Origin of the sequence: Mesorhizobium sp. M0340 (assembly GCF_040321535.1) — a bacterium.
Classification (GTDB): Bacteria; Pseudomonadota; Alphaproteobacteria; order Rhizobiales; family Rhizobiaceae; genus Mesorhizobium.
The window spans coordinates 1-54,165 of the sequence record NZ_JAMYRR010000018.1 but is presented as its reverse complement, the minus strand read 5'-3'; the positions used below and the strand labels follow the sequence as shown (position 1 = coordinate 54,165).

61 protein-coding genes, 1 tRNA gene and 2 pseudogenes (1 of these 64 only partly in view) are annotated in these 54,165 nt (G+C 62.5%); 25 read left to right on the top strand and 39 right to left on the bottom strand.

Going from position 1 to position 54,165, the window contains the following annotated elements; genetic code table 11:
• Positions 1–885, bottom strand: the 5' portion of a protein-coding gene (locus NKI79_RS23510; RefSeq protein WP_352506428.1) for an aminotransferase-like domain-containing protein. 528 nt of this gene lie to the left of the window's left edge; 885 of the gene's 1,413 nt are visible here — the first part of the coding sequence; its start codon is at positions 883–885; its stop codon lies beyond the left edge, outside the window.
• A gap of 92 nt (positions 886–977) precedes the next feature.
• On the opposite strand from NKI79_RS23510, the gene NKI79_RS23505 reads away from it, so the two are divergent.
• Positions 978–1,223, top strand: a complete 246-nt coding sequence (locus NKI79_RS23505) for a DUF1127 domain-containing protein (protein ID WP_352738039.1) — start codon at positions 978–980, stop codon at positions 1,221–1,223.
• A gap of 14 nt (positions 1,224–1,237) precedes the next feature.
• On the opposite strand, the gene NKI79_RS23500 is transcribed toward NKI79_RS23505, so the two are convergent.
• The 6 genes from NKI79_RS23500 to purC are packed head-to-tail and all read right to left on the bottom strand — an operon-like array spanning position 1,238 to position 4,741.
• Positions 1,238–1,879 (bottom strand): Pr6Pr family membrane protein, encoded by a 642-nt coding sequence (locus NKI79_RS23500; protein WP_352804900.1) that lies wholly within the window; start codon positions 1,877–1,879, stop codon positions 1,238–1,240.
• Positions 1,880–1,883: 4 nt separating this feature from the next.
• Entirely contained in the window at positions 1,884–2,294 is a 411-nt protein-coding gene (locus NKI79_RS23495; protein WP_352477366.1) for a hypothetical protein, read from the bottom strand.
• Between the two features lie 2 nt (positions 2,295–2,296).
• Positions 2,297–2,962, bottom strand: a complete 666-nt coding sequence (locus NKI79_RS23490) for a glutathione S-transferase family protein (protein WP_352477367.1) — start codon at positions 2,960–2,962, stop codon at positions 2,297–2,299.
• A 31-nt stretch (positions 2,963–2,993) separates the two neighbouring features.
• Positions 2,994–3,662, bottom strand: a complete 669-nt coding sequence (purQ, locus tag NKI79_RS23485; RefSeq protein ID WP_352477368.1) for a phosphoribosylformylglycinamidine synthase subunit PurQ — start codon at positions 3,660–3,662, stop codon at positions 2,994–2,996.
• A 1-nt stretch (position 3,663) separates the two neighbouring features.
• Positions 3,664–3,906, bottom strand: coding sequence for a phosphoribosylformylglycinamidine synthase subunit PurS (purS, locus tag NKI79_RS23480; protein WP_352477508.1), 243 nt, complete (start codon positions 3,904–3,906; stop codon positions 3,664–3,666).
• A gap of 40 nt (positions 3,907–3,946) precedes the next feature.
• A complete protein-coding gene (purC, locus tag NKI79_RS23475) occupies positions 3,947–4,741 on the bottom strand; it encodes a phosphoribosylaminoimidazolesuccinocarboxamide synthase (protein ID WP_023674725.1) in 795 nt (264 codons plus the stop codon).
• Positions 4,742–5,011: 270 nt separating this feature from the next.
• Between purC and NKI79_RS23470 the strand changes: the two genes are divergently transcribed.
• Positions 5,012–5,332: a DUF1476 domain-containing protein gene (locus NKI79_RS23470; protein ID WP_254817651.1), complete on the top strand. Its 321-nt coding sequence runs from the start codon at positions 5,012–5,014 to the stop codon at positions 5,330–5,332.
• Between the two features lie 118 nt (positions 5,333–5,450).
• Positions 5,451–6,224, top strand: coding sequence for an HpcH/HpaI aldolase family protein (locus NKI79_RS23465; RefSeq protein WP_352506422.1), 774 nt, complete (start codon positions 5,451–5,453; stop codon positions 6,222–6,224).
• On the opposite strand, the gene NKI79_RS23460 is transcribed toward NKI79_RS23465, so the two are convergent.
• Positions 6,221–6,769 carry an RBBP9/YdeN family alpha/beta hydrolase gene (locus NKI79_RS23460; protein ID WP_352477510.1) on the bottom strand — a complete coding sequence of 183 codons (549 nt, stop codon included), beginning with the start codon at positions 6,767–6,769 and terminating at the stop codon, positions 6,221–6,223. The genes NKI79_RS23465 and NKI79_RS23460 overlap by 4 nt on opposite strands.
• A 271-nt stretch (positions 6,770–7,040) precedes the next feature.
• Here NKI79_RS23460 and NKI79_RS23455 point away from each other — a divergent pair, with 271 nt between their 5' ends.
• Positions 7,041–7,853, top strand: coding sequence for a VOC family protein (locus tag NKI79_RS23455; RefSeq protein WP_352804894.1), 813 nt, complete (start codon positions 7,041–7,043; stop codon positions 7,851–7,853).
• Between the two features lie 5 nt (positions 7,854–7,858).
• Here NKI79_RS23455 and NKI79_RS23450 read toward each other — a convergent pair whose 3' ends face one another.
• Genes NKI79_RS23450 through NKI79_RS23435 form a run of 4 tightly spaced genes read right to left on the bottom strand, consistent with a single transcriptional unit; the run spans position 7,859 to position 11,035 of the window.
• Positions 7,859–8,431, bottom strand: a complete 573-nt coding sequence (locus NKI79_RS23450) for an RBBP9/YdeN family alpha/beta hydrolase (protein WP_352649170.1) — start codon at positions 8,429–8,431, stop codon at positions 7,859–7,861.
• On the bottom strand, positions 8,431–9,738 hold the full coding sequence (gene purB / locus NKI79_RS23445; protein WP_352804892.1) for an adenylosuccinate lyase: 1,308 nt from the start codon (positions 9,736–9,738) through the stop codon (positions 8,431–8,433). Before purB ends, NKI79_RS23450 begins: the two co-directional genes overlap by 1 nt.
• Positions 9,739–9,797: 59 nt before the next feature.
• Positions 9,798–10,298 (bottom strand): hypothetical protein, encoded by a 501-nt coding sequence (locus tag NKI79_RS23440; protein WP_352804889.1) that lies wholly within the window; start codon positions 10,296–10,298, stop codon positions 9,798–9,800.
• 11 nt (positions 10,299–10,309) lie between these two features.
• Positions 10,310–11,035, bottom strand: coding sequence for a DUF2259 domain-containing protein (locus NKI79_RS23435; protein WP_352804886.1), 726 nt, complete (start codon positions 11,033–11,035; stop codon positions 10,310–10,312).
• 246 nt (positions 11,036–11,281) lie between these two features.
• Between NKI79_RS23435 and NKI79_RS23430 the strand changes: the two genes are divergently transcribed.
• Positions 11,282–11,536, top strand: a complete 255-nt coding sequence (locus NKI79_RS23430) for a DUF2171 domain-containing protein (RefSeq protein WP_254817658.1) — start codon at positions 11,282–11,284, stop codon at positions 11,534–11,536.
• Positions 11,537–11,583: 47 nt separating this feature from the next.
• On the opposite strand, the gene NKI79_RS23425 is transcribed toward NKI79_RS23430, so the two are convergent.
• Together NKI79_RS23425 and NKI79_RS23420 are read right to left on the bottom strand one after the other, a co-directional pair.
• A complete protein-coding gene (locus NKI79_RS23425; protein ID WP_352477511.1) occupies positions 11,584–12,603 on the bottom strand; it encodes a P1 family peptidase in 1,020 nt (339 codons plus the stop codon).
• A 14-nt stretch (positions 12,604–12,617) separates the two neighbouring features.
• Positions 12,618–13,691 carry a branched-chain amino acid ABC transporter substrate-binding protein gene (locus tag NKI79_RS23420; protein ID WP_352804883.1) on the bottom strand — a complete coding sequence of 358 codons (1,074 nt, stop codon included), beginning with the start codon at positions 13,689–13,691 and terminating at the stop codon, positions 12,618–12,620.
• A 180-nt stretch (positions 13,692–13,871) separates the two neighbouring features.
• On the opposite strand from NKI79_RS23420, the gene NKI79_RS23415 reads away from it, so the two are divergent.
• From NKI79_RS23415 to NKI79_RS23395, 6 genes and pseudogenes are all read left to right on the top strand, one after another.
• On the top strand, positions 13,872–14,366 hold the full coding sequence (locus NKI79_RS23415) for a flavin reductase (RefSeq protein WP_352506415.1): 495 nt from the start codon (positions 13,872–13,874) through the stop codon (positions 14,364–14,366).
• Between the two features lie 67 nt (positions 14,367–14,433).
• A pseudogene (locus NKI79_RS33325) lies at positions 14,434–14,529 on the top strand (AAA family ATPase); the annotation flags it as partial.
• A 63-nt stretch (positions 14,530–14,592) separates the two neighbouring features.
• On the top strand, positions 14,593–14,931 hold the full coding sequence (locus NKI79_RS23410) for an XdhC family protein (protein WP_352804880.1): 339 nt from the start codon (positions 14,593–14,595) through the stop codon (positions 14,929–14,931).
• 6 nt (positions 14,932–14,937) lie between these two features.
• Complete coding sequence (locus NKI79_RS23405) at positions 14,938–15,642, top strand: XdhC family protein (RefSeq protein WP_352506413.1); 705 nt, start codon at positions 14,938–14,940, stop codon at positions 15,640–15,642.
• Positions 15,639–17,249, top strand: coding sequence for an NTP transferase domain-containing protein (locus NKI79_RS23400; RefSeq protein ID WP_352804878.1), 1,611 nt, complete (start codon positions 15,639–15,641; stop codon positions 17,247–17,249). The genes NKI79_RS23405 and NKI79_RS23400 overlap by 4 nt, the downstream gene beginning before the upstream one ends.
• 92 nt (positions 17,250–17,341) lie before the next feature.
• On the top strand, positions 17,342–18,199 hold the full coding sequence (locus NKI79_RS23395; RefSeq protein ID WP_352477380.1) for an alpha/beta hydrolase family protein: 858 nt from the start codon (positions 17,342–17,344) through the stop codon (positions 18,197–18,199).
• Here NKI79_RS23395 and NKI79_RS23390 read toward each other — a convergent pair.
• Positions 18,196–19,233: a DUF1176 domain-containing protein gene (locus NKI79_RS23390; protein WP_352804876.1), complete on the bottom strand. Its 1,038-nt coding sequence runs from the start codon at positions 19,231–19,233 to the stop codon at positions 18,196–18,198. The two genes, NKI79_RS23395 and NKI79_RS23390, sit on opposite strands and share 4 nt — an antisense overlap.
• Before the next feature lie 123 nt (positions 19,234–19,356).
• On the opposite strand from NKI79_RS23390, the gene NKI79_RS23385 reads away from it, so the two are divergent.
• Positions 19,357–19,863, top strand: a complete 507-nt coding sequence (locus NKI79_RS23385) for a DUF1993 domain-containing protein (protein WP_254817666.1) — start codon at positions 19,357–19,359, stop codon at positions 19,861–19,863.
• A 52-nt stretch (positions 19,864–19,915) separates the two neighbouring features.
• On the opposite strand, the gene NKI79_RS23380 is transcribed toward NKI79_RS23385, so the two are convergent.
• Complete coding sequence (locus NKI79_RS23380; RefSeq protein ID WP_352804874.1) at positions 19,916–20,080, bottom strand: hypothetical protein; 165 nt, start codon at positions 20,078–20,080, stop codon at positions 19,916–19,918.
• A gap of 329 nt (positions 20,081–20,409) precedes the next feature.
• Here NKI79_RS23380 and NKI79_RS23375 point away from each other — a divergent pair, with 329 nt between their 5' ends.
• Together NKI79_RS23375 and NKI79_RS23370 are read left to right on the top strand one after the other, a co-directional pair.
• On the top strand, positions 20,410–21,477 hold the full coding sequence (locus NKI79_RS23375) for an aldo/keto reductase (protein WP_352804872.1): 1,068 nt from the start codon (positions 20,410–20,412) through the stop codon (positions 21,475–21,477).
• Positions 21,478–21,525: 48 nt separating this feature from the next.
• On the top strand, positions 21,526–22,791 hold the full coding sequence (locus NKI79_RS23370) for a cysteine desulfurase-like protein (RefSeq protein WP_352804870.1): 1,266 nt from the start codon (positions 21,526–21,528) through the stop codon (positions 22,789–22,791).
• 18 nt (positions 22,792–22,809) lie between these two features.
• Here NKI79_RS23370 and NKI79_RS23365 read toward each other — a convergent pair whose 3' ends face one another.
• From NKI79_RS23365 to NKI79_RS23345, 5 genes and pseudogenes are all read right to left on the bottom strand, one after another.
• Complete coding sequence (locus tag NKI79_RS23365; RefSeq protein WP_352804867.1) at positions 22,810–23,841, bottom strand: histone deacetylase family protein; 1,032 nt, start codon at positions 23,839–23,841, stop codon at positions 22,810–22,812.
• Positions 23,838–24,350 carry a GNAT family N-acetyltransferase gene (locus tag NKI79_RS23360; protein ID WP_352804865.1) on the bottom strand — a complete coding sequence of 171 codons (513 nt, stop codon included), beginning with the start codon at positions 24,348–24,350 and terminating at the stop codon, positions 23,838–23,840. Before NKI79_RS23360 ends, NKI79_RS23365 begins: the two co-directional genes overlap by 4 nt.
• Positions 24,351–24,359: 9 nt before the next feature.
• Positions 24,360–25,289, bottom strand: a complete 930-nt coding sequence (kce, locus tag NKI79_RS23355; RefSeq protein ID WP_352804862.1) for a 3,5-dioxohexanoate:acetyl-CoA acetone transferase — start codon at positions 25,287–25,289, stop codon at positions 24,360–24,362.
• 10 nt (positions 25,290–25,299) lie between these two features.
• Positions 25,300–26,668: pseudogene (locus NKI79_RS23350) on the bottom strand (aminotransferase family protein).
• Between the two features lies 1 nt (position 26,669).
• Positions 26,670–28,310 carry a N,N-dimethylformamidase beta subunit family domain-containing protein gene (locus NKI79_RS23345; protein ID WP_352804859.1) on the bottom strand — a complete coding sequence of 547 codons (1,641 nt, stop codon included), beginning with the start codon at positions 28,308–28,310 and terminating at the stop codon, positions 26,670–26,672.
• Positions 28,311–28,465: 155 nt separating this feature from the next.
• Here NKI79_RS23345 and NKI79_RS23340 point away from each other — a divergent pair, with 155 nt between their 5' ends.
• From NKI79_RS23340 to NKI79_RS23320, 5 genes are all read left to right on the top strand, one after another.
• The gene (locus NKI79_RS23340; protein WP_023674751.1) at positions 28,466–28,714 is read left to right on the top strand and encodes a ParB N-terminal domain-containing protein; all 249 of its coding nucleotides are present in this window, start codon (positions 28,466–28,468) and stop codon (positions 28,712–28,714) included.
• 120 nt (positions 28,715–28,834) lie between these two features.
• The gene (locus tag NKI79_RS23335; protein WP_352804857.1) at positions 28,835–29,320 is read left to right on the top strand and encodes an SRPBCC family protein; all 486 of its coding nucleotides are present in this window, start codon (positions 28,835–28,837) and stop codon (positions 29,318–29,320) included.
• Positions 29,321–29,361: 41 nt separating this feature from the next.
• Complete coding sequence (locus NKI79_RS23330) at positions 29,362–30,318, top strand: alpha/beta fold hydrolase (protein WP_352804854.1); 957 nt, start codon at positions 29,362–29,364, stop codon at positions 30,316–30,318.
• 194 nt (positions 30,319–30,512) lie between these two features.
• Positions 30,513–30,911 carry a GFA family protein gene (locus NKI79_RS23325; RefSeq protein WP_352804852.1) on the top strand — a complete coding sequence of 133 codons (399 nt, stop codon included), beginning with the start codon at positions 30,513–30,515 and terminating at the stop codon, positions 30,909–30,911.
• A gap of 118 nt (positions 30,912–31,029) precedes the next feature.
• A complete protein-coding gene (locus tag NKI79_RS23320) occupies positions 31,030–31,242 on the top strand; it encodes a hypothetical protein (RefSeq protein ID WP_023717422.1) in 213 nt (70 codons plus the stop codon).
• Between the two features lie 13 nt (positions 31,243–31,255).
• Here the strand turns inward: NKI79_RS23320 and NKI79_RS23315 are convergent, their stop codons facing one another.
• Positions 31,256–32,170 (bottom strand): hypothetical protein, encoded by a 915-nt coding sequence (locus NKI79_RS23315; protein WP_352804849.1) that lies wholly within the window; start codon positions 32,168–32,170, stop codon positions 31,256–31,258.
• Positions 32,171–32,428: 258 nt separating this feature from the next.
• On the opposite strand from NKI79_RS23315, the gene NKI79_RS23310 reads away from it, so the two are divergent.
• Positions 32,429–33,445 carry a glycoside hydrolase family 25 protein gene (locus NKI79_RS23310; protein WP_352804847.1) on the top strand — a complete coding sequence of 339 codons (1,017 nt, stop codon included), beginning with the start codon at positions 32,429–32,431 and terminating at the stop codon, positions 33,443–33,445.
• Positions 33,446–33,615: 170 nt separating this feature from the next.
• On the opposite strand, the gene NKI79_RS23305 is transcribed toward NKI79_RS23310, so the two are convergent.
• On the bottom strand, positions 33,616–33,816 hold the full coding sequence (locus NKI79_RS23305; RefSeq protein ID WP_352477395.1) for a type II toxin-antitoxin system HicB family antitoxin: 201 nt from the start codon (positions 33,814–33,816) through the stop codon (positions 33,616–33,618).
• A gap of 355 nt (positions 33,817–34,171) precedes the next feature.
• Here NKI79_RS23305 and NKI79_RS23300 point away from each other — a divergent pair, with 355 nt between their 5' ends.
• Positions 34,172–35,182, top strand: coding sequence for an MBL fold metallo-hydrolase (locus NKI79_RS23300; protein WP_352804845.1), 1,011 nt, complete (start codon positions 34,172–34,174; stop codon positions 35,180–35,182).
• 127 nt (positions 35,183–35,309) lie between these two features.
• Here NKI79_RS23300 and NKI79_RS23295 read toward each other — a convergent pair whose 3' ends face one another.
• From NKI79_RS23295 to NKI79_RS23275, 5 genes are all read right to left on the bottom strand, one after another.
• Positions 35,310–39,074 (bottom strand): vitamin B12-dependent ribonucleotide reductase, encoded by a 3,765-nt coding sequence (locus tag NKI79_RS23295; protein ID WP_352804842.1) that lies wholly within the window; start codon positions 39,072–39,074, stop codon positions 35,310–35,312.
• A gap of 646 nt (positions 39,075–39,720) precedes the next feature.
• Positions 39,721–40,209 carry an NUDIX hydrolase gene (locus NKI79_RS23290; protein ID WP_352804839.1) on the bottom strand — a complete coding sequence of 163 codons (489 nt, stop codon included), beginning with the start codon at positions 40,207–40,209 and terminating at the stop codon, positions 39,721–39,723.
• 221 nt (positions 40,210–40,430) lie between these two features.
• On the bottom strand, positions 40,431–40,931 hold the full coding sequence (gene gpt, locus NKI79_RS23285) for a xanthine phosphoribosyltransferase (RefSeq protein WP_352717344.1): 501 nt from the start codon (positions 40,929–40,931) through the stop codon (positions 40,431–40,433).
• A gap of 111 nt (positions 40,932–41,042) precedes the next feature.
• Positions 41,043–41,876, bottom strand: a complete 834-nt coding sequence (locus tag NKI79_RS23280; RefSeq protein ID WP_352477397.1) for a universal stress protein — start codon at positions 41,874–41,876, stop codon at positions 41,043–41,045.
• Between the two features lie 74 nt (positions 41,877–41,950).
• The gene (locus NKI79_RS23275) at positions 41,951–42,700 is read right to left on the bottom strand and encodes a competence/damage-inducible protein A (RefSeq protein ID WP_352804835.1); all 750 of its coding nucleotides are present in this window, start codon (positions 42,698–42,700) and stop codon (positions 41,951–41,953) included.
• A gap of 149 nt (positions 42,701–42,849) precedes the next feature.
• Here NKI79_RS23275 and NKI79_RS23270 point away from each other — a divergent pair, with 149 nt between their 5' ends.
• From NKI79_RS23270 to NKI79_RS23260, 3 genes are read left to right on the top strand one after another with little or no spacing between them, the layout of a single operon-like run.
• On the top strand, positions 42,850–43,122 hold the full coding sequence (locus tag NKI79_RS23270) for a hypothetical protein (protein ID WP_352804832.1): 273 nt from the start codon (positions 42,850–42,852) through the stop codon (positions 43,120–43,122).
• Positions 43,123–43,154: 32 nt separating this feature from the next.
• A complete protein-coding gene (locus tag NKI79_RS23265) occupies positions 43,155–43,586 on the top strand; it encodes an alpha/beta fold hydrolase (RefSeq protein ID WP_352804830.1) in 432 nt (143 codons plus the stop codon).
• Positions 43,570–43,836 (top strand): alpha/beta fold hydrolase, encoded by a 267-nt coding sequence (locus NKI79_RS23260; RefSeq protein WP_352804828.1) that lies wholly within the window; start codon positions 43,570–43,572, stop codon positions 43,834–43,836. Before NKI79_RS23265 ends, NKI79_RS23260 begins: the two co-directional genes overlap by 17 nt.
• Positions 43,837–43,925: 89 nt before the next feature.
• On the opposite strand, the gene NKI79_RS23255 is transcribed toward NKI79_RS23260, so the two are convergent.
• From NKI79_RS23255 to NKI79_RS23220, 8 genes are all read right to left on the bottom strand, one after another.
• Positions 43,926–44,819, bottom strand: a complete 894-nt coding sequence (locus NKI79_RS23255) for a carbohydrate ABC transporter permease (RefSeq protein ID WP_023674766.1) — start codon at positions 44,817–44,819, stop codon at positions 43,926–43,928.
• Between the two features lies 1 nt (position 44,820).
• On the bottom strand, positions 44,821–45,771 hold the full coding sequence (locus NKI79_RS23250) for a carbohydrate ABC transporter permease (protein ID WP_352804825.1): 951 nt from the start codon (positions 45,769–45,771) through the stop codon (positions 44,821–44,823).
• A gap of 86 nt (positions 45,772–45,857) precedes the next feature.
• Positions 45,858–47,183 carry an ABC transporter substrate-binding protein gene (locus NKI79_RS23245; RefSeq protein WP_254817688.1) on the bottom strand — a complete coding sequence of 442 codons (1,326 nt, stop codon included), beginning with the start codon at positions 47,181–47,183 and terminating at the stop codon, positions 45,858–45,860.
• Between the two features lie 33 nt (positions 47,184–47,216).
• On the bottom strand, positions 47,217–48,302 hold the full coding sequence (locus NKI79_RS23240) for an ABC transporter ATP-binding protein (RefSeq protein ID WP_352804823.1): 1,086 nt from the start codon (positions 48,300–48,302) through the stop codon (positions 47,217–47,219).
• Positions 48,303–48,466: 164 nt separating this feature from the next.
• The gene (locus NKI79_RS23235) at positions 48,467–48,706 is read right to left on the bottom strand and encodes a DUF2188 domain-containing protein (protein WP_023674770.1); all 240 of its coding nucleotides are present in this window, start codon (positions 48,704–48,706) and stop codon (positions 48,467–48,469) included.
• 28 nt (positions 48,707–48,734) lie between these two features.
• A complete protein-coding gene (locus NKI79_RS23230) occupies positions 48,735–49,031 on the bottom strand; it encodes a DUF982 domain-containing protein (protein ID WP_352804821.1) in 297 nt (98 codons plus the stop codon).
• A gap of 62 nt (positions 49,032–49,093) precedes the next feature.
• On the bottom strand, positions 49,094–49,411 hold the full coding sequence (locus NKI79_RS23225; protein WP_352804818.1) for an SH3 domain-containing protein: 318 nt from the start codon (positions 49,409–49,411) through the stop codon (positions 49,094–49,096).
• Positions 49,412–49,518: 107 nt separating this feature from the next.
• Positions 49,519–50,622, bottom strand: a complete 1,104-nt coding sequence (locus NKI79_RS23220; protein ID WP_352804816.1) for an NADH:flavin oxidoreductase/NADH oxidase — start codon at positions 50,620–50,622, stop codon at positions 49,519–49,521.
• Between the two features lie 153 nt (positions 50,623–50,775).
• Here NKI79_RS23220 and NKI79_RS23215 point away from each other — a divergent pair, with 153 nt between their 5' ends.
• Positions 50,776–51,354, top strand: a complete 579-nt coding sequence (locus tag NKI79_RS23215; RefSeq protein ID WP_254817694.1) for an NUDIX domain-containing protein — start codon at positions 50,776–50,778, stop codon at positions 51,352–51,354.
• Between the two features lie 133 nt (positions 51,355–51,487).
• Here NKI79_RS23215 and NKI79_RS23210 read toward each other — a convergent pair.
• The 3 genes from NKI79_RS23210 to NKI79_RS23200 form a co-directional block, all read right to left on the bottom strand.
• Positions 51,488–51,576, bottom strand: a tRNA-Leu gene (locus tag NKI79_RS23210).
• A gap of 84 nt (positions 51,577–51,660) precedes the next feature.
• Positions 51,661–52,050: a hypothetical protein gene (locus tag NKI79_RS23205; RefSeq protein ID WP_352804814.1), complete on the bottom strand. Its 390-nt coding sequence runs from the start codon at positions 52,048–52,050 to the stop codon at positions 51,661–51,663.
• A 57-nt stretch (positions 52,051–52,107) separates the two neighbouring features.
• Positions 52,108–53,097, bottom strand: coding sequence for a tyrosine-type recombinase/integrase (locus NKI79_RS23200; RefSeq protein ID WP_352804812.1), 990 nt, complete (start codon positions 53,095–53,097; stop codon positions 52,108–52,110).
• Positions 53,098–54,165 lie beyond the last annotated feature (1,068 nt).

Genomic DNA, 54,165 nt, shown 5'->3' with positions numbered 1-54,165 from the left:
ATATTCGGCCATTAAAGGCGTTGGGTCATCGGTCAGTCCACCATAGAGATCGTCCTCGATCAGGACGACGTTATATTGACGGGCGACATGCGCGATTGCTTCGCGGCGCGATGCCGACAGCGTTGTCAGCGTCGGGTTCTTCGCCGTCGGCATCAAAAAAATCATCTTCGGATGCTTTTGTGCGCAGACGCGCTCGAAATCCTGGGGATCTATGCCCTCGTCGTCAGCCGCCACCAGCGCGGTCCGGCGACCGATCAGGCCGGCACTGCGGGAGATCTGCGAATAGGTGAGGTGCTCGAAGACGACATAGTCGCCGGGGGCGGTGAGTCCCGCAATGGTTGCCATCACCGCGGCGTGGGTGCCGAGCGTGGGAACGATTGCATCCGCCGCCGGGCGATAGGAATTGCGCGACAACCAGCGCCTCCCCGCTTCCAACCAGCGGTCCGGGAAATCACGAGTATAGCTTGAAATCTCATGCGGATGGTCTTGCGCCGTGCGTGTCAACACGTCGGCGACGATGGCACCCTGGCCGACATCCGGTGCGGCCGTGCTATCGAAGCGCAGCTTGTCGCCGGGCGCATCCATATAGCGTGTGCCTTGTTCGACCGGCCCCAGGAAATCCGGCTTTGCGCTCTCCGACTGTTGAGCGATAACATAGGTTCCGCGGCCGACCTCGCCGCTGACCAGTCCCCGCTCGCGCAGCAATTGATAGGCCCTGCCGACCGTGCCGACGGTCGTGCCGATGTCGTATGCCAGATCGCGCTGCGGCGGCAGCTTTGCCCCTGCACCGATCAGGCCGCGGTCGATGTCCGTCTCGATGGAATCGGCAAGCCGCTGATAGAGCGGGCCGGTGCGGGCGGTCAGGTCCGGAAGCCAAGTTGTCATGGTGACAATTTTTTACATTGCACCGAAATGGGAGTCAATACATATGAAGCGGGCCGCACGAAAGGCACAATTGCAATCTTGGCAGAAAGACAATGGGTACAATAGAGACAATCCGCTACGCGGCAGTTGAATTGACCGGAAGCCGCTCGTCGGGCCGGAGATCCTATGTTCGCCGGATCGTGCAAGTGGTCACGTCATTCGTCCGATGGATCGATGGTCTGCTGGAGCGCCGGCGCAGTCGGCTGGTCCTGCTGGAGATGACCGACGATCAGCTCAAGGACATCGGTATCTCGCGCTGCGATGCCCATCGTGAAGGTCTAAGGCCGTTCTGGGACTGATGCGTTCGAGCGCTTCAGCGGACGCTCGCCGTCCTGAGCCGCGCGACGCCGCGGTCCACAAGCACCGCCACAATACATAGCACGAGAAAAAGCCCCGTGATGGCCACGGCCGAGACGGCGACGCTGGTCGCGCCGTTCTTGGCGACGTTGAGGAACGGGTAGGGCACTTCGCCCGATATTGGCGCCCGCGCCAGTACATAGGCCAGATACGCGATCGGATAGATCATCCACCAGGAGATGTCACGCCACCGCGTCGAGCCGTCGGCGCCCGCCACAAGCCACCACAGCACGAACAACACCGGCGTCACATAGTGCAAGAGCACATCGCAGAGCAGGAACAGCCCTCGCGGCTGCCAAAGCTGCGCCAAGACCGTTGCATAAACGATGAGAACCAGCGTTATGGCGACGGCTACGCCCGCCCGCATCCGTGGGGCGGCAAAAGCCGGAAACCAGGCATAACCCGCTGACGACAGCAACGAGGCATGGACGAGCACCGCGCCGATATTGGTCAGGATGGTGAAGAAGCTGAAATAGAAGACCAGCGAGCCGACAAAGCCGCGGCCGGCTTCCATTGATGCCGGGACGGTGATGCAGAGCTGCAGGACGAGCCCGGCCAGGCCGACGACCAGACCGGTGATCTGCAGCAAGCGACCCATTGGGCTAGGCAGCAGCAGCGCAGGCCGGATTGCCCGCCTGCCAGCGGGCAATGTCCGAGCCGATGCGGGCGCCGAGCGGTTCCGACATCAATGGGCCGAACACGTCGACGCGGCTCGAATTGCCTTGCGCCTGCACGACCAGCAACGGCTTTCCGCCATAGTGTTTGGCCGGCACCAGCAGGAAGCGCGGCGTGCCGCTGAACGAATTCAGTTCGTTGGCCATCTGGTAGGATTTGAACGCAGGGTCCTTGCTGGCGATCCAGCATTTGTGGGCAGCTATTGCCACCTGCTCCATGGCAAGCAGTGACGCGCTCTTGCCCGCCGGCGCTGGCGTGCTCTTCGGGCCTGACTGGCAGGAGGCGAGTACAAGACCGGCGGAAGCGGCGAGGGCGAGGCGGGCCAGTGTCGATCGCATGGTCAAGCGGCGCCCATCTCGAGTTCGGACAGAAAGATCTTCAGACCGTCTGTCATCTCACCCCAGACGCGCGACAGCGCCGGATGCTGCAAGGCGATTTGCTCATAGGCATCGAATTTCGGATAGGCATCAAGCAGGTCGGGGCGGCCGATCGTCGCCCTAAAATTGTTGAAGACGAAGCGGGTCGGCGTCAGCCACGCATCGGCGAATGAGATGTCGTCGCCGAGTGCAAACGGGCCATGCGCCATGCGGGCCTCGATTGCCGCAAGCCCGTGATGCAGTCGGGCGAACTGTGCCTTGATCTCGGCCTCGTTGCGCTGCGGCACGAAATAGAGCTCAAACAGCTTCATGGTGGGGGCGAGCACGTCAAGGTCGGTGATGCGAGCGAACATGCGCACCAGTGCCCGGTCCTTCGAATCCTTGGGCAGCAGCGCTGGCTCGGGAAAGCGCTCCTCCAGATATTCGGCAATCACCACCGATTCGACGATCGTTTCGCCCGAGCCGGTGATCAGCACCGGAATCCGGTTCAGCGGCGAGATGGCACGAAATGCCTCGGGGATGGGAAACCCAGGCGGCGGTGCAATGACCTTCAGCGGCACGTTCTTGATGTAGGCCAGCGCCCGCACGATCGACGAATAGGGCGACAACGGCCGCGAATAGAGTTTCATGACCGTCGCTCCAGGAGGAAAATTGAAGGCATCAAGCGGCGATGCCCAAGGCGCTTTCGAACAGCGCCCGGCCGTCGCTGCCGCCATGCGCCACTTCGATCAGGTTCTCGGGATGCGGCATCAGGCCGAGCACGTTGCCGCGGCCGTTAACGATGCCGGCAATGTCGTTGATCGAGCCGTTGGGATTGGTGCCTTCGGCATAGCGGAACACCACCTGGCCTTCGCCTTCGAGGCGGGCCAAAGTTTCGGCGTCGGCAAAATAATTGCCGTCATGGTGCGCCACCGGCGCGCGGATGATCTGGCCCGGCTGGTAGCGGCGGGTGAACATCGTGTTGGCATTGGCGATCTGCAGCTTCACCTGGCGGCAGACGAATTTCAGCGAGGTGTTGCGCATCAAAGCGCCCGGCAGCAGGCCGGCCTCGACCAGGATCTGGAAGCCATTGCAGACGCCGATGACCATGACGCCCTTGGCTGCCTTTTCGGCGACAGCCCGCAGTACCGGCATGCGCGCGGCAATGGCGCCGCAGCGCAGATAATCGCCAAAGGAAAAGCCGCCGGGAATGGCGATCAGGTCGACATCGGGAATTTCGGTGTCCGTCTGCCAGACGGTGACCGGCGGCGTGCCGGAAATCTTGGTCAGCGCCGCGATCATGTCGCGGTCGCGATTGAGGCCGGGGAGCAGGACGACGGCTGATTTCACCTCAGGCGATCTCCACCGCGTAATTCTCAATCACCGTATTCGCCAGAAGCTTGTCGCACATGGCTTTCAGATCGGCCTCGGCCTTGGCCCTGTCGCCCTCGGCAAGCTCGACATCGAAAACCTTGCCTTGCCGCACCTGGCCGACGCCGCCGAAACCCATTGCGGACAGCGCATGCTCGATTGCCTTGCCTTGTGGGTCTAGCACGCCGTTCTTGAGGGTTACGGTAATGCGGGCCTTGATCACGCTGGACATGCTCCTGTTCACCTGTTGAGCGGGCAAGCCATCAGTGCGGCTTGCCTTTGACGCCGTCGGTCGATGCGACCAGCACCGGCCCGGCCGGACGCGGCGGTTCGTTCTCGTTCATGATGCCGAGGCGGCGGGCAACTTCCTGATAGGCTTCGACCAGCCCGCCCATGTCGCGGCGGAAACGATCCTTGTCGAGCTTGTCCTGCGTCGCCACATCCCACAGCCGGCAGGAATCCGGCGAAATCTCGTCGGCGACGACGATGCGCATCATGTCGCCTTCGAACAGGCGGCCGCATTCGATTTTGAAATCGACGAGCTGGATGCCGACGCCCATGAACAGTCCGGAAAGGAAGTCGTTGACGCGAATGGCCAGCGCCATGACATCGTCGATCTCCTGCGGGCTCGCCCAGCCGAAGGCGGTGATGTGCTCTTCCGAGACCATCGGATCGTCGAGCGCATCGGCCTTGTAATAGAATTCGATGATCGAGCGCGGCAGCACGGTGCCTTCCTCGATGCCGAGACGCTTGGCGAGCGAGCCGGCGGCGACGTTGCGCACCACCACTTCGAGTGGGATGATCTCGACTTCCTTGATCAGCTGCTCGCGCATGTTGAGCCGGCGGATGAAGTGGGTCGGAATGCCCATCCGGTTGAGATGATTGAAGATGTGCTCGGAAATGCGGTTGTTGAGCACGCCTTTGCCATCGACGATTTCATGCTTCTTCTTGTTGAAAGCGGTAGCGTCGTCCTTGAAGAACTGGATCAGCGTGCCAGGCTCCGGTCCCTCATAAAGGATCTTGGCCTTGCCTTCATAAATGCGGCGGCGATTTTTCATCTGATTTTTCTCTGGATTTGCGGGCAGGCGGCAAGCGACCAGTTCCTGTCCGTCTGCCTAAAATAAGATGGCGACGGTGGGGTTCAATGCCGGTGTCTATCCCAATCGCACTGTTTGCTCAATCGGCAAATCCTTTCAATCAACCGCTTTCGGGGACCGAAATGCCGCAGCGCAGCAAGCAATGTAGCATATTGACCGGCCGGCGCCCTTTTGGTTTGTGCTCCGGCAACACATATTGGCACGACGAATCGGATTTCACGGAGGGATGCCATGAGCAGCATGAAAGACCGCGAAGAGGGCTTTGAGCGCAAATTCGCATTCGACGAGGAACTTCGGTTCAAGGCAGCGGCACGCCGCAACAGAGCGCTCGGCCTGTGGGCTGCCGAAAAGCTCGGCAAGTCAGGCACCGATGCCGACGCTTATGCCAGGGAAGTGGTCGTCAGCGACATTGAGGAAGCCGGCGATCACGACGTTTTCCGCAAGATACGCAAGGATTTCGATGCGGCGGGCATTGACCAGTCGGACCATCAGATCCGCCGCACCATGGATGAATTGATGGCGCAGGCGATCGAGCAGATCAAGAACACCTGATCCTTCTCGATACCGATCGAATGCTGGACCAATCGACCGCTCGGCCCAACCGGGCGGTTTTTCTTTGCCTTTGCGGTCATTTCCGGCTGAATTGTTGCAACCAAAGAGGAAATCGCCAATGTCCCTGAAGTCACGCCTTGCGGCCGACGAGACACTGTTCACCGCATGGTCAGGCGTGCCGGATGCTTTGACGGTCGAGATACTGGCCAGACAAGGATTCGACGCGGTTACGCTCGACATGCAGCATGGTGGCCATCACGAGGACAGCGTGCTGCGCGGGCTTGTGCCGGTGCTGGCCGCCAACAAGCCGGCTTTGGTGCGCATCCCGGTCGGCCGCTTCGACATGGCCAGCCGCGCGCTCGACTTCGGCGCCGAGGCTGTGATTGCGCCGATGGTGAATTCAGTGGCGGACGCAAGGCTGTTTGCCGCCGCCATGAAATACCCGCCGCTCGGCGAGCGCTCCTGGGGCCCCACCTATGCCTTTCCGCGCCATGGCAAGGGTGATCATGCCGACTGGCTGCGCGACAGCAACCAGCGCACCATGGCGTTCGCCATGGTCGAAACGCGCGCCGCGCTTGCTGCACTCGACGGCATTCTCGACACGCCGGGTATCGACGGGATCTTCCTCGGCCCTTCGGATTTCTCGATCGCCTGGTCGAAGGGGACCACCGTCAGTTCGACGCTGGAGAGCATGATGGAGACCGTCGCCTCGATCGCCGAGCGCACCCGCAAGGCCGGCAAACATGCGGCGATCTATGTGATGGAACCGGCCATTGCCGGTCGTGTGGTGTCGATGGGTTACCGGCTGCTGGCGATGGGTTCGGAGCATTCGCTGATTTCGCTTGGGGCAAAGACCCTGCTGAGCAGCGTCAGGGATTCGATCGCTTCCTAAAGATCCGTCAGGAATTTCGCGAACGTCATCGAACCTTCGGGCCAGGGGCCGAAGCCGGAATCCGCGTTGAGATGACCGGCATCGCCGGCGTCGATGAACAGCGAGCCCCACGCCGCGGCAATGTCCTCGGCGACGCCGAAGGCGCAGAACGGGTCGTTGCGGCTGGCGATCACCACCGACGGAAATGGCAGAGGATCGCGCGGATAGGGACCGAAGGTCATCAGGTGCCTCGGCTTTATCTTTGGATTGGCGACATCGGGCGGCGCCACGAAGAAAGCGCCGGCGACCGGTCGCTCGAACCGAGACAATGCCTGGATGACCGCGGCGACGCCAAGCGAGTGAGCGACAATGACGACCGGCCGCTCGGCCTCGTTAACCGCCTTGGCGACACCGGCCGTCCAATCCTCGCGCACCGGCTTCGACCATTCCGTCTGTTCGACGCGGCGCGCTGTCGATAGTTTCGACTGCCAGCGGCTCTGCCAATGATCGGGGCCGGAATTGGTGTAGCCCGGCACGATGAGAATATCTGCTTCCCTGACTTTCATGGCGCGCATGTAGCGAGAGGCGCTGTCGGGTGCAACCGGGTATAAACGCAACAGCGACACGCAAACGGCCTCTCATGAGCCCGGTTCTGCCCGCTATTGTGAACACCATGTTCGCTTCTTGCGCTCTTGTGTGAACGATAGCGATCGACGATCTGTCGCCAGGAAAGAATGGCTGTTCCGAGATTTTTGGCACGGACACGGCGTAGAATGATTGATGGCGCCGGATTCCTCCTTGGAAGCTTGTCGAGCGCCGGCTGAACGGAGCACTTTGATGAGCGAACTGCCTTTTGCCGCAACGACCCCGGTCAGCGTTGCCCGCGTCGGCTTGCGGGCGCGCGATGCAGAAAATCTCGCTGCCTACTATCGCAAAGTCGTCGGTTTGCAGGAACTGAGCCGCGCCGGCGGCACGATTACGCTCGGCGCAGTCAATCGCCCTTTGCTCGACATCGAAGCGGATCCGGCTGCGAAACCCGATGACCCGCGCAGCGCCGGTCTTTTCCACACCGCCTTCCTGCTCCCTAGCCGGGCCGATCTCGGCCGCTGGATCAACCACGCCATCGCGGGCAAGATTGGCATCGAGGGCGCGTCCGATCATCTGGTCAGCGAGGCGCTTTATCTTACCGACCCGGAAGGCAACGGCATCGAGATCTATGCCGACCGCCGCCCCCAGGATTGGAAATGGAATGGCGACAAGATCGCGATGGCGACGGAGCGGCTGAACATTCCGTCGGTCATTGCCGAAGTGCCGGCCGGTGACGTCGGCTGGCAGGGCGCGCCGGAAAACAGCATTATCGGCCACGTCCATCTGCGGGTCGGCCGACCGGAAGAAGCCGAAGCATGGTGGCATCAGGAGTTCGGTTTCGACACCGCGGCAAAATACGGTGGCGCGGCGGTATTCTTGTCGTCCGGCGGCTACCATCACCACATTGGCGCAAATGCGTGGCAGAGCGCGGGTGCCGGCCGCCGCGATCCCGCCCGCTCCGGCTTGGCCTGGGTCGAGATGCGTTCGGACAATGTGGCTGATGCAACGACCCGCGAGGATCCGTGGGGCACGGTGATCAGGACCGTTCCCGGCAAGGCGTAGTTCGGTTAGAGCTTCGCCTTTTCAAGCAAGCGGCCAAGCATCAGCAGGCCCGCCGGCCACAGGCCGAGGCCGGCCTCGTTTCCCATATGGCCGAGATCGCCGGCATCGGCGATATCCGCGCCCCAGGCTGCGGCAAAAGCGGTCGCCTTGTCGAAAGTGACGCGCGGGTCGCTGCGGCTCGCCACCACCAATGCCGGGAAGGGCAGGCGCTTCAGCGGCATCGGCGCGAACGGGCGCACCGCGTCGAATGAGGGATCGGTATCCTCGACATTGGTCGCGGCAACCAGGAATGCCGCCGCGACCTTGTCGAGTTGGCTTTGACGGGCGCCGGCAGCCCACTTCACCGCCGTCGCCACCGCCAGCGAATGCGCAAGTAGCACGACGCGGCGCGGTGCGGCGGCCACCGCGGCATCCACCTGGCCGATCCAGTCCCCAGGCTTAGGCCGGTCCCACTCGGCCTGCAGCACGCGGCTCGAATTGGGGAACACCCGGCACCAATGCGACATCCAATGATCCGGCCCGGAGTTGCCGCGCCCGGGCAGGGCAAGGAAATCGAAATCTCCGGCCGACGAAATCATCAGGCCTCTCCAAACACTCGGCTAAAGATCGTATCGACGTGCTTGGTATGATAGCCCAAGTCGAATTTTTCGCGGATCTCGGCCTCGGGCAGGGCAGCGACAACGTCCTTGTCGGCCAAAAGTTCCTCAAGAAAATCAGCGCCTTGCTCCCACACCTTCATCGCGTTGCGCTGCACCAGCCGGTAGGCGTCCTCGCGCGAAACGCCAGCTTGCGTCAGCGCCAGCAGCACGCGCTGCGAATGCACAAGGCCACGGAATTTGTTCATGTTCTTCAGCATGTTGTCGGGGTAGACGAGCAGTTTGTCGACAACGCTGGTCAGCCGTGAGAGCGCGAAATCGAGCGTCACCGTCGCGTCGGGCCCGATCATGCGCTCGACCGAGGAATGCGAGATGTCGCGCTCGTGCCACAGCGCCACATTCTCCATTGCCGGCAATGCGAACGAGCGCACCATGCGGGCAAGGCCGGTTAGATTCTCGGTCAGCACCGGGTTGCGCTTGTGCGGCATCGCCGACGAACCCTTCTGGCCGGGTGAAAAGTACTCTTCTGCTTCGAGTACCTCCGTGCGCTGCAGATGGCGCACCTCGATCGCCAGCCGCTCGATCGACGAGGCGATCACGCCGAGCGTGGCGAAGAACATCGCGTGGCGGTCGCGCGGGATCACCTGCGTCGACACCGGCTCCGGCTTCAGTCCGAGTTTCTTGGCCACGTATTCTTCGACATATGGATCGATATTGGCGAAGGTGCCGACCGCGCCCGAGATGGCGCACGTGGCGATGTCCTCGCGTGCGTGCACCAGCCTCTCGCGGCAACGCGAGAATTCGGCATAGGCCTGCGCCAGCTTGACGCCGAAGGTGGTCGGCTCAGCATGGATGCCGTGGCTGCGGCCGATGGTGATGGTGTCCTTGTGCTCGAAGGCGCGGCGCTTGAGCGCCGCAAGCAGCCCGTCAATGTCGGCCAGCAGGATGTCGCTGGCGCGGGTGAGCTGCACGGCAAAACAGGTGTCGAGAACGTCGGAGGATGTCATGCCCTGGTGGATGAAGCGGGCATCCGGCCCGACGAATTCGGCAAGATGGGTGAGAAAGGCAATGACGTCATGCTTGGTGACGTGCTCGATCTCGTCGATGGCTTCGACATCGAATTTCGCCGCCCCGCCTTTCTCCCAGATGGTCTTAGCGGCCTCCTTCGGGATGATGCCGAGTTCGGCCAATGCGTCGCAGGCATAGGCCTCGATCTCGAACCAGATGCGGAACCGGGTTTCGGGCGACCAGATGGCCACCATTTCCGGCCGGGAGTAGCGAGGGATCATCAGTCGGTCCTGACTTGCGAGAGCATTTGCCCGCGTCCTAACAGAGGCAGGCAAAATGCTCAACGTTGCTGGCGCGCAAACCAGACACTGGCGACAGCGAGCGCAATGAAACCGAGCGGAAAATACAGCCGGATGCCAAGGACGACGAACTGGTAGAGTGCCGTCAACATCGTGAACACGAACTGGAAAACCCAGGTGATGGTGAACGCGGGCGCATGCCACTGGACATAGTAGGAGCGGTATTGCAGTCCAAAGAGGCCGCCGGTGACGATAATCGTCGCTGCGAGAAGGCAGACGAAGGCGGCGGCGAGGGCGATCTCCCAGTGCCGCCCGAGCGAGACGAGCCGCGCCAGGAACAGCCCAATCGGGAAAGCGAGCGCACCGCCGGCTGCATAAAGCAGCGAGACGAAGCGGATCTTTGCCGGGGTCTCCCAATCGTACTGCAGCAGATTGAGCAGCGCGCTTGCGCCCATCGCCATGGCCCACAGCAAGGCACCGGCAAATGCCGTGCGCAGCGACGGCAGAGCGCGGCGGAGACGATGCAGGGCGCGATAGCGCATGGCGGGGAACGTCACAGGCGACCGGTTACCGCAATCCAGCGATAGTCCGGCCCTTCGAACCCGTATTGGCGCACTGCGATCAGCACGGCATAGGCGCTGAGGCTATCCAGTGAAAATGTCTGAACCGCGCCGATCTGGTAGCCATTCGGACAGCCTCTGCTTTGCGGGATCGATTTGTCCTCGTGAATAATGCTCGTCTGACCGCCGTCCTTCGCCTCGACGCGCAGCAGGCGAAAGCCATTGATCTCGCCCTGGCTCTGGCAGCGCTCGGTGTCATTCATGCCGATCTGGTCGAGCCGGAACTCGAGCGGCTCGTCGACCGGCGAAAAGATCGGGCGCGGATTGACCACCATGCGGAAGGGATCGGCAGAAAGCTCGGTCACCGGGTTGAAGCCGGCGGTGATGCCGCGATTTGCCTTCAGTTCCGCCTGACTGACGATCGCTTCGCCCTTTTGCCGGGCCTGCAGCCGCGCCGCGTCCACCGCGGCATTCTCGTCGTCGAGCCGGACACGGATCGGCGAGCCCTTCAGGAAACTGTCGTCGGCCGTGTCGATATAATAGCGGTTTGCATAGGGAAATCCCGATCCGTCCTGGACGCCGTATTCCTCGAAGGCAGAGACCCCGCCATCGCGGCTGAAGCCGAGGATCTCAAGCTCGGCGACATCGCCTGCGTGGGCGGCGGCCAAAGTTGCAAGCTGGGCAAGCAGGCAGACGGCAAACAGAGCAAGATTTCGCATGGGGAATTCCATTCAGGCGGTCGACGCCGTTAAATTCCTATCACGATGCCGTCAAAAGATCGTGCTGACTGAAACACAAAGTCGATGCATCCAATCCGGCTGTCGTTTGTTATTGTCGGCAGCTTCACCGCATCGTGCCTTCCGAAAATCAGGATCGATTTCGGAAGGCACGGCACATTGAGTCAAAATGTTTAGAGCGTCCTTTGCGCGTTCAAAAGGGCGCGCGGCGCTATAAGGGAGACCCCCATGACAGATGCAGCCAAGATTCGCGAACGTATGGAAGTGATCGGCGCCGACGGGGTCCATGTCGGTACCGTCGACAAGGTTGACGGAGATCGCATCAAGCTGACCAAGCGCGACAGCGGTGAGGGCGCTCACAGGGGTCATCACCACTTCATTCCTCTCAGCCTTGTCGCCGAGGTCGAGGGCCAGAAGGTGCGGCTGTCGGCAAACTCAGACGTTGCGGTCACGTTCGAGGAAGAAAAATCCGACCCCACTTGATCATAAGTCCAGTCCGGTTACGGCAAATCCGAATGAGCCCTGCGCGGTCAGCGCGACGACCAGACCGGGAACAGATCGCTCTCGGCCGGCGTCGCGGCAAAGACGCCGCGGCTGATGGCGCGCGCCATCGTGGCGCCGGCGGCGGCGTAGAGATCGATCGCATCGTTGGGCCTGAGCTCGATGCCACTCTTGCCCGTTGCCAGCGCGAAGACCAGATCGCCGTCTGCGGGCGTGTGCGTCGGCCAAATGGCACGGACAAAGCCGTCATGCGCTGATATCGCCAGGCGTTTGGCGGCGGCCTTCGTGAGTACCGCGTCGGTGGCGATCACGGCGATGGTCGTATTGGCGCCGGTTTCCGCCTGCTCTGCGGCATGCTTGTCACGGAACTTCAGCAGGATCTTTCTGGCATCGTCAGGCATTGGGTGGGGAAAGCCTAAGCCGCCGAACTCGTCGCCGATCTCGAACGGCGCCGCCCAGAAATGGCGGGTCCCGGCGACCGTCACCGAGCCCGTCGGGTTGACGGCGGCGAGCGCGCCGATGGTGACGCCGCTGTCCAGCACTGTCGAGGCCGAGCCGAGCCCGCCCTTCAGGCCGGAGCTCAAAGCCCCACTACCAGCGCCGGCAGTGCCGAGCGCAAAGTCGATCGCGGCGGCTTGCGCGGCTTCGTAGCCAAGGTCGCGGTAAGGCGGATACCGGCCCCAATCCTTGTCACCGCCATTGCGCAGGTCGAACAGGATCGCCGCCGGCACGATCGGCACCCGAAAGCCGCCGACCTCGACGCCGATGCCTCTTTCGCGCAAGGCCGCCTGCACCCCCGACGCGGCGTCAAGGCCAAAAGCCGAGCCGCCCGAAAGCACCACGGCATGGATGGCGTGGATCGAATTGTGCGGCTCGAGCAGGTCGGTTTCGCGGGTGCCTGGCGCACCGCCCAGGATTTGCACGCCGGCCACGGCCGGTTCGTCGCAGATGACGGTGGTCACACCGGATTTCAGCTTCGCATTCGCCGCATTGCCGACACGCAGGCCGGCGACGTCGGTGATGAGATTGCGCGGACCCGTACGGAACATCCCCGTGCTGGACATCATTGGCTCTCCGCCGGCACGAAACGGCCGCCGTCGAAACGGTAGGCTCGATAAGGATTTTGCGTCAGGTCACCTTTTTCGTCAAAGCGGATCGGTCCGATCGCCGTGGCGAAGTCATGCGCGGTCAGCACGTTGGCCAGTCTCTCGCCGGAGCTTTGCGTCAATGCCGAAGCCGACTTGGCGATCTCGACCGCGGCATAGGCGGGCAGGGTGTAACCTTCCGGCACGATGTTTTGCCCGGCAAAGCTCTGCAGCACCTTGGGGTCGGCGACATCGGCCCATTCGGGCGGCGCGATCATCAGCGTGCCGATGGCATAAGGCACATCGCCGAGCGGCGCGCGCAACGCTTCGCCGCCCGCAAACACCATGCCGGTATTTAGCTGGCCAGCATCCCGGCCCATAATGGCGACATCATCGCCGTCGCCGCCGACAAAGACATGCGTTGCGCCGGCTTTCTTAAGTCGGCCGATCAGGCCGATCTGGTTGTCGAGCTGCGGCCGGAACGTGTCGACGAACACCGGCTTCAGGGCCGCTTGCTCGGCGGCTGCCCGAAACGTCTCGGCCATTTCGCGGCCATAGATCGTGCCGTCGTCGACGATGGCGAACAGCTCGGTCTGCCATAGGCGGGTGAGGATGGCAGCGACGGCATTGCGCTCGTCGTCGCCGCGCGGCCCGAGACGATAGATCGGCCATCCCGTCTTGGCGCGCCGGTCGGTCAGGCTTTCCGTGCGAACGCCGACTGTGATCACCGGTATGCCGGCATCCTTGAGGATCGGCAGAGCCGCCTCGATTGCGTCCGTGCACAAAAACCCGATGACGACGTGGACCTTGGCCGCGGCGAACTCCCGCGCGGCGGCGGCGCCACCATCGGCCGTGCAGGCGTCATCGATCGTCGTGATTTCGGCGTCGTTCGCTTCAGCCGCCATTGTCGCGCCTGCCTCGATCTGTTTGCCGAGGATCGCCGACGGCCCCGACAGCGGTGCCGCGACGCCGACCAGCAGCCTCTCGGCGCTCGCACCCCCGGCGACCGAGAGCCAGGCCAGCACCGCTATTGTGGTTGTCCAAGGTCGCATGCGAGCGAAGAATTCCTCCGCGCCGGTCGCGTGTTCTGCCGGCGCCAATGCCGTCAAGACCTAAAGGCTGGCCAGCTTTGGCGCAACACGGGAATCCAGGATATACGTCAAGCACTTCGCTTGTGGGCTGCAATATCCCCCCATATATAACGGTTGGTTCTGACTAGTGGAAAATCATCGGTGCTGAAGAAGAATGACATCGGGCCGCAGGCCTACCGCGACGCGATGGCCCATTTTGCCGGTCATGTGCATGTAGTCACCACCGATGGCCCCGCCGGCAGGCGCGGCGCGACGGTGATCGCGGCCTGCTCGGTGTCGGACACGCCGCCAACCATCCTGGTCTGCCTCAATCGCGAAAATCCCAAGAATGAGCCGTTCGTGGAAAACGGCAAATTTGCCCTGAACACGCTGGCTTCGGATCAGGAGCCGCTGTCGATCGGCTTTTCCGGCATGACCGGCCTGCCGGTCGAGGAGCGTTTCGCGTTGGCCGAATGGGATGTGATCTCGACCGGTGCGCCGACGCTGAAGGGCGCGCTCGCTGTCTTCGACTGCGAACTGATCGACTCCAAGGATCTGGCGACCCACCGTGTGCTTTTTGGCAAGGTTACAGGTTTGCGCATCGGCGACAATTTGCGGCCGCTGATCTATCACAACCGCGGCTACCACGCTTTGTAGAGGCTTTCAGATGGCCGCGCCCGCGGAGACAGAATGACCAAGTGGAAAACCGCGTCCGGCGCCGCGGATGATCGACGAGACGCTCGATCTGTTGACCCGTGCGGATTATGTGGCGGACCGGTTGCTGGCAACCGTGCTGTTTTTATGGGTTCGGTCGACCCGCGCCGGTGGATCGAGGCTGGCGTGAAGCGCGTCGCGTAGCCACATGTCTCCCAAGGAGAAAATCATGGAACGCAGTATCTATCTCGATGAGGCTCGCGACCCGCTAATCATCGCGGAGGGCTGGATGAAGGACGGCAAGGATGTCGCCATTGCCACCGTGGTCGAGACCTGGGGCTCGGCGCCGCGGCCGGTCGGCAGCCACCTGGTCATCGACGCCGAAGGCAATTTCCACGGCTCCGTCTCGGGCGGCTGCGTCGAAGGCGCCGTAGTCGCCGAGGCGCTCGAGGTTATCGATAGCGGCAAGGCCAAAATGCTCGAATTCGGCGTCGCAGACGAAACCGCCTGGCAAGTCGGCCTGTCATGCGGCGGCCGCATCAAGGTCTATGTAGAAAGATTGGGTTGATCTCGAATGGATCCCTATGCGCTGAAGACACTCAACGCCGAACGCCGCGCCCGCCGCGCGGCAATCCTGGTCACCGATCTCGGCGACGGCCGCGACCGTGTCGTGCGCGAGGGAGACCGGGTAGCCGGTGAACTCGGGGCGGCCGTCGCCAAGGCATTTCGCACGGGCAATTCTGGTTCGGTCGAAGCTGAGGGGCGCACGTTCTTCCTCAACGCACATCTGCCGCAGCCGCGCCTGGTGGTGATCGGCGCCGTCCACATCAGCCAGGCGCTGGCACCGATGGCCAGGATCGCCGGCTATCCTGTCGAGATCATCGATCCGCGCACGGCCTTTGCCACGCCCGATCGTTTTCCCGATATCGCGCTGCATGCCGAATGGCCACAGGATGTGCTGACGCGTCAGCCGCTCGATAACTATACGGCGCTGGCTGCTCTCACCCACGATCCGAAGATCGACGATTTCGCGCTGAAGGCGGCGCTCGACGCCGGCTGCTTTTATGTCGGCGCGCTCGGCAGCCGCAAGACCCACGCCAAACGTGTGGAACGCCTGCTGGCTTCGGGGGCGACAGCCGACCAGATCGCCCGCATTCATGCCCCGATCGGCCTCGACATTGGAGCTGCCAGCCCGGCCGAGATAGCCGTCGCGGTATTGGCGCAAGCGATCCACGCCTTTCGCTCCCGCGGCCTCGAATCCAAAGGCGCAGTCGCGTGAAATTTGGTCCCGTTGCGATCGATGCGGCCGAAGGGGCAGTGCTTGCGCACGCCACCACAGCCGGAGAGCGCCGCTTCCGCAAGGCGCACCGGTTAAGCGCCGGGGATGTGTCCCTGTTGAAGGCCGCTGGCGTTTCCGAGGTCGTCGCGGCGGTGTTGGCGCCCGATGATCTCAGCGAGGACGTCGCCGCTGAAAAGATCGCCGCATGTATGATCCATCGCAACATCGAGGCGAAGCCTGCCGCGACAGGTAGGGTCAACCTCCACGCGCAGGCTGCCGGCATGTTCACCGTCGACGCGGCGATGATCGACGCCATCAACGCCGTCGATCCGACGATCACCATCGCCACGCTCGCGCAGCATGCGCCGGTCGAAAAAGGTCAGATGGTAGCAACGGTGAAGATCATTCCGTTTGCGGTCGCCTCCGCTTTGGTCGATGCGGTGGCAAGGATCTGCGCGGGCGGCGAGATCTTTGCGGTCAACGCCTATCAGCCGGTGCGCGTCGGCATCATCCAGACGGTGCTGCCCGGCATCAAACCCAGCGTGCTCGACAAGACGCTGCGCGTCACCGAAGCACGCCTGGCGCGTTCGGGCGGCAGGCTGACGGCGGAGCGTCGAACGCCGCATGAAATTATCCCCGTCGCCGAGGCTGCGGCCTCGCTGATCCGCGACAACGATATGGTGGTGATCTTCGGCGCTTCGGCGATGGCCGATTTCGGCGACGTCGTTCCTGCTGCGATCGAAAGGGCGGGCGGCACTGTCATCCGAGCCGGTATGCCGGTCGATCCCGGCAATCTGCTGGTGCTCGGCACACTCGGCGGCAAGCGCATCATCGGTGCGCCGGGCTGCGCCCGCAGTCCCAAGGAGAACGGCTTCGACTGGGTGCTCGACCGGCTGATCGCCGGTCTCGACGTGACCGCCAGGGATATTGCCGGCATGGGTGTCGGCGGGCTGTTGATGGAAATTCCGACGCGGCCGCAACCGCGCGAGCCGTTGCCGGCCAAAGCCGAACCAAAGGTCGAGATCGTACTTCTGGCCGCCGGCCGCTCCAGCCGCATGGGCGGGCCGAACAAACTCTTGGCACTGTTCGATGGCAAGCCTCTGGTCCGCCGCACCGCCGAACGCGCGGTCGGTTCGAAAGCCGCGGCCACCATCGTCGTCACCGGCCACCAGAGCGAGCGCGTGCGCAGTGCACTGTCTGGCCTCGATATGACCTTCGCCGACAATCCGGATTTCGCCGAGGGTCTGTCTTCGTCGCTAAAGGCCGGCATCGCCAAGATTTCCGGCGACGCCGCCGGCGCCATGATTGTCCTCGGCGATATGCCCGGCGTCGCCTCGGCCGACCTCGACAGGCTGATCGAGGCGTTCCGCAGGTCCGAAGGCCGATCGGTGGTGCGGGCCTCGCACGCTGGGCGGCGCGGCAATCCGGTGCTGCTGCCGCGCTCGCTGTTTGCCGCGATCGCTCACCTCCAAGGCGATACCGGCGCCCGCCATCTGGTCGAGGCCGAAGGGCTCGACGTCATCGATGTCGAGATCGGCGAAGGGGCAGCGATCGATGTCGACACGCGCGAGGCGCTGGAAGGCGCCGGCGGCGTGCTGCAGGATTGACAAACCGAAGCCGAAAAACGCATGGCTGAGGGATGGCCTTTCGTTCCTGCTTCCGGTTCCGCTTGCCCCCCGCGGGCCTCCCGGCCCTGCCGATGGCGATTCTTTTGCAGCTCTTTTGTGTCGCCTACGCCAACGCTCTCGAACTCAAACCCTTCAAGGACGATCTGTTCGCCTATCCGGTCACACTCTCGTCCGAGAGCAACGGCGCCTATACGGTGGTCGATTATCGTGAGCTGCGCGACATCAACGCTCGTGACGAAGTGCCTGAGCGTCGTGTGCACGCGCAATACACCGAAACCGGCGTGCGCAAGGTGCAGCAGGATCTCTTGCTGAAGACCGACGCCGGCGATGTCCGCCACATTGCCGTCGGCAAGACCGGGGGCGCCAGCATCATCGTGCTTTATCTGCACGGGCAGGGCGGCAGCCGTAAGCAGGGCACCGACGACTTCACCTTCGGCGGTAATTTCAACCGCATCAAGAACCTGATGGCGGGCAATGGCGGTCTCTATCTATCGCCGGACTTTTCCGATTTCGGCGACACAGGTGCCGCCCAGATCGCCGCGCTGATCGACCACTATGCCGAACAATCGCCGAGCGCAAAAATCTTCGTCGCCTGCGGCTCGATGGGCGGCTCATTATGCTGGAAGCTGGCCGCCCGCAATGATACCGGCCGGCGCATCGATGGGCTGCTGCTGCTAGGCTCGCTATGGGACGAGAGTTTCTTCTCAAGCCCCGCCTTCAAGCGTCGTGTGCCGGTCTTCTTCGGCCAAGGCAGCAAGGACCCGGTGTTTCCAATCGAGAAACAGGAAGCCTTCTTCCGCTCCATCCTGGCCAAATCAAAGAGCTATCCCACACGCTTCGTCCGCTTCGAGACCGGCACGCACGGCACGCCCATCCGCATGACCGACTGGCGCGGCACGCTCAACTGGATGTTGTCGGAGGCCCCTTAAGGCGCGGTATTGTAGTCGACGACCGTCTGCGGATTTTCCTCGCCGTCATAAGACGCGTCGACGTCGTACTGGACCAGGGAAAAATCGCCGTTGCGAAACAGATAGGTCCCCGACGAAGAGGCATCGCCGATGCCGCGCCATTTGTTGAAGGTGGTGATCGTCTTGGTCTCTTCGTCGTAATCGGAATTGGTTGCCCAGCCGGAGGTCTGGAAGCCAACTATGGTCATGCCCAGCAATTTGCCGTCGCTGTCATTGTTCTCGTAGCGGATGTCCATTTCAGGTTCGGCGAACTGCAATTGTCTTACGCCAAGCACGTCGTCGCTCATGTAATAGATCGAGTTTTCGTTGTAGGCCGCGGCCGAGCAGGCGAAATGGAAAAGCCGCGTTTCGCTTTCGGGATCGCTGGCAGCCGCATCCTTGTCCTTGTAGTGGATCGAGAAAATATCCGGCTTCTGCGCCAAAAGATCCTTGTCGCACTGGTCGCCATAGGTCGCGGCAAACGCCTTGTTGGCCTGCTCAAGCGCTGCGTCCTTCTTCGGCGGCGGCGGTCCTTCGCCGCAGCTTGCCGGCACGGCATCCTCGAAATCGGCCTTTGAGGGTTTCAGCGCACCCTTGTCGATGAAGATCGAGCGAAATGGCGGTTGCTGGATCGAGGCGTTGATCTGGCGCAGCGTATAGCAGCCGGCAAAGACATTCTCGCTGCCGTCCTTGGCCGTCGCCCGGATGGCGACCGGAACGCTGTAGTAGATGCTGCCGGCAGCCCCGTCTTCGGATACGCCACCGGTTTTGACTTCGACCGTGTCCGTGCCGTCATAGCCTTTGACGAAGGAATTGAAATCCTTGGCCGGCTTGGTGCCGCCGAAATAGTCCCAGGCGCGCGCGAATTCGTGCCGGCTGATGGCACTATAAAGCGACCGGATCACCGCTTCGGCATTCGACCTGTCGTCGATATAAGGCGCGTCTGCGGCGAGCGCCGATTGGCCGGCAACGACAAGAGAGATAAAGGCGGTCGCTGCAAAAAGGGCGCGTCTCATCGGGAACCTCCACTCGATAAAAAATCCTATCATATCGATTGCGGCGACGTGGTGACGCTTGAACAATCGCCTGCGAAAGCGCTACCTCTCGCCATAGGCAGTAGGGCCGCGTGGAGATTTCTTGTGACCATATCAATGTATGAAGCATCCGTGCCGGTATTTTCGGCGAGGCTGAAGTCACTAGCCAATGTGCTGAACATTGCCGAGCAAAATGCGGCTGATCGCAAGATTGATCCGCAGGTGTATCTGACGGCGAGGCTGGCGCCGGACATGTTTGCGCTGACCAGGCAGGTACAGATTGCCACCGATCACGCCAAGGGCGCGCCGTCGCGGCTTGCCGGGCGTGAGGTGCCAAAATACGAGGATAATGAGACGAGCTTCGTTGATCTGCAGGCCCGCCTTACCAAGACGCTCGACTATCTCGCGACATTTTCGGCGGCCGAATTCGATGGTTCAGATGACAGGATGGTCGAACTGCGGCTTGCCGGGCGCGAGGTTTCGATGCCGGGAATGCAGTATCTGCTGCATGCCGCCATGCCCAATTTCTACTTCCACCTGACCACCGCCTACGACATCCTGCGCCACAACGGCGTGCCATTGGGCAAGTCGATCTTCCTCGGATTGCGTTGAGATCAGCTCGTGAGATATCCCGCTGCGGCGGGATATCTCACGAGCGCGCTGTTTAGCGTATGGACATTTCCCGGGCGATGCGCGGGAAATCGGCCGGCTTGACGCCGATATCGGCGCGATCGGCATTGCTCATCGAATGGAGCAGCGCCAGTGCCGCACGATAACGCAGCTGTTCCCGCGGACGCGGACGGGCGAACATTTCAGTGAAGAATCCCATGATTCAAGCCCTTTATTGAACCTCCACGGCCGTCAATATAGGCAGATCATGACAATTGTGCAGTGCAGCATTCGCATGGCAGCCATGCTGCCCTGATCTTTTTTGACATAATTCGGCTGTTCCGGCGAAACTTCGGCGGTGCTTCGACCGTAGGCCTCAGTGCCGGCACTTGGCCGGTTTTTTGTTGGCCGCAGCGAAAACTCCGTTCGCCGGCATCCCGGGAAAGTCGCCTGGCCTGCCGTCGGTGGGCTTGGAAGCGGGCGGCGCTTTCCTGTATGCTATTGCTTCCTCCTCGCGCAGCCGCGCAAAATTCCCGCCGGAGAAACTCCATGCACAAACGCCGTCTCGGCCAGACCGATCTTTTCGTGTCGCAAATCTGCCTCGGATCGATGACCTGGGGCCAGCAGAACACCGAGGCGGACGGTCACGCCCAGATGGATCTGGCGTTTGCTCGCGGTGTCAATTTCATCGACACCGCCGAACTCTATCCGATCCCGCCCAAGGCGGAGACACAAGGCCGGACCGAGGCAATCATTGGCAATTGGATGAAGGAGAAGCGCAATCGGGACCAAGTGATCATCGCCTCGAAGGTAGTTGGTCGCACCGCCAACACTTGGTTTCGCGGCGACCGCCCGTCTAAACTGGTGCGCGCCGATATCTTCGACGCTATTGATAAGTCACTCGCCAGGCTCAACACCGATTACATCGACCTATATCAGATCCATTGGCCGGAACGCGACGTGCCGTGGGGCGCCAATCCGAACCGCATCGGTACCTTGCCGCGACGCTCCGATGCCGCGGGCGTGCAGGAAGGCGAGACGCCGATCGCCGAGACGCTTGCCGTATTCGATGAACTGGTGAAGGCCGGTAAGATCCGCCATTTCGGCCTGTCGAACGAGAATTCCTGGGGCGTCATGCGTTTCATTGCCGAAGCCGACAAGGGCCTCGGCCCGCGCGTCGCGTCGCTGCAGAACGCCTATAATTTCGTCAATCGCACCTTCGAGGTGAACCTTGCCGAAGTCTGCGTGCGCGAGCAGGTGTCGCTGCTTGCCTATTCACCGCTGGCGCAAGGCTATTTGACCGGCAAATACGATCATGGCGCGCGGCCGCAGGGCTCGCGCTCGCAGTTGTTCAACCGCGGCCAGCGCTACGAGACTCCGAATGCTGCCGAGGTGCAGCTCGAATACAACCGGTTGGCGCGCACCTTCGGCATGGAGCCGGCGCTGTTTGCCAATGCCTATGTCTCGAACCGGCCCTTGGTCACCTCGAACATCATCGGCGCCACCACCATTTCGCAACTCGAAATGGCGCTCTCTTCCGCCGACGTGGTCTGGACCGAGGACATGCAGAAGGCCGTTGATGCAGTCCATCAGCGCGTCGGCAATCCGTGCCCTTGATGCGTCGGGACGTGGTTGTCCGATCGTCATAAGGAGAGGGGAACAGCCATGGGCTTCCGGATCGACGCGGTGCGCGCGAAATTTCCGGCTTTGTCGCTGACCGACAAGGGCCGCCGGCGCATCTATCTCGACAATCCTGCCGGCACGCAGGTCCCGCAGTCGGTGGCGGACGCGGTGTCACGCTGCCTGCTGACCACCAATGCCAACCTCGGCGGCTTCTTCGAGACCACCATTGCGGCACAGGACATTGTCGACGAGGCCCATCTGGCGATGGCCGATTTCCTGGGTGCGGCAAGTCCGCAGGAAATTATCGTCGGTGCCAACATGACGACATTGACCTACCACATGTCGCGAACGCTCGGCCGCACGATGAAGCCCGGGGACGAGATCATCCTCACCCGCATGGACCATGAGGGCAACGTCTCACCCTGGCTGCAACTGGCTGAAGACCTTGGCCTTGTCGTGCGCTGGCTGCCTTTCGACCAGCAGAGCTGGCAGATCGAGGAGGCGGCGCTCGCCGCGTTGCTTTCCGAGAGGACGCGGCTCGTCGCGCTCAACTACGCCAGCAATCTCACCGGGTCGATCAACCGGGTGAAGGCGTTGACCGGCATCGCTAGAGGGGCTGGTGCGTTGGTCTACGTCGATGCCGTCCAGTTCGCGCCGCATGGTCTGATCGACGTCCAAAACCTCGGCTGCGATTTCCTGATCTGCTCGGCGTACAAGTTCTTCGGCCCGCATATGGGAATTTTGTGGGGCAGGCTGGACGTTATCGATGCGCTTAAGCCGTATAAATGCCGTTGCTCGTCCAATGCCTTGCCGGAGCGCTTCGAGCTCGGCACGCCGCAAATTGAATTGATGGCCGGCCTGTCGGCCGCTGTCGATTATTTTGCCGAGTTGGGAGCGGCAGCTGGCGCGCAAGGGTCGCGTCGGCGGAAAATCGCCAAGGCCTTCGAAGTCTCAATCGCTTACGAGAACCCGCTGACGCAACAGTTGATCGACGGTCTGTCGGATATTGCCGGCCTGACCATCCACGGCATCACCGATCCGAAGCGGATGGATGAGCGTGTGCCGACGGTGTCGTTCACTGTCGAAGGCATAGCGCCGGAGACGATCGTGCGGCAGATGAATGCGGAAAACATCTTCCTGTGGTCCGGCCACAACTACGCCTGGGAGATCGTCCACCAGCTCGGCATTCCGGCCGAGCAGGGCGTGGTGCGCATCGGCATCGCCCATTACAACACTGCAGCCGAGATCGACGAGACGCTGGAGAGCGTGCACCGCGTTGTCGCCATGCTGAGGCAGGAGCGATCCTGAGCGGGCCACGCCGACGGATCATCGCTTGTGGGCGCCGCCAAAACCGGTGAGGAAGGCGGTGAGATTGTCGCCGAGCTCGTCGCACAGATAACCGCCTTCCTGGACGATGACCGTTGGCAGGCCGAGCCGGGCGATCGCCTCGCCAATGCGCGAAAAACCAGGCGTGCTCACCGTCAGCCCGCCGAACGGATCACCTTCGAAGGCGTCTAGCCCCAGCGCGACCACAAGCGCATCGGGCGAGAAGGCGTTGATGCGCTGGAACGCTGCCGCCAGTGCTTCGAGGAAAGCCGCATCGCCGGATTTGCGCGGCAGCGGCAGGTTGAGATTGTAGCCGAGGCCGGCGCCTTCGCCGCGCTCGTCGGCATGGCCCCAGAAAAACGGATAGAACCGCACCGGGTCGGCATGCAGCGACACGGTGAGCACGTCCGGCCGGGCATAGAAGATGCCTTGCGTGCCATTGCCGTGATGCAGGTCGACGTCGAGGATCGCCACCCGCGCCGCCTGCTTGCGCAGAACCTGTGCGGCGACCGCCGAATTGTTGATGAAGCAGAAGCCGCCGGCGACGTCGGCAAAGGCGTGATGGCCGGGCGGCCGGCACAGCGCATAGGCGGCCGGCGCCCCCGACATCACCGCCTCGGCGGTTTCAACCGCGCTCCAGGCGCTCCAAAGCGCGCTCTGCCACGTCTCGCCGGAGATCGGGCAGGCTGTGTCGGCCATGTGGTAGCCGGCTTGGCCTACCGCCGAGGCCGGATAGCAGCCGTTCCGCGCGATCGGGTGGATGTTGGGGATGACCTCGGCCGAGGCGCCCTCGATGCGCTGCCAGCGCGCGAAGATATGGTGAAGGAACTCGAGATATTCCGGCGTATGTACCGCGGCAATCGGGCCGAGTCCGTGATCCCGCGGCCGTTCGATCGTGCAGCCGGCAGCCTTTGCGCCGGCCAACAATCGCTCGATCCGTTCCGGCTTTTCCGGATTGGGCTGCGGCGCGCCGCTGGAGAGGAACGCCTTCGGGTCGTGGCGCTTCTGTTCTTCGGCATAGAAGGCTTTCATGTTGGCTCCTCCGGTGCATCGGCGAAGGCGAAAAAGGCGTCGCCGACGATCTTCTGCACCTGCTCGTAGCTGGACCAGGCAATGCCCAACCGTTCGTAAAAAGCCTTGGCGGTCTCGTTGTCGGAATCGACGGACAGCTTGAGATAGACGCCGCCGTCCTTCCGGCATTGCGCCGCGACCCGGCGCAGCAGGCGCTCGCCGATCCTGCGGCCGCGAAAACGGTCCTCGACATAGAGATCCTGCACATAGACGCCGGGCCGTCCCATCCATGTCGAGAAGATTGGAAAATGCAGGCAAAGCCCGGCAAACTCGCCGCCGACCTCGGCGATCAGGGTCGAGAAGGCAGGCTTCTCGCCAAAGCCATAGGTGCGGAGATCCCGAGCTGTCGAGGTGATCTCCTGATGTGCGCCGACATGCGCGCCGAGCCGTAGGAGCGCGGCGTGGATGGTTTCGACGTCCTCCACCCGGCCGGCGCGGATGACGATGTCTCTTGACGGTGGGTTGGTCACGGCCGCATCTCAGAACGCCACACGGTCGCCGCCCTTGAGCGCCAGCATCTGCCGCGCCTCGGCCGGGGTCGCGACGTCCAGCGACAATCCGTCGAGCACGCTGCGGATGCGGCGCACCTGGTCGGCATTGGACTTGGCGAGTTGGCGCCCGTCGTAGAGGCTGTCCTCCAGCCCGACGCGGACGTTGCCGCCCATCGCCGCCGCAATCGAGATCATCGGCATCTGGTGGCGTCCGGCGGCCAGCACCGAAAATTGGTAGCTGTCGCCGAACAGTTTGTCGGCGATGCGCTTCATGTGGATCAGGTTTTCTGGATCGGCGCCGATGCCGCCAAGGATGCCCAAAACAAACTGGATGAACAAAGGTCCAGACACCAGCCGACGATCGCGAAAATGCGCCAGCGAATAGAGATGGCCGACATCGTAGCACTCGAATTCGAAGCGCGTGCCGCAACCGCGCCCGAGCTTCTCGAGCACCGTCTCCATGTCGGCAAAGGTGTTTTTGAAGATCGTGTCGCGGGTGGCCTCGAGCAGTTTCGGCTCCCATTCGTGCTGCCATTCCCGCGGCCGCTCGAGCATCGGGAACAGCGCAAAGTTCATCGAACCCATATTGAGCGAACACATTTCCGGCTCGGCCCTGAGCGGCGCGGCCAGCCGCTGGTCGAGCGTCATCAGCGACGATCCGCCGGTGGTGATGTTGATCACCGCATCAGTCGCCTGCTTGATGCGCGGCAGGAACTGCATGAACACCTCGGGGTCGGCGGTCGGCCGCCCATCATTAGGGTCGCGGGCATGAAGATGCAGGATCGAAGCGCCGGCCTCGGCGGCGGCGATTGCGTGTGCGGCGATCTGGTCCGGCGTCACTGGCAGATGCGGCGACATCGACGGGGTGTGCACCGACCCGGTGACGGCGCAGGTGATGATGACTTTGCGCGGTGCCATGGTTCGTTCCTCAGCCTTCGACCGGCAGGTCGAGCTCGCCGGCCAGCACCTCGAGCGCGTCACCGATGATGGATATGATCTCGCCGATCTGCGCGGCGGTGACGATCATCGGCGGCGCAACCATGAAATTGTCGCCGTCGACACCGCCCTTGACCTTGCGTCCGTAGATGATCAAGCCGCGCTCATAGGCGAGGTCGAGCAGGCGCTGAGTGGCCTTTTTCGCCGGCTCGATCGGCCTCAGCGTGTCCGGATCGGCGACCATTTCGGCACCGGTGAGCAGGCCCTTGCCGCGGACGTCGGCGATGAACGGAAACCGCTTCGCCAATCCCTTCAGCTCGGCCATCAATAGCTCGCCCATGACAGCCGCGTTCGCGATCAGGCCGAGACGGTCCATCTCGCCGAGCACGGCGAGCCCGGCGGCGCAGGCGAGCGGATTGCCGGCATAGGTATGGCCGTGCTGGAAGCCGCCCGACGCGGAGCAATGGCTGCACCAGCCGCATCGGTACCGCCAGCGCACCGAGCGGGGCATAGCCCGAGCCCAGCCCCTTCGACAGCGCGACGATGTCAGGCTTGCAGTTCCAGTGGTCGCCGCCAAGGAATTTTCCGGTGCGGCCGGCACCGCTCATCACTTCGTCATGGATGAGCAGGATGCCGTAGCGATCGCAGATCTCGCGGATGCGCGGATAATAGCTGTCGGGCGCCACCAATGCAGCCGTGGCAGCGCCGCCGACCGGCTCCATGATGAAGGCGAGCACGCTCTGCGGTCCCTCGGCGAGGATCTTTTCCTCCAGCATGTCGGCGTAGCGGATACCGCGCTGTTCCATCGAAAGATTGTCGCGGTCACGCCAGGCGGTGGGCGCCGGCACCGTCGGCATGACCTGCATCATCGGCGCAAAAGTTTCGGCCAGCGCATCGTCGCCGGTGACGGCGAGCGCGCCGAGCGTGCCGCCATGATAGGACGGAAAGCGCGTGATCACCTTCCAGCGGCTGGGCTGGCCGATGGCGACCGCCCATTGCCGCGCCAGCTTGACGCAGGATTCCGTTGCCTCCGAGCCGCCGGAGACGAAAAAGATGCGGTCCAGGCCCTCGGGGAGTTTGGCCGCCAGTTGCCGCGCGAGCTCCTCTGCCGGTTCGTTCTCGAAATGCAGGCGGTAGGCGAAGGTGGCGCGGTCCATCTGCCGTTTCATCGCGTCGAGCACGTTGCGGTTGGAATGGCCGATATTGGCGACCATCGGCCCGCTCGATCCGTCGATGAAGCGGCGGCCATCTTGCGTCCACATGTAGATGCCTTCGGCGCGGTCGATCAGCGGCCGGCGCAGGCTGGACAGATAAAACAGATGCGAGGCTTCGCGGGCTTCCGGGGCAGGGGACTTCAGCATGTCATGACTTTCCGAGATAGCGGTCGAGGACATTTCTGGTTACACGCTCGACCATCGCATCCTGCCTTAGCAGGCCGGCAACCCATTCGCAGCTTCCGGCGTGAAACACCTCGCCTTTGCCGCGCCGGAAATTGACGATCATGCCGTTGCCGCGTTTGACCTTGTCGAGATTGGCGTCGCTTGCCTCGCCGAACAGCGTTTCGGCGGTGAAGCGGCCGTCCTCGTCGCCGAGGAACTGGTCCTCGAACGGAATGTCGGCGCTTTCCTCGACCTGGGCAGCCATGCCGACCGCGAGCACCTGCAGGCCGTCCGGTGCGCCGCTGTCGGGCGTGGGGTAGGGTAGGCCGCCGCGGATCTCGAAATCGAGCCCATCGACCTCATAGCCATAGACATGGCTGTCGGCGCCGAGCAGGTCGCCATAGTAGATGCCGGTACCGGCAAAGGCCCAATGCTCCGGCCGGTAGACCGGAAAGCCGCGCACACCGCGCGGCGCACAGCCACCCCAGCCGGCATAGACGCCTCGCGTCGCGTTGAGCCCAAAAGTCGATGCACCCGGCCGGCCGATTTCCGGCGCCTCCCAGGAATTGGTGGCGCGCCTCACATCGCCGCCGTGATAGGCCGGGTCCTCGGCGCGGGCGCGGTATTTGTAGCAGACCTGCCGGCGGCCTTCGTCCTCCAGCCTGGTCTGCCACATGAAATTGCCGGCAAAGCGCGCCGCATGGCCGCCGCGCTCGACATAGGTGTCGACCGCATCGCGCATTTCCCAGGTCCAATATTCGTCGTGGCCGACGAAGACGACGCAGTCATAGCCGTCGAGGATGTCGGGCGAAAAATGCAGGTCGTGCTGGCTGGCGAGATCGACGGCGTAGCCGGCACGCTCGGCGAAGCGGAAGAAATGGCTGTCGTAGCTTGCCCAGCCGGCTGAGGCGTATTTCTTCGAATGGCCGGTGGCAAAGGCCCATTCCATGTGCGGATAGCGCGGCACGGTTTTTGGCGGCACCGCGACTTCGAGCGGCACGCGCGGCGCATCCTTGGGCAGCACGACGAAGCCGCGGCACCAAGGCCGCTGCGTCGACACCATTCGTGCATACTGGTCGCGGGCCGGCCCGGTGATGCCTTCGTAATGGTTGGAACCGCCCCATGTGTTGTAGGCGAGCCAGGTGCCGGTGGCCGCGACCTGCAGCACGCGGCCGGGTTGCTTGCCGGGCTGCGGCGAGACGATGAAAAGGTGATGACAGCGGATCGGCTTACCGTCGTGACCGTCCGCTTCAAGCGTCACGCGATAGGCGCCGGATGGCCAGTCGTCGCCGATGCGAAACTCGAACGACGCTTGCCAGCCGCAGCCTTCGACCGAACATTGATCCGGCGTATCTTGCCAGCGCGCCGCAATCCCGGTCCTTTCGAACATTGTCGTTTCCGCGCCGCCGTCGCGGATGATCGCGATGCCGAAACCGGCGGCCGTCGAACTGACATGCAGCGCCACCATCTCGCCGGGGCGATAGGAAAAACGGTCGCTGTAGCACCAGATTTCGCCGCGCCCGCCATCCATACCGAGCCATTCCCAGTAATGGCTGCGCACCGCCTGGCGTCGCTGCTCCGGCGTCAGTCCGAAATCGGGAAACTCGGTCGGCAGATGGTTCATGGACACCGCTAAGGTCGAAGGCCGCCATTTCGGCTATCCGCCGGCCAAGCGTCAATTGGAAACGATCGGGCCAGCCATTGCCGGGCTGCTCACTTGGCCTTGCCTGACAAACAGACTATCTCACAAAGGGCGGCGTTGTCCGCACGGGAGCCGATATGCTGAGAGTGCAAAAGGTCAGGGTCAACGATATCTACGTGCCGACCGCGCGCAAGAAGACGCTGCATCCCGAGACCGTCCGCCATCTGGCCGAGGACATTCTGGAAAACGGCATGAAGATGCCGATCCAGGTGCGCCATGACGGCAAGCGCCATATCCTAGTCGAAGGGTTGCATCGGCTGGAAGCGGCCAAGTGGCTCGGCGAGACCGAGATCGACGCCTATCTGGTGCAAGCCAAGCGCCACTGAAGCCACTCAGTTCCGTCGCTCGAATCTCCGGTCCCGCGGATTTTTTCGCGGGCCGTGTCGGCTTGCGTCTTGTTTGTTCGTCCTAGACACGGAAGCCAAAACCGACGTGTGAGGAACGCCATGACCACCAAGCTCGACATCGCCCCCAACTCCGACCGCGAACTGGTTCTCGCCCGCATCATCGATGCGCCGCGCGAGAACGTCTATCGCTGCTGGACCGAGCCGAACCTGTTGACGCAATGGTTCTCGCCGAAGCCGTGGACGACGCCGCGCGCCGAAATGGATGTGCGGACCGGTGGCTCCACCCTTGTCGTCATGGCCGATCCCGACGGCAAGGAGTTCCCGAATTCAGGCATCTTCCTCGAAGTCGTACCAGGCAAAAAGCTCGTCTTCACCGATGCCTATACCAAGGCGTGGGAGCCGTCCGAAAAGCCGTTCATGACGGTCGTGCTGACCTTCGACGACGAGGGCGAGGGCAAGACCCGCTACATCGCCCGGGTTGCGCATTGGTCGGTCGCCGACCGCGAACAGCACGAGAAAATGGGTTTTCACGACGGCTGGGGCCAGTGCGCCGAACAGCTCGAGGAGGTCGCCAAGCTACTTTGATGCACAAGCGACTTTGATGCAAACGAGAGAGGGAGACTGATATGTCCAGATCGATATTTTTTGCCATTTTCGCCTCGGCCGCCGCGCTCTTTGCCGCGCCGGGCACCATCAACGCAGAGGAGGCCAAGCCCGCCATGACGACCGCAACCGCAACACTGCCGAAGCCGCAAAAGTCCGGCCTGCTGCCGATCAACGGCCTGAACTATTATTACGCCGTCTATGGCAAGGGCGAGCCACTGCTTCTGCTGCATGGCGGTCTCGGCACAACCGACATGTTCGCGCCGATCCTGCCGAAGCTTACCGAAAACCGCACCGTCATCGGGGTCGACCTGCAGGGCCATGGCCGCACCGCGCTCGGCGACCGGCCGCTCAGCTTGGAGGCGATGGGCGACGACATGGCGGCGATCGTCAAGGCGCTCGGCTACGACAAGGTCGACGTCATGGGATATTCGCTGGGTGGGGGCGTCGCCTTCCGCATGGCTGTGCAGCATCCCGACGTGGTGCGCCGGCTCGTTCTGATCTCGACCGGCTACGCCGCGGACGGCTTCTATGCCGAGATGCGTGGCCAGCAGGCACAAGTCGGCGCAGCGATGGCCGACATGATGAAGGACACGCCGATGTACAAATCCTACGTCGCGGTCGCGCCGCATCCGGAGGATTTTCCGAAACTGCTCGACCAACTCGGCGCCTATATGCGCAAGGACTACGATTATTCTGCCGACGTGCCGAAGCTGAAAATGCCGGTCATGCTGGTGTTCGGCGACAGTGACATGTACCGGCCCGAGCACGAGATCAAGTTCTACCAGATGCTTGGCGGCGGGTTGAAGGACGCCGGCTGGATGCGCGAGAACCTGTCACAAAACCGCCTGGCGATCCTGCCGAACCGCACCCACTACGACGTGTTCTTCGCGCCGGAACTGACAGCTGCCACGCTGCCGTTCCTCAATGGCGAGACCAAGGTCAAGACTTGGGATGAGGTCGTCAACGAAACGAACTGACGTCCAGTCAATTGTCTGCCGGCCGTCTCCCGCGAGATGGCCGGCATTTCGTTGATGAGGCCTTGGCTCGGCGCATCCAGCCGATCGCCCATCGGCCGGATCACAGCTTTAGATAACGCCATCAAAGCTTTTCAATTGACGGTGCCACGCCTATCGATAGGTATCGCCTATCCTCGCAGGAAGGGACATGGGCGATGGCAAGATATCAGGGCGGGTGTTTGTGCGGTGCGGTGCGCTACCATGTCGAGGCGACACCGATCAATGAGCGCGTCTGCCATTGCCGGCTCTGCCAGAAGGCACTGGGTGCCGCCTTCAACGCGCGCGTGCTGTTCCGCATCGACGATGTGACGGTCGACGGACCGCTGGCGACGGTGAATTCCTCGCCCGATCTCAAGCGTGGCTTTTGCCCGCGTTGCGGCACGACGCTGTTTTCCCGGCGCGATTCCGCCGGCATCATCGGCATCACGACCGGCTCGCTCGATGATCCTTCGGTGTTCAGGCCTGAGATGCATATCTGGACCGCCTCGAAGCAGCCCTGGGTCCAGATCGACGACGGCCTGCCGCAATATGAAGGCGCGCCACCTCCGGCTTGAGGTGAAGTCTGGATATAATTTAATCCAAAGCGACACGAGATAGCCGGCAAAGCGTCATTGGCGGGCCATCATTGCTGCCTATCTATTGCGTGCGGGCGGCAGTCGAGGAGGCGACGGAATGAACGACAGCATCAACACCCTGGACGAGCTCTTGAGTGATCCGATGATCAAGCTGGTGATGGAGCGCGACCGCGTGCAGCCGGCAGAACTTCGCACGCTGCTCGAGGAAAAGGTCCGCCGGGCGGACGATGATGTGGCGGTCAACGATCGTTTTGTACCGCCGGCCCACCTTATGGCCACGACGTGCCACAAGCTGTGGCTGTGCGGTTAGGGTCTTGAAGCGGTCAGCCGGAATTTGCCGGCAAATAGCTGTAATGGCTGCGGAAATAAGCGAGCCTGAAGCCGAGGCGCGCATAGTTGCGATATGCCGGCCCGTCGCGTTCGGCGTGCGGCGCCTCGATGTCGGACACGAACAGTTTTGCACCGGCCGCAAGTCCGTCGCGCACCATCGCTTCGCCGAGCATTGCATCGAGGTCGAAGCTCGGCGCCATGATGCCGGGCACCGGCGCGTCGATGCCGCTCCAGGCCATGCCGTCGGCACCGATGAACATCGAGCGCACCGCCGCCACCGCGCCGTCCCGCCGCAGCATGTAATGATGCCAGCCGCGTCGGCCGGCCAGCGCTAGCAACCACGGTGAGGTCGGCAACCGATATTGGCTGTCGATGAACCCAGCCCATTCCTTTGCCGTTGCCGACGTCACCCGCTCGACAGAGACATCCTTCGACGGGAAAAGCGGCTCCGTTGGCAATGGCGTGGCGTCGCGAAAGATGCGTTCCCAACCGCCCTGACGCTGCAGGCCGCGTGCCTCGAGCCAGCAGCTGAGCGTCGCGGGCTCGGTATGCGGATTGGTGTAGAACCAGGGCCGCAGAATACCGGCCTCGCGATAATGCGCCAGAAGCGCGTCGAGCCGGCTCTCGGTGGCAGCGCTATCGACACCGAGATTCTTGACGCAGTTAAAATGGATGAACGGGATCGTCGTGCAGGTGGTCCAGACGAGATCGCCATCTTCGGCGATGGCAAGGCCTTGCCTTGCGGCAAAGTCTGCCGGGGCAGCGCGATAGAGATCGAGCCAGGCATTGACCTCGGAGCGTTCGATGACGCGGCTGAGATCGCCAGATATCTCGTCGATCCCGATGGCGGGCGAGCGTGGCTTGGGTGGGGCTACGGGCTGAAATTCTGACAGGGCGGCGGGCTGCATGACTTCCTCCCAAGTATGGCCTTACACCGTAAGATTAGTGGAGACTAATCTCATGTCGTGAGTTGTCAAGCGGGATTGCGAGGCATCCATGTGGCCGAACGTTGGGGGAAAGCGCACCCCCGTCCGGGCGAACGCCCCGATGCAAACCCTGACAATTCGATTCAAACTTTGTTGGTAGTTTCTTGTTAGGAATACAGCTTGGTTTGTCCGGCGGCGTTGTCCTGCCTTCGGTCTGTTGTGTTTTGCGTACAGGTCCAGATGCGGTTATCAGGCGTCATCTTTTCGATCGCAGCGCTGTGCCTTGCCGGCTGTACGTCGACCTCCGGCGTCGATGGGCTGCAAGTGCCGTCCAGCGAGACCACCAGCTCGGTTGTGCGGCCACCGGCGCCGGTGGCATCCGTGGCGAAAACTGACGCTGCGCCCGCTTTTGCCGAACAGGAGCAGGACGAACGGCCGGTCGCGATGGACGTACCCGATCAGGACGTCGAACCGCCGGCCGAGGTCATCGCGCTGATGTCGCCGCCGAAGCGGCTGACACGCGCAGCACCGGCGATGCTTGCCGAGCCGGTCACGCGCTATGGTTTTCGCGACGCCAAGCCGATCAATTTCGGTAAGTCCTCCTCGCCGAGGCGCCTTGCCGTCCATGGCGTCGACGTTTCGCGCTGGCAGGGCAATGTGAACTGGCAAAAGCTGCGCGCCCAGGGCGCCAACTTCGCCTACATCAAGGCGACCGACGGCGGCGATCATATCGACCCGATGTTTACCAGGAACTGGCGCAATGCCGACGCCGCCGGCTTGAAGCGCGGCGCCTATCACTTCTTCTACTGGTGCCGCACCGCCGGCGAGCAGGCCGACTGGTTCATCCGCAACGTGCCGAGGGTCGAGGGGGCGCTGCCACCGGTGATCGATGTCGAGTGGAACGGCGAATCCAGCTGCAAGCGGCGCCCATCGCGGCAAAAGGTGCTGGAAAAGATGCAAGTGTTCATGGACAAGCTCGAGCGCCACTACGGCCAGCGGCCGATCATCTACACCGCGCCCGACTTCTACCGCGACAATCTGCGCGGCGCCTTCCCCGATTATCCATTCTGGCTGCGCGCCGTAGCCGCCCACCCGTCAAAGGTCTATCCCGGCCGCAAATGGCTGTTCTGGCAATATTCCGGCTCCGGCCTGTCGCACGGGGTGAGGGGCCGCATCGACCTCAACGTGTTCCATGGCGATGAGCGGGCATGGCGCGACTGGGTTGGCGGCCGGCAGATGGTAGCGGAGGCGGAGTAGCGGCAGCTCTTGCCTTCTCCCCTTGTGGGAGAAGGCGGATCGGCGCGCAGCGCCGAGCCGGATGAGGGGTGTTGGACGGAGTGCCGCCGTGCCAAGCTGGAGCACCCCTCATCCGACCGAGCTTCGCTCGGCCACCTTCTCCCACAAGGGGAGAAGGGGAGGCGCAGCTTTTACGCCTCAATATATTCCGCATATTCCGCCAGGCTGACACCTTTGGGCACATCCAGTCCATCGGCGCGCGAGGCCTTCGATGTGAAAGCGTATTGCGTCGCGAATTTCGGTTTTTCCACCTCGAGCACCGATCGCAATGCAGCCGGGTAGGTCCGGCAGCTAAGCGGAAAAATTGTTTCCGGCTTTTCGATGACTGCCACGTAACGCATTGCGCGACCTCTTCGGTTGGAAATGTCATTATGGCTAGCGGCCGATCATCTACACCGACGTAGTTGAACAGCAGCTCCTCCTGAGATCTTTCCTGCTCTAATGAGCACATCGTCACGGATATTGAGGACGGCTTCGAGTCAACGCTGAGCGCGGGGCGCGGTTCGGTGGGCGAGAGCGTCTACTCCCTCATGCCAGCCTCTTCACCACCAAATCCTCGCTGCGGTCCACTGAGAGCACAGGCTGACCCATCCTCAGGTGTAGCTCGATAGCCGACACGCTTCCCCATAGGGTCCCCGACGTGGCTTGTGACCCACACGTCTCGATCACGCAAAACAGGAGCGCATCATGTCGCAGGCAGAAACAAAAACCCGCACGACTGGTCAGCAGGAGACAAACATGAGCTTGGACAACATTTCACACCCCTCGATCCAGCACTGCGCCGACAGCCTGAACGCCAAGCACAGCAACGGTAGACCGGAGTCCGAATTGGTTCCGTCGCGCTACGCGCTGCAGGTCGGCGACATCGACGTGCTGGTGGTCAGCGATGGAGTGCTGCCGATACCAGCGCCGGTTATGGCATATAACGTCGACCCGGCCCTCCGGGCGGCCTGGCTGGACGACATGTTCCTACCGCCGGACGTGCTCGAGTGGCCGCTGAACGTGGTCGTCGTACGCAGCGGCGACCGGACCATACTCGTGGACGCCGGGCTGGGGATGGACCCGGACTTGCACTTGCCGAGGGCCGGGCGGTTGGTCTCGCGACTGGAGGCCGCCGGCATCGATCTCGCATCCGTCACCGACGTGGTGCTGACCCATATGCACATGGACCACATTGGCGGCCTCCTCATCGACGGGGTGAAGGACCGGCTGCGTCCGGATCTGCGGATTCACGTGGCGGCCGCCGAGCTCAAGTTCTGGGAGTCGCCCGATTTCTCCCGCGTCTCCATGCCAACGGGGTTCCCGGATGCGCTGCGGCGGGCGGCCAAGCGGTTCGTGAACGACTACCACAGCCAGTTGCGGCCGTTTGAGACGGAGCATGAGGTGGCGCCGGGGGTGGTCGTCACGCTCACCGGCGGCCACACCCCCGGGCACAGCGTGGTCCGCCTAGCGTCCGGCGGCGATCGGCTGACCTTCGCCGGCGACGCCGTGTTCCAGGTCGGGTTCGACCAACCCGACTGGCACAACGGCTTCGAACACGACCCCGAGGAGGCGGCCCGCGTCCGGATCAATCTTTTGCGGGAGCTGGCGGCGACCCGCGAGCCGCTGGTGGCCACTCACCTGCCGTTCCCGTCTATCTGCCATGTGGCGGTGGACGGCGATGTCTTTCGTTGCGTGCCGGCTGTCTGGGACTACTGACCCGCGTATTGGGTTAGGGCCGAGCACAGCGTTTGAACGACCGCACGAGCAACGTCGCGAGCTTTGGCCGTTAGAGGTGGGTTGCCGTCAACCCACCTCCAAGCGATGAACTTGCCTATCAGCTATCTCAGCTACATCCGCTCGTAGCCCCGCAAGTGTCGCACTTCTCGCAAGTCCCGTTCCGCACCATCGTGAAGTTATGGCATTCCGAGCATTCGTTGCCGGTGTAGCCCTGCATCAGCGATTGCTGGCGCCGGTTGGCGGCGAGCGCTTTGGCTTCGGCTGCTTCTTTCGCGGCCTCGTCGGTGAACAGCTCCGTCGGGTCGGAGGCTTCCGCGTAGACGATGTCCTCGACCAGTTCCCTGGCGCGCTCCTCGTAGTCGCGCTTGTAGGCAATGGCCTCGTCACTGGCGGGCTTCAGCGTCAGCACGTTGGAGCCGGAGAAGGCGGTCGGGGCGGTACGGGCCGGAGTTCCGGAGCCCGCGCCGGCAAAGCCCTTGGGCTCGGCACCCATGCCCGACACCAGCTTGACCGGCGAGGCGCCGCGGGTCAGGCCCTTGGAGAAGGGCGTCGCCTTGCCTTCGTTGATGCCGCGCCCGAGTGCGGTCTTGTCGAAGTCCGACTGGTCGACATGGGCGAGGTCGTGGCGGCCGAGATAGGAGACGGCGAGTTCGCGGAACACATAGTCGAGGATCGACGTGGCGTTCTTGATGGCGTCGTTGCCCTGCACCATGCCGGCCGGCTCGAACTTGGTGAAGGTGAAGGCCTCGACAAATTCCTCGAGCGGCACGCCATATTGCAGGCCGAGCGAAATGGCGATGGCGAAGTTGTTCATCATCGCCCGGAAGGCGGCACCTTCCTTGTGCATGTCGATGAAGATCTCGCCGAGGCGGCCGTCATCGAATTCGCCGGTCCTGAGATAGACCTTGTGGCCGCCGACGACCGCCTTCTGGGTATAGCCCTTGCGGCGGTTCGGCAGTTTCTCGCGGTCGCGGTAGAGACGCTCGACGACGCGCTCGACGATCTTCTCGGTCACCTGCACGGCGCGCTGCGCGGCCGGTGCCGCGATCAGCTGCTCGAGCGCTTCGTCCTCGTCGTCTTCGACGTCGGCAAGCAACGAGGCGTTGAGCGGCTGCGACAGCTTCGAGCCGTCGCGATAGAGCGCGTTGGCCTTCAGCGCCAGCTTCCACGACAGCATGTAGGCGCCCTTGGCGTCTTCCACCGTCGCATCGTTCGGCATGTTGATGGTCTTGGAAATGGCGCCGGAAATGAAGGGCTGTGCCGCCGCCATCATCATGATGTGGCTGTTGATCGACAGCGAACGCTTGCCGATCTTGCCGCACGGGCTGGCGCAGTCGAACACAGGCAGGTGTTCGGCCTTCAGGAACGGCGCGCCTTCCAGCGTCATCGCTCCGCAGACATGGATGTTGGCGGCCTCGATGTCCTTCTTCGAGAAACCCAGCGCCGGCAGCATCTCGAACGAGAAATCATTGAGCTGCTCGTCGGTGAAGCCGAACGTCTCCTTCACCCAGTCGGCGCCCAGCGTCCACTGATTGAAGACGAACTTGATATCGAAGGCCGACTTCAATGCCGCATTGAGTGCGGCGATCTTTTCGTCGGTAAAGCCTTTTGCCTTGAGCGAGCCGGGATTGATGCCCGGCGCCTGGTTGAGATTGCCGTGGCCGACGGCATAGGCCTCGATCTCGGCGATCTGGGCCTCGGAATAGCCGAGGGTTCGCAGCGCTTCGGGCACGGCGCGGTTGATGATCTTGAAATAGCCGCCGCCGGCGAGCTTCTTGAATTTCACCAGCGCGAAGTCGGGCTCGATACCGGTGGTGTCGCAATCCATCACCAGGCCGATCGTGCCGGTCGGTGCGATCACCGTTGCCTGCGCGTTGCGGTAGCCATGCTCCTCGCCAAGCTCGATGGCGCGGTCCCAGGCGGCCTTGGCATGGTCGGCAAGCTCCTGCTGCTTGAGATCCGAGGCGACCAGCGGCACCGGGTTGACGGCAAGCTTCTCGTAGCCGTCCCTTTCGCCGTAGGCCGCGCGGCGGTGATTGCGCATGACACGCAGCATGTTCTGCGCATTGCGGTCGTAGTCGGGGAAGGCGCCGAGCTCGGCGGCCATTTCAGCCGAAGTGGCATAGGCGGTGCCGGTCATGATCGCGGTGAGGGCGGCGCAAATGGCGCGGCCCTCGTCGGAATCGTAAGGAATGCCCGAGGTCATCAGCAGGCCGCCGATGTTGGCGTAGCCGAGGCCGAGCGTGCGGTACTCGTAGGAAAGCTTGGCGATCTCCTTCGACGGGAACTGCGCCATCATGACGGAGATTTCCAGCACCATGGTCCACAGCCGCACCGTGTGCTCGTAGGCAGCGATGTCGATGGTGCCGTCGGCGTTGCGATAGGGCAGTAGGTTGATCGACGCCAGATTGCAGGCAGTGTCGTCGAGGAACATGTATTCCGAGCACGGGTTGGACGCCCGGATCGCACCGGCCGAGGCGCAGGTGTGCCAGTCGTTCATCGTCGTGTTGAAATGCAGGCCCGGATCGGCCGACGCCCAGGCGGCGTAGCCGATCTTTTCCCAGAGATCGCGCGCCTTCAGCGTCTTCAGCACCTTGCCGTCCTTGCGGGCGGTGAGATGCCAGTCGCCGTCCTGCTCGACGGCGCGCAGGAAATCGTCCTTCAGCGACACCGAATTGTTGGAGTTCTGGCCGGAAACGGTGAGATAGGCGTCCGAATCCCAGTCGGTGTCGTAGGTCTTGAACGACATCGAGGTGTAGCCCTGCTTGGCGAACTGGATGACGCGGTAGATGTAGTTCTCCGGCACCGCGTCCTTCTTGGCCGCCTTGATCTCGCGCTTCAGCGCGGTGTTGACCGCCGGGTCGAAGCAATCGTCGCCATTGCCTTCGCAGTTGATGCAGGCCTTCATGATCGCTTCGAGATGCTTCTTGACGATCTTCGAGCCGGTGACCAGCGAGGCGACCTTCTGCTCCTCGTTGACCTTCCAGTCGATGAATTCCTCGATATCGGGATGGTCGGCGTCGACGATGACCATTTTCGCCGCGCGGCGCGTCGTGCCGCCCGATTTGATTGCGCCCGCCGCGCGGTCGCCGATCTTGAGGAAGCTCATCAGCCCCGACGAGCGGCCGCCGCCCGACAGCTTTTCGCCTTCGCCGCGCAGGAACGAGAAGTTCGAGCCGGTGCCGGAGCCATATTTGAACAGGCGCGCCTCACGGACCCACAAATCCATGATGCCGCCCTCGTTGACGAGGTCATCCTGCACGCCCTGAATGAAGCAGGCATGCGGCTGCGGATGCTCGTAGGAAGACTTCGACTTGGTCAGCTTGCCGGTGAACGGGTCGACATAGAAATGGCCCTGGCTCGGACCGTCGATGCCATAGGCCCAGTGCAGGCCGGTGTTGAACCATTGCGGCGAATTCGGCGCGACGCGCTGGGTGGCCAGCATATAGGCGAGCTCGTCGCGAAAGGCGCGCGCGTCTTCCTCCGACTTGAAGTAGCCGCCCTTCCAGCCCCAATAGGTCCAGGTGCCGGCAAGCCGGTCGAAGACCTGGCGGGCGTCGGTCTCGGAACCGTAGCGCTCGGCTTCCGGCAGCTTGGCCAGTTCAGCCTCGTCGGCAACGGAGCGCCACAGGAAGGAGGGAACTTGCGTCTCTTCGACCTTCTTCAGCCGTGCCGGGACGCCAGCCTTGCGGAAATATTTCTGCGCCAGGATATCGGCGGCAACCTGGGAGAACTGCGCCGGCACGTCGATGTTGTCCAAGCGGAACACCACCGAGCCATCCGGATTCTTGATCTCGGAAAGCGCTTTGCGGAATTCGATCTCCGCGTAAGCTGATTGCCCTGGCTTGGTGAAACGACGCTCGATGCGCATTGGTCCGGTCCCTTTTGTCTACATATAGCGCTTTTCCCAGAGGATTTCTGCCCTCTTGACGAAACGCGCATGGCCGCCGTCTGCCGGCGTTCGAAACCGCCGGCTCTCATCGTCACAGTCTCCGCCGCCCTGCCGGTCGGACCTCTTGCGAGGCCGCTGTCCGACGCGCTCACGGACCCTGTGGGTCCCTCAAAACTGAAAACTTTTTGTAACACCCTCGGTCGAGGGAAATTCACATTATCTAGCGTCGAACCTATCTGCAAACACTAAATATAGTGTTAACAGACAATTTATTCAAGCCCGACAATCCTCCCCTTTCGCCCCCCAAGGCTTCAAAATCCCACGCCTTCGCCGGCCTCGTAAACAGGCGAGAATGCGGATCAAAACGCACATATTCCGGGAAAAAGACCGGCCTCGAAACTTTTCCGGTCGCACTCTCAACAGGAGCGCATGGCCTATAAAAGGCGACTCGTTTTGCGCCGTCAAGGATTCGTTTGCGTAGCTTTTATGACCCCAACATCTTGTGTGTCACATATGTGGATAACGGGGATAGAAGCGGAGCGCGGCGAGGAAGGTTCGGCGCCGCGCGGAGGTGCTTCGGCGATGGCGTTCGCGGCACCTGACCGCGGCTATGCGCCGCTCGGGCTCAGGAGAACCGGCGTGGATCGGCGCAGAAATGGGCGATGATCTGGCGAAGGTCCGGTTCATGCACCATGCCCACACCCTCGCCGGCGCTGACCCACTTGCGGGTGCGTGCCCGCTTTTCCTTCCACCGGTCGGCGACCTTGTCGACCTGCAGCGGGAACACCAGAACCTCGCACGGCACTTCCTCGCCGGAATCCAGCACCTTGGCGTAGAAATAGCGGCCGGCCTCGTGATGCGAGATCGTGCCGCGCAGCCCGGCCTCCTCGCCGGCTTCGCGCGCCGCCGCTTCGCAAAGCGGCTCCTTCGCTTCCGGCCAGCCCTTGGGAAGCACCCAGCGGCCGGTATCGCGGCTGGTGATCAGCATGATTTCGACGCCGTCCCCGCTATCGCGCCAGGGCAACGCTGCAACCTGCAGGCGGGACGGCACCGCGCCGAAGAGTCGCTGGACCCTTTCGGCCAGATGGTTGTGCGTCGTTGGCCTCGTCAACATCGGAGAAGCTTGCCCCAGCTTCCAGAATCATTTGCCGTCTCATGAATCTTACGGCTAATTATAAGCAATAAAAGTAAAAAATGTTTCATGGACCAGCGAGATTCTGCCGATTTGCGCCGGTCTCGCCCAAATGGGGCGGCCGCGCGAGCATCACGCCGGCATTTGTCGGTCGCGGATGGTGCCTTGGGCGGGCTGGGTGCAATGAGCGGCGGTGCGTCGAATCAGCCGGCGTGGTCGTCGGCGATCGGCTTCTGGTAGGTGAAGCCCATGTCCCAGGGAAAATAGATCCAGGTGTCCTGGCTGACCTCGGTAACGAAAGTGTCGACCAGCGGCCTGCCTTTTGGCTTGGCATAGACGGTGGCGAAATGCGCCTTGGGCATCATCGCGCGCACGATGCCGGCCGTCTTGCCGGTGTCGGTGAGGTCGTCGATGATCAGCACGCCAGCCCCGTCATCGGCGAGCAGCGCCGGCGTGACCTCCTTCAGCACCTGCAACTGCCCCTGGCTGGTGTAGTCGTGGTAGGAGGCAACACAGACCGTCTCGATGATGCGGATGCCAAGCTCGCGCGAAATAATGGCGGCCGGAACCAGGCCGCCGCGCGTGATGCAGACGATCGCCTTCCATTGCCCCTTGTTGGCGCCGGCAAGCCGCCAGGCGAGCGCGCGCGCATCGCGGTGGAACTGGTCCCAGGAGACCGGGAAGGCTTTTTCGGGCAGGGACATCTTCGCGCACTCCGCAAAGCGCGCATCGCGCGCAGACACTATGGAATGCGCGCGGAATTAACTGGAAAGGCTTGGCTTTGGCAAGGGGAGTGGAAAGCTATCCCTGTGAAGCTACCGCGACAGGAAAGCCGCCACCGGTGCGGTGCGCAGCACGGTCCGCGTGACCCCGCCGAACAGCAGCTGGCGCAGCCAGGAATGGCTGTAGGCGCCGAGCACGAGCAGATCCGCACCCGTTTCGGCGACCCTGGTCTGGATGATGTCGTCGACCGAGGCGCCGCCGGACCTCAGCACCGAGACGCTGACGGTCGCGCCGTGCCTGGACAGCGAGGCGGCGATTTCCGCGCCGGCCGTTTCCGGCGCCTCGTCGAGCGTATCCGGCGGGTCGATGACGACGATGTCCGTCTTCTCGGCCTCGATGATGAAGGGCAGGGCATCGAAGGCCGCGCGCGCGGCTTCCTTGCTGCCGTTCCAGGCGAGCAGCACATGCTTGAAGCTGGTCACCAGCGGACCCGAATGCGGCACCACCAGCACCGGCCGGCCGGCGTCGTAGACCAGCGTGTCGACGTCGGCGCTCGGGTCGCTGCCCGATTCGCGTTGGGCGGCGATGATCAGATCTGCGGTGCGAACGGTCGAGATGCCGGTCAGCGCGCTGTCGCCGGAAAAACTCTCGAGGCTGCGCCATTCGAACGACAGGCCGGAATTCTCGACGCGATTGTGAAAGGCGGCCTGCAACTTCTCGGCGCGCTCCCGGTTCATGTCGGCCGAAACCTGGAGGAACTCGGTGTCCGGAAAGCCGGTGGCCGAGGTGTAGGGCACGGGCAGCGCCTCGGCATGGATGCCGATCAGATGGCTCTGGAACCGGCTGGCCAGCGGGATCGCGCAGTCGAGCACGCGCTCGGCGTCCTGTTCGTTCTGTAATATGGCGACGATGGTCTTGAATCGCATGGCAGTCCCTCACTCCTTACGGCGATCCCATCGTGACAAACGTCACCGCGCGATGCTTGGTTCCGTCACGCCGATCAGCCCGCCTTGTTTGCCTTGATCAAACCCGCCACCATAGCCTCTACGTCGGCGCGTGCGGAGTCCAGCGCCTGCTGGCTGCGGGCGCGCACCACCAGTTCCGTCCAGAATTTGCCGTCGCCATATTTCGGATAGGAGCCGATGATCGTGTCCGGATGCGCCTTCTGGATGTCGCCCAGCGGCCCCCCGATCAGGCCTTCGCCGAACGGACATTCCACGGTGGCCGACAGCATTTTGGTGCCGGCCCGCAACGTCGGCACGACATTGTCGAGCATCGCCTGGAAAATCGCCGGCACGCCGGCCATGACATGGACGTTGCCGATGCGAAAGCCCGGCGCAACCGACACTGGGTTGTCGATGTGGTCTGCCCCGCGCGGCATCCGCGCCATGCGCTTGCGCGCTTCCGTGTATTCGATGCCGCGGGCAGCATAGCTTGCCTCCAGCAGGGCGTAGGCCCTGGCGTCGTATTCGCATGGCACGCCAAAGGCCCTGGCAACCGAATCGGCGGTGATGTCGTCATGCGTCGGGCCGATGCCGCCGGTGGTGAAGACATAGGTGTAGCGGGTGCGCAGCGCATTCACCGCAGCGACGATCTCGTCTTCCTCGTCCGGAACGATGCGCACTTCCTTCAGGTCGATGCCGATCGCCGTCATGATATCGGCGAGGTGGCCGATGTTCTTGTCCTTGGTGCGGCCGGACAGAATCTCGTCGCCGATAACGAGCATGGCGGCGGTGACGATTTCGGTCATGGCAGGCTCCGGCAAACGGGTCGCCTGAGATAGCGCGGCGGACGGCCGGCGGCAATGCCGCCAAACGACGGATCCACCTGTGCCACCTCCCTTGCAGTGGACCCTTCGGCGGGTGATGCTGCGTGCCGGTTTGGAGCCTTGAGCAAGACATGCCGGTACCGATTCTTCCATGGCTGCCCGGCGCGCTGTTTCTGCTGGCGCTCGTCGTAGCAGCCTATCCTCTGCTGGCGACACGACGGATCGCGGCGAAAGCCGAAAGGCTGGTGCCGGCCAGCGGCAAATTCATCGAGATCGACGGCAACCGCATTCACTATGTCGAGGCGGGCGAGGGCCGGCCGATCGTCTTCCTGCACGGCCTCGGCGCGCAGCTTCATCATTTCCGCCACACGCTGTTCGGAATTTTCGGCCCGAACTATCGCTGATCGCGTTCGACCGTCCGGGTTCCGGTTATTCGGTGCGGGCCAGGGGCGCCAGCGGGCGGCTGCCCGAGCAGGCCGAGATCGTGCGGCGCTTTATCGAGGCGCTTGGGCTGGAGAAGCCTCTGGTCGTCGGCCATTCGCTGGGCGGCGCCATCGCACTGACGCTGGCTGTCGAGCATCCCGAGGCGATTTCCGGTGTCGCCTTGCTGGCGCCGCTGACCCATATGGAGCCGGACGCGCGCGAGAAGTTCGGCCCGCTATACATCAACTCGCCGCTGCGGCGCCGGATCATGGCTCATACGGTGGCGAATCCCGGCGGCTCTCAAATATGCAGAACGCACGCTGGCCTTCATCTTCGCGCCACAGACGGCGCCGGCCGACTATATGGTCGAGGGCGGCGGCTGGTGCGGGCTGAGGCCAAGCCATTTCTACGCAACATCGACCGATGTCGTGGCGATCGCGCATGACCTTGGCCGCATCGAGAAACGCTATGGTGAGATCACCATGCCGGTCGGCATTCTGTTTGGTGCTTCCGACCGCGTGCTGGGCATCGATATCCACGGCTGGCCGGTGATGGAAAAGATCAGCGGGCTCGATTTCGAGCCGGTCGAGGGGCTTGGCCACATGCCGCAATTCGTCGAGCCGGAACGGGTCGTCGCTTTCATCGAACGCATTGCCGACCGCGCATTTGCGCCGAAGTCCGACACCGGCAGCTGACACCCTCCCGGACGCGGTCTCGGCCGGCAGGGTGCCGCCCCGAGCATCCCGGCCGCCGGGAATACCTCCGAACCTAATCAGGATATCAGCTATTCCTTCACGGCTCCGGTCATCGAGGAAACATAGTGCTCGACAAAGAACGAATAGAGCACCACGACCGGCAATGAACCGATCAGCGCTCCCGCCATCAGCGCCCCCCATTCATAAACGTCCGAGCGCACCAGCTCTGTGAGCACGCCGACCGGCACGGTCTTGTTTTCGGACGACTGGATGAAGGTCAAGGCGTAGATGAACTCGTTCCATGACAGCGTGAATGCGAAGATGCCGGCGGAAATCAGGCCCGGCACCGACAGCGGCAGCACGATCTTGGTGAGGATCTGCCAGCGGCTCGCCCCGTCGATCAGCGCGCATTCTTCCAGCTCGAACGGGATCGAGCGGAAATAACCCATCAACAGCCATGTGCAGAACGGGATCAGGAAGGTCGGATAGGTGAGGATGAGAGCGAAGGGCGTGTCGTAAAGCCCAAGGTTGAACACCATCACCGACAGCGGAATGAACAGGATCGAAGGCGGTACGAGATAGGCCAGGAACACCGCGAGGCCGACCTGCCGCGCCCCGGAGAACCGCAAGCGTTCGATCGCATAGGCAGCGAACACCGCAGCCAGCAGCGACAGGAACGTGGCGGCGGTCGAGATGATGATCGTGTTGAGCAGCCAGCCCGGATAGGATGTCTCGAAGAGCAGGTAGCGGATATGCTCGAGCGTCGGATGCACCACCCAGAACGGATTGAAATTGGCGTAGTCGGTCATCTCGAGATTGGGCTTAACCGCCGTGATCGTCATCCAGTAGAACGGAAACAGCAGCACGATGACGAAGATCAGCAGCGGCAGGTAGACCGTCACCACCCGGCGCGGCAAACTCTGCAGGTAGCCCATGCCGCCTTCGTCGAGTTCCGGGCGTTTGCTCGTTTCGATCGCGGTCATGTCAATCTCCGCCGCCCTGCTGCCATTTGCGGCGCTGCAGGCCAAAATAGCTGAACAGGATCGCCGCCAGCAGGAACGGGATCATGGCGACTGCGATCGCGGCGCCTTCGCCAAGCTGGCCTCCGGAAATGCCGCGCTGGAACGACAACGTCGCCATCAGATGCGTGGCGTTCACCGGCCCCCCGCGCGTCAGCACGTAGATCAGCTGGAAATCGGTGAAGGTGAACAGCACCGAAAACGTCATGGTGATGGCGATGATTGGCGTCAGCAGCGGCAGCGTCACGTAACGGAACAATTGCCAGCGGCTGGCGCCGTCGAGCGTGGCGGCCTCGTAGAGCGACTGCGGAATCGTCTGCAGGCCGGCAAGCAGCGTTATCGCCACGAAAGGAATGCCGCGCCAGACATTGGCGGCGATGACCGAAGTCCGCGCATTCTCCGGATCGCCGAGGAAATTGATGCGATGGTCGATCAGGCCCATTTCCATAAGCGCCCAGGACAGGATCGAGAACTGCGAATCGTAGATCCACCAGAAGGCGATCGCCGACAGCACCGTCGGCACCACCCAGGGGAGCAGGACGATCGCGCGGAAGAACGATTTGAACGGCAGGTTCTGGTTGAGGATAAGCGCCAGCCAGAGGCCGAGCACGAACTTCAGGATCGAGGCGCTGATCGTATAAAGCAAGGTGTTGAAAACGGAGAGCCAGAAGACGGCGTCGTCCCACAGATATTCGTAATTCTCGATGCCGATGAAGATGCCGGGGCGGCCGATGCGAGCATCGGTGAAGCCGAGCCAGACGCCGAGCCCGAGCGGATAGGTCAGGAAGACCAGCAGCAGTGCCGCCGCCGGCAGCATGAAGCCGAAGCCAAGCGCGTTTCGGCTATCGGCCAAGGTCGCCAGGATGCGAGACAAGATCGAGGGACGCGGCTGAACGGCGGCGGAGGTCACGGCCATGGGTCGGCTCCTCTAAGGTTTCGTAAACGGCCGGGCGGCCATGCGCGATTCGAAGCCGGGCAGCATGGCTGCCCGGCCGAGCCGGCTCAAACGCGATAGTAGCGGTTGGCGCGCTTTTCGGCCTCTTCCATCGCCTCTTGCGGCGTCGCCTGGCCGGTCACCGCCTTGGCGAACATGTCGACCAGCACATAGTCGGCCATGGTCGCCGCCGAGGCATAACCGAGCGGGCCGGCATAGCCGTTGGGCCGCAGCGTCGCCGAGGCCTTGGCGTAGGCGGCATTGTTCGGATCGGCCGTCCACACCGGGTTGTTGTCGAAGGCTTTGAGCGTCTGGCAGCAATAGCCTGCCGACGACGTGATCCACTGCGACATTTGCGGATCCTCGAACATGAACTGCAGGTAGGCCTTGGCCGCGTTGGGGTAGGGCGTGTAGTCGAAGATGACGGCCGTGGTCACCTGGAACAGCTCGACGGATTTTCCGACCGGGCCGATCGGCAGGTTGGTGGTGCGGATGTCCTTGGCTATTTCAGCCAGCTTCGGATCCTTGTCCTTGTTGATCTTGGCGGTGTTGTAGGCCGAAATGCCGTTGGCGATGACGCTCAATTCGCCGGCCAGGAAGGCGCGGTTGTTGTTGACGTCGAGCCAGCTTTCGGTGCCGGGAATGAAGGTCTTGTAGAGTTGCTGCGCGTATTCGATCGCCTTCAGCGTCTCGGGGCTGTTGATCGTCACCTTGCTGTTCTCGTCGACCATCTGGCCGCCATGGCTCCACAGCAGCCAGTGCGCGTAGTTGTTGCCGTCGCCGACGCCGTGGCCGTGCGTGAAGCCGGCCGGGTGCCCCTTCGCCTGCAATGCCTTGCAAAGCTCGAGCAGGCCTGCCGTGTCCTTTGGAAATTCTGAGAAGCCGGCTTCCTTCACCCAGCTTTCGCGATAGACGATGGCATTGCCGATGGTCGCCAGCGGCAGGCCGAGGAACTTGCCTTGCCGTGTCGCATATTGGTGCGGTCCATCGTGCCAGCCGCCATATTTCGAGCCGAGATATTCGCCTAGTTCCGTCACATCGTGCAGCTTGTCGGGATATTGGTGCGGGTCGTCGAACCAGACGAACATCAGGTCCGGGCCGGAGCCGACATTGGCGGCGACCGCCGCCTTGGGGCGAATGTCCTCCCAGCTTTCCTTGTCGACGCGGACCTCGACGCCGGTCGCTTCGGTGAAGCGTTTGGTGTTGGCCAGCCATTGATCCTCGTCGCCCTGCACGAAAGGCGACCAGCGCAGCAGCCTGAGCTTGGCGCCGTCCTCGGGCTTGTATTTCAACCCCTCCTGAGCAAAGGCGGGAGAGCCGATGAACCGGCTTCCCAAGGCTCCCGCGGCCGCGCCGGCGGTGGTGCGGATCACGTCACGTCTGGTGAATTTCATGTTCGCTTCCTCCTGCTTATTGTCCTTGCCGTCCTACTGCTCGATGGGTGTTTCGAACCGCTGTCCGGTTTTGCCGTGAAAGAGATGGATGAGGCCTGGCTCGGCCGTAAGCCGGATGGTTTCGCCCGGCGTGAAGGAATGCCGTTCCCGGAAATTGGCGACGATCTCCTCGCCGCCGGCGGTTCGGCCGATGAGCTGCACTTCGGACCCTGTCGGCTCGACCACCGCGACGGTGACCGGAATGCCCTGATGGTCGGACAGCCGTAAATGCTCGGGCCGTATCCCCAGCACGACCGGCTCACCATTGCCGATGGAAAGTGCTGAGGCCAACGGGACCGAAATCCCGCCGGCGCCGCGAAACGACGGCGAGCCGTCGCTTACGATCTCGCCCCTGAGCATGTTCATGGCGGGCGACCCGATGAAGCTGGCGACAAAGAGGTTGTTCGGCCGGTCATAGAGCTCGAGTGGCGGCCCGATCTGTTCGACGATGCCGTCATGCATGACGACGATCTTGTCGGCCATGGTCATCGCCTCGATCTGGTCGTGGGTGACGTAAACCGTGGTGGTCTTCAGGCGCTGGTGCAGTTCCTTGATCTCGGCGCGCATCTGCACCCGGAGCTTGGCATCGAGATTGGACAGCGGCTCGTCGAACAGGAAAACCTGCGGGTCGCGCACGATCGCCCGGCCCATGGCGACGCGTTGGCGCTGGCCGCCGGAAAGCTGGCGGGGATAACGGTCGAGCAGCGGCACCAGTCCGAGGATCTCGGCCGCACGCCGCACGCCGGCATCGCTCTCCGTCTTGGGAACGCCCTTGAGCATCAGCGAGAACGCCATGTTCTCGGCAACCGTCATATGCGGGTAGAGCGCATAGTTCTGGAAGACCATGGCGACGTCGCGCTCCTTTGGCGCAACGTTGTTGACGACACGTTTGCCGATCGCGATCTGGCCGCGCGAGATCTTTTCCAGGCCGGCGATCATTCTGAGAAGGGTCGACTTTCCGCAACCCGAAGGACCGACCAGCGTGACGAACTCGCCGTCGTTTATATCGACACTGACCCCGTGCAGGACCTCGACGGTCCCAAATGATTTGTAGACATCGCCGATTGCGACAGACGCCATCGATCTCCTCCCGATTGATTCCTGCAACGACTTCGAAGGAAACCGCTTTCCTGCCTGGCCCGCGACGGCGCCCAGGCTCCTCCCCGGTCACGCGCGATGTGAGACGGTAGCGCTACCAAACCGACCTGTAAAGCACGCCGGCATCACTGCGATATCGACACGCCCTAATCCGAAACCTCGGTCTGCGGCCGGTCGCGGCCGTCGGCGAGCTCGTCGTGCCATTTGCCGTCGGCGTCCTCATACTGGATGCCGTCGGTGTTGCCGGCGACCTGCTGTTCGGCCGAAGCGATCTCGGCGGCGCGCAAGGCATCCTGATGGGTGGGGAACGTTTCGGAGAATGTCGAGCCGACCTTGTAGGCCCAGCCTCCGTCATGCTCGACGATCTTGTAGGTCAGTTTCGCCATGAAACCCTCCGGTTGAAAGCCCGTTGCCTCAATGCAGCCTGTCGTCGGCCAGCCTGTCGTCGTCTGGCAGCCTGTCGTCTGCGACCAGCACGTCCGATTCCCTGGCGGCTTCGATCAGTGCCCGGCGCGCATCCGCCGTCGAACGATAACCTTCCAGCACTTTTAGGCAAGTGTCGAGGGCATCACGATGACGGGGCCCGCGATTGAGTGGCCAGACCGTCATCAGGCACTCCGCCGCCTCCTGGGCGCTGCGGATATGACGATATTTGCCGACATGGCCGAGTTCGACCACGACCGGCTTTTCAAATGGCTTGCTGTCCATCATCGCCGCCAACGCGGAGCGGCCGATTTGGTTGCAACTGCTATTTTAGCTTAGGCGAAAATAGCTCAATAGCCGCAGTCATTGCGCAGCCAGCGCGCATTCGCCCAGCCGGTGCGGCCGCCGAAATCGACCTGGTACCAGTTTCCGCGGCGGTCGAAGATCTCGGTTTGGTCGCCGTTGAACAATTGCCCGATCATGCGTGACGACGAGTTCGGTCGGGCCCGAACGGCGAGAAAGCCGCTTCCCGTTGCCAGATTGTAGTGCCTGGAAAGACCGTGAACCGTACCTTCGCAATATTGCGCCCCGGCCGGCGTCGATGCGGCAAACGACAGCCCGGCCACAACCGCGGCGGCAGCCGCAACGGAAATCCCCCTTAACGACATGTCTCTGCTCCCCCAACCCGCCGCGCCCAGCCGCGGCCCGGCGACTCTATACCGGCAGAGGATCAATGCGAAGCTGTGCTGGCCCGTCCAGCGAGACGAACCCGCCGTCAGTTCGCCGCCTTCATCCAGTGCTGCATCGTCGTCACCGAGCGGGCAAGCTGCGGCGCCGGGTGGATTTTCTCGCCGAAGGTGGCCGCGGCGCGCCAGCCCCAGCGCGGATCGGCAAGAAAGGCGCGCGCCAGCGCCACCATGTCGGCGCGGCCGTCGGCGACGATCGCCTCGGCCTGTTTCGGATCGTCGATCAGGCCGACGGCCCGCGTCGGGATGCCGACGGCCTTGCGCACCTCTTCGGCCAGATGCACTTGGTAGCCCGGGCCGGTCGGCAGCTTCTGCAACGGCGAATTGCCGCCACTCGAGCAGCAGAGATAGGCGACGCCGGCTTCCTTCAGCGCTTTTGCCACTTCGATCGCATCCTCGACGTCGAAGCCGCCATCGACCCATTCCTTGATCGACAGACGCGCGCCCAGCATCAGCCTGGGCACCGCCTTCTTTACCGCCTTGGCGATCTCGACGGCGAAACGCATGCGGTTTTCCAGCGAGCCGCCCCAGCGGTCGGTGCGCCGGTTGGAAAGCGGCGACAGAAACTGGAAGATCAGATAGCCGTGCGCGGCATGCAGCTCGATGAAGTCGAAGCCGGCGCGCTCGGCCCGCCGCGCCGCGTCGGCGAAGCGTTCGATGATTTGCAGGATCTCGTCGTCCTCCAGCGCCCGCGGCACCTGCCAGCCGGTGTCGTAGGCGATAGCCGAGGCAGATACGATCGGCCACGGGTCCTGATCGGCGTGCAGCGGGCCGCCGCCCTCCCAGGGTTTCCGGTTGGAGGCCTTGCGTCCGGCATGGGCAAGCTGCGTACCGAATTTCGTGCCCGGCGCGGCGACGCGCTTGGCTGCATCCAGCGTGCGTCGCGCCGCCGCCTCGTTGTCCTCGGAATAGAGGCCGAGACAGCCATGCGAGATGCGGCCGCGCCGTTCGACATCGGTCATCTCGACGGTGACCATGCCGGCACCCGACATCGCCAGGTTCATCCAGTGATAAAGGTGCCAATCACTGGCCGAGCCGTCCTCGGCCGAATATTGGCACATCGGCGCGACCGCGATGCGGTTGGGGAAGGTGAGGCCGTCGAGGGTGATCGGCTGGAAAAGCGATGAGGTCATAAAAAAACTCCGGAAAGGGTTGCCGCTATTTATGCAGCCGATTGTGCCAGCGCCAGACACGAGACGGTGAAACGGTCTCTGGACCAATTGGTGGCCCGATTGCGCGGACGGCCGTTCGCGGCTACGCCTTGCCGCGGCAGCAGGGAGTCCACCATGGAAGATCGCATTCGCATCCGCTCTGAGGAAGTCCTTTCCGACGAATGGGCGGTTTTGAAAAAGACCGTCTTCGACTATCGCCGGCGCGACGGCAAATGGGAAACGCATACCCGCCAAACCTACGATCGCGGCGACGGTGCGGTGATCCTGCCTTTCGATCCCGAGCGGTCGACGGTGCTTCTGGTGCGGCAGTTCCGCTACCCGGCCTACGTCACCGGCCACAAGGAGCCGCTGATCGAGGCCTGCGCCGGCCTGCTCGACGAAGACGATCCCGAAACCTGCATCCGCAAGGAGGCCGAGGAGGAACTCGGCTACCGCCTGAAGGATGTGCAGCGGCTGTTTTCGCCCTATATGAGCCCCGGCAGCGTGACCGAGCGGCTCTGGTTCTTCGTCGCCCGCTACTCGCCGGCCGACCGCATTTCCGACGGCGGCGGCGCGCATGACGAAGGCGAAGACATCGAGGTTTTGGAAATGCCGCTCGACGAGGCGCTGGCCGGCATCCACGACGGTCGGATCATCGACGCCAAGACGATTATTTTAATCCAGCATTTGAAGCTGAACCCGATCGGGAGGTGAGAGGGCCAGAACCGGGTCGAGCGCCCTGGTCTCTAGTCACGAAGGGTATCAAACGAAGACCAATCTGGTGCGGACGACGGGAATCGAACCCGTACGATCAGAGATCGAGGGATTTTAAGTCCGTTGCGAGGGTTGGTGTGGGCGACGGGATTTGAACCCGTAAGTGCTTGAAACACCGGCAGATTTTAAGTCTGCTGCGTATACCAGTTCCGCCACGCCCACCTCCCACATTGTGGGGAAATCCCACCAGTCTCCCACATGGTTTCCCACACGGTCGGACTAAGGTGGGGATCAATTCGGCGGATGTCAGTCATCCGTCGTTTTTGTCTTAGACGCTATGCGGGCTTCAATCTTGTCGCGCAAGGTCCTCTTTGCCGAAACTACGGCAGCAAGTGTTCCGATCATGGCATAGTCAGTAGCGGCAACGATCCGCTGCTGCCTCGTTCTGAGGAGGCCAACTACCACAATTGCCCCGAACAATCCGACAAGCCCAACAAGTGAATAGACCAGCTTGCGTGAGTTTGCCTCGGCTTCCATCTTCTCGAAGTTGATAGCCGACTGCTGCAACTCTTCCCGTGTCGCGCCTTGGTAGGTCGGTGACCACATCGAATGAACGGGCTTGTCGGCAGAATAGGCCGGCATCCAGACCAGTGCCATCAACAGGGCCATGCAGGCCAAGAACACGGATTTGCGCATAGCCGCACTAAGCCTGACAACCGACAGTTTCGCAAGGCTCCCCAACCTTAAGCCCTTCTAGGATTTGCCGTTGATTACGACAAGCCTCGGAGCCGCGCCACCTTCGAGGGCGGTGAGGTTGTCGAGCAGGTGGTTCGGCGCAAGGTGGGCGTAGTTGAGAGTGGTCTGAATCGACTTGTGACCCATCCAGATTTGGACGCGACGGATGTCGATGCCACGGATGATCTGCCATGAGCAGCATGTGTGCCGCGTGGTGTAGACCACAGTGTCGGACAGCCCCGGGATGTGTTCGCGGATGCTGCGCCACACCTCAATGACCTCCCATTTGCCGATGTCGCAGAAGGGGCCTTCGAGGTGGCCGGTGTAGGGCCGCTGCCGTTCGACCGCTTCGAGGGCGCGCTTGGTGAGAGGGATGCTCCTCGGCAGATCGTTCTTGGTCAGCTCGAAGGTCACCACGTTGCCGCGCAGATCGAGCCACCGGAAGGCGGTCGCTTCGGAGTACGGTCGGGCTCCCGTGTCAACGAGGAAGATGAACAGGTCACGGATGCGATCCTTGCCCCACAGGGTGAGGGTCTGGATGACCAGCGCCACTTCCTCCTCGGTGAAGAACCGCAGCCGGCCCTTCTTGCCCTTCTGCCAGGGCAGATCGGGCTTGGCCACACCGGCCTGCTTGGCGAGGACAGAGATCGCGGACAGGTAGCGGTTGATCGTCTGGTTGGCGACCTTGCGCTCGTCCATCAGATGCTCGACGAACTCCAGCACGTTGCCGGTGGTGAGGGCTTCCGCAGGGCTGGTCTTCTCGCCGGCCCACTTGACGAACGTCGTGGCATTCCTGACCTGACCGACGCAACCGTCATGGTTGGTCCAGCGGAACTTGGTGGCCGAGCGCAGAACCTCCCCGAGGGTGCCCACGTCCTTGCCACCGGTCGACTTGGATGGCCCCTCGGGCAGCACCTTGCCGGCCTTCAAGGCAGCGCGGGACTCGAACTCCCACTTCTCCGCTGCCGCCTCGCTGTCGAACTGTTGGCGGAAGCGCTTGACGGCCATGCCGTCCGTCTGATTATTACGCCCGAAACTACGCCTGGATTTTGGAAGAAATAAGGGAATGACTTCAGAGCCTATATTTTTTGCAAGCCCGTCATTTCCACTATTCCTTTTACTTATTGTCGTCTTTTTGTGGATTGCAAATGAGGCTAATTTACTTCGTGCAAAGAATGCATTCGCATATCTGCTAATTATTATTCCGGCAATTTATTTACTCGACATGATACAGGTATTCTATTTCAGACACGGATTTATGTCGATTTCAGTTCTGGCAGGGTACCGTTACCTTCTCATTAATATTTGGATATACGGTCTATCTCTTTTGCTTCTGTTATTAATGTCGTTTCGATCGTCGTCCAAGGCCAGGAGGCTTTCGCCCTTTTTCCTTGTTTTCTGTTTAGCGTGTGACTTCGTTTGGTTTCGTCTGTCAAAAAGTAGCTGAGGAGCTGTGGAAAATGGCCGAGGGGAAAAGTCTATACTGACCTTGATAAGGCCAGAAGAAGCAACAGGTAGGTGGTCTCCTGTGTCCCTGTGCCCCCTCGGCTACACCCTGAGGAGAACTTCAGGGGAGCCTAAGGGGTAGCCTTGCTGTAAGGCTCTCAGGTGGCACCCTAAGGGGTACCTATGGTTCCCTCTCGGGTGTCACCTTAAGGTACACTCTAAGGGGAACTATCGGGGGTGGTCCTAGTAGGATGTCTATTCCCTCAGGCCAGTCCTTTTCAGATGCCGGGCAGGGGCCGTCAAGCCGTCTTCTACGGTCGCCGGTTGGTGGCGCGGCGGGTGGATGCATCGAGTGCTCTGAGTCGAAGCCACAGCGGTGCTGGGTGGCGGCGACCAAAACCGTGACAAACCGACCGAAACAAAAAACCCGCCTCGGCGGGCGGGTCGTCGGTGCGAATCAGCACCATACACAAATTAATAGCATAGCTGCCGGCACAAAGCAAGAACAAACTTGCTCCTTGAGCGTTGGACGCGGCTTCATTCCAGCCCGGGTTCCTCGCCCCCACGAAAATGGGGGAGAGGTGGCTCGGCGAAGCCGAGACGGAGAGGGGGAACCGCGCTCTATGAAAA

Bases quoted from the DNA above. Each gene is read 5' to 3' on its own strand.
- NKI79_RS23255 (WP_023674766.1), bottom strand. From the start codon at position 44,819: ATGACCGCGATCGAAACGAGCAAACGCCCGGAACTCGACGAAGGCGGC.
- purB (WP_352804892.1), bottom strand. From the start codon at position 9,738: ATGATCCCTCGCTACTCCCGGCCGGAAATGGTGGCCATCTGGTCGCCC.
- NKI79_RS23330 (WP_352804854.1), top strand. From the start codon at position 29,362: ATGTCCAGATCGATATTTTTTGCCATTTTCGCCTCGGCCGCCGCGCTC.
- NKI79_RS23365 (WP_352804867.1), bottom strand. From the start codon at position 23,841: ATGAAAGCCTTCTATGCCGAAGAACAGAAGCGCCACGACCCGAAGGCG.
- NKI79_RS23245 (WP_254817688.1), bottom strand. From the start codon at position 47,183: ATGAAATTCACCAGACGTGACGTGATCCGCACCACCGCCGGCGCGGCC.
- NKI79_RS23325 (WP_352804852.1), top strand. From the start codon at position 30,513: ATGGCAAGATATCAGGGCGGGTGTTTGTGCGGTGCGGTGCGCTACCAT.
- NKI79_RS23220 (WP_352804816.1), bottom strand. From the start codon at position 50,622: ATGACCTCATCGCTTTTCCAGCCGATCACCCTCGACGGCCTCACCTTC.
- NKI79_RS23290 (WP_352804839.1), bottom strand. From the start codon at position 40,209: ATGTTGACGAGGCCAACGACGCACAACCATCTGGCCGAAAGGGTCCAG.
- NKI79_RS23250 (WP_352804825.1), bottom strand. From the start codon at position 45,771: ATGGCCGTGACCTCCGCCGCCGTTCAGCCGCGTCCCTCGATCTTGTCT.
- NKI79_RS23375 (WP_352804872.1), top strand. From the start codon at position 20,410: ATGCACAAACGCCGTCTCGGCCAGACCGATCTTTTCGTGTCGCAAATC.
- NKI79_RS23275 (WP_352804835.1), bottom strand. From the start codon at position 42,700: ATGACCGAAATCGTCACCGCCGCCATGCTCGTTATCGGCGACGAGATT.
- NKI79_RS23200 (WP_352804812.1), bottom strand. From the start codon at position 53,097: ATGGCCGTCAAGCGCTTCCGCCAACAGTTCGACAGCGAGGCGGCAGCG.
- NKI79_RS23490 (WP_352477367.1), bottom strand. From the start codon at position 2,962: ATGAAACTCTATTCGCGGCCGTTGTCGCCCTATTCGTCGATCGTGCGG.
- NKI79_RS23315 (WP_352804849.1), bottom strand. From the start codon at position 32,170: ATGCAGCCCGCCGCCCTGTCAGAATTTCAGCCCGTAGCCCCACCCAAG.
- NKI79_RS23320 (WP_023717422.1), top strand. From the start codon at position 31,030: ATGAACGACAGCATCAACACCCTGGACGAGCTCTTGAGTGATCCGATG.
- NKI79_RS23455 (WP_352804894.1), top strand. From the start codon at position 7,041: ATGAGCGAACTGCCTTTTGCCGCAACGACCCCGGTCAGCGTTGCCCGC.
- NKI79_RS23440 (WP_352804889.1), bottom strand. From the start codon at position 10,298: ATGCGCTATCGCGCCCTGCATCGTCTCCGCCGCGCTCTGCCGTCGCTG.
- NKI79_RS23335 (WP_352804857.1), top strand. From the start codon at position 28,835: ATGACCACCAAGCTCGACATCGCCCCCAACTCCGACCGCGAACTGGTT.
- NKI79_RS23450 (WP_352649170.1), bottom strand. From the start codon at position 8,431: ATGATTTCGTCGGCCGGAGATTTCGATTTCCTTGCCCTGCCCGGGCGC.
- NKI79_RS23345 (WP_352804859.1), bottom strand. From the start codon at position 28,310: ATGAACCATCTGCCGACCGAGTTTCCCGATTTCGGACTGACGCCGGAG.
- NKI79_RS23425 (WP_352477511.1), bottom strand. From the start codon at position 12,603: ATGTTCCGTACGGGTCCGCGCAATCTCATCACCGACGTCGCCGGCCTG.
- purC (WP_023674725.1), bottom strand. From the start codon at position 4,741: ATGAAAAATCGCCGCCGCATTTATGAAGGCAAGGCCAAGATCCTTTAT.
- NKI79_RS23370 (WP_352804870.1), top strand. From the start codon at position 21,526: ATGGGCTTCCGGATCGACGCGGTGCGCGCGAAATTTCCGGCTTTGTCG.
- NKI79_RS23470 (WP_254817651.1), top strand. From the start codon at position 5,012: ATGAGCAGCATGAAAGACCGCGAAGAGGGCTTTGAGCGCAAATTCGCA.
- NKI79_RS23410 (WP_352804880.1), top strand. From the start codon at position 14,593: ATGGAACGCAGTATCTATCTCGATGAGGCTCGCGACCCGCTAATCATC.
- NKI79_RS23310 (WP_352804847.1), top strand. From the start codon at position 32,429: ATGCGGTTATCAGGCGTCATCTTTTCGATCGCAGCGCTGTGCCTTGCC.
- NKI79_RS23225 (WP_352804818.1), bottom strand. From the start codon at position 49,411: ATGTCGTTAAGGGGGATTTCCGTTGCGGCTGCCGCCGCGGTTGTGGCC.
- NKI79_RS23295 (WP_352804842.1), bottom strand. From the start codon at position 39,074: ATGCGCATCGAGCGTCGTTTCACCAAGCCAGGGCAATCAGCTTACGCG.
- NKI79_RS23230 (WP_352804821.1), bottom strand. From the start codon at position 49,031: ATGATGGACAGCAAGCCATTTGAAAAGCCGGTCGTGGTCGAACTCGGC.
- NKI79_RS23300 (WP_352804845.1), top strand. From the start codon at position 34,172: ATGTCGCAGGCAGAAACAAAAACCCGCACGACTGGTCAGCAGGAGACA.
- NKI79_RS23390 (WP_352804876.1), bottom strand. From the start codon at position 19,233: ATGAGACGCGCCCTTTTTGCAGCGACCGCCTTTATCTCTCTTGTCGTT.
- kce (WP_352804862.1), bottom strand. From the start codon at position 25,289: ATGGCACCGCGCAAAGTCATCATCACCTGCGCCGTCACCGGGTCGGTG.
- NKI79_RS23340 (WP_023674751.1), top strand. From the start codon at position 28,466: ATGCTGAGAGTGCAAAAGGTCAGGGTCAACGATATCTACGTGCCGACC.
- NKI79_RS23460 (WP_352477510.1), bottom strand. From the start codon at position 6,769: ATGAAAGTCAGGGAAGCAGATATTCTCATCGTGCCGGGCTACACCAAT.
- NKI79_RS23235 (WP_023674770.1), bottom strand. From the start codon at position 48,706: ATGGCGAAACTGACCTACAAGATCGTCGAGCATGACGGAGGCTGGGCC.
- NKI79_RS23270 (WP_352804832.1), top strand. From the start codon at position 42,850: ATGCCGGTACCGATTCTTCCATGGCTGCCCGGCGCGCTGTTTCTGCTG.
- NKI79_RS23505 (WP_352738039.1), top strand. From the start codon at position 978: ATGGGTACAATAGAGACAATCCGCTACGCGGCAGTTGAATTGACCGGA.
- NKI79_RS23405 (WP_352506413.1), top strand. From the start codon at position 14,938: ATGGATCCCTATGCGCTGAAGACACTCAACGCCGAACGCCGCGCCCGC.
- NKI79_RS23395 (WP_352477380.1), top strand. From the start codon at position 17,342: ATGGCGATTCTTTTGCAGCTCTTTTGTGTCGCCTACGCCAACGCTCTC.
- NKI79_RS23435 (WP_352804886.1), bottom strand. From the start codon at position 11,035: ATGCGAAATCTTGCTCTGTTTGCCGTCTGCCTGCTTGCCCAGCTTGCA.
- NKI79_RS23495 (WP_352477366.1), bottom strand. From the start codon at position 2,294: ATGCGATCGACACTGGCCCGCCTCGCCCTCGCCGCTTCCGCCGGTCTT.
- NKI79_RS23465 (WP_352506422.1), top strand. From the start codon at position 5,451: ATGTCCCTGAAGTCACGCCTTGCGGCCGACGAGACACTGTTCACCGCA.
- NKI79_RS23430 (WP_254817658.1), top strand. From the start codon at position 11,282: ATGACAGATGCAGCCAAGATTCGCGAACGTATGGAAGTGATCGGCGCC.
- NKI79_RS23380 (WP_352804874.1), bottom strand. From the start codon at position 20,080: ATGGGATTCTTCACTGAAATGTTCGCCCGTCCGCGTCCGCGGGAACAG.
- gpt (WP_352717344.1), bottom strand. From the start codon at position 40,931: ATGTCCCTGCCCGAAAAAGCCTTCCCGGTCTCCTGGGACCAGTTCCAC.
- NKI79_RS23500 (WP_352804900.1), bottom strand. From the start codon at position 1,879: ATGGGTCGCTTGCTGCAGATCACCGGTCTGGTCGTCGGCCTGGCCGGG.
- NKI79_RS23240 (WP_352804823.1), bottom strand. From the start codon at position 48,302: ATGGCGTCTGTCGCAATCGGCGATGTCTACAAATCATTTGGGACCGTC.
- NKI79_RS23205 (WP_352804814.1), bottom strand. From the start codon at position 52,050: ATGCGCAAATCCGTGTTCTTGGCCTGCATGGCCCTGTTGATGGCACTG.
- NKI79_RS23280 (WP_352477397.1), bottom strand. From the start codon at position 41,876: ATGCGATTCAAGACCATCGTCGCCATATTACAGAACGAACAGGACGCC.
- NKI79_RS23420 (WP_352804883.1), bottom strand. From the start codon at position 13,691: ATGCGACCTTGGACAACCACAATAGCGGTGCTGGCCTGGCTCTCGGTC.
- NKI79_RS23215 (WP_254817694.1), top strand. From the start codon at position 50,776: ATGGAAGATCGCATTCGCATCCGCTCTGAGGAAGTCCTTTCCGACGAA.